General features: G+C 56.2%; 41 protein-coding genes (2 of these 41 only partly in view). 19 read left to right on the top strand and 22 right to left on the bottom strand.

Features of this window, described 5'->3' with window-relative positions; all coding sequences use genetic code 11:
- The 3 genes from ACMGG3_RS06535 to ACMGG3_RS06525 all read right to left on the bottom strand — a co-directional run.
- Window positions 1–273: the 5' portion of an S-(hydroxymethyl)glutathione dehydrogenase/class III alcohol dehydrogenase gene (locus tag ACMGG3_RS06535; RefSeq protein WP_014169990.1), read on the bottom strand. It extends 846 nt beyond the left edge of the window; 273 of the gene's 1119 nt are visible here — the first part of the coding sequence; it begins with the start codon at window positions 271–273; its stop codon lies off the left edge, out of view.
- A gap of 33 nt (window positions 274–306) precedes the next feature.
- The gene (locus ACMGG3_RS06530) at window positions 307–582 is read right to left on the bottom strand and encodes a metal/formaldehyde-sensitive transcriptional repressor (protein ID WP_014169989.1); all 276 of its coding nucleotides are present in this window, start codon (window positions 580–582) and stop codon (window positions 307–309) included.
- A 302-nt stretch (window positions 583–884) separates the two neighbouring features.
- Window positions 885–1688: a DUF6694 family lipoprotein gene (locus ACMGG3_RS06525; RefSeq protein WP_020884201.1), complete on the bottom strand. Its 804-nt coding sequence runs from the start codon at window positions 1686–1688 to the stop codon at window positions 885–887.
- 802 nt (window positions 1689–2490) lie between these two features.
- Here ACMGG3_RS06525 and ACMGG3_RS06520 point away from each other — a divergent pair.
- Together ACMGG3_RS06520 and ACMGG3_RS06515 are read left to right on the top strand one after the other, a co-directional pair.
- A complete protein-coding gene (locus ACMGG3_RS06520) occupies window positions 2491–3159 on the top strand; it encodes an epoxyqueuosine reductase QueH (protein WP_163326707.1) in 669 nt (222 codons plus the stop codon).
- A gap of 119 nt (window positions 3160–3278) precedes the next feature.
- Entirely contained in the window at window positions 3279–3551 is a 273-nt protein-coding gene (locus ACMGG3_RS06515) for a DUF883 family protein (RefSeq protein WP_014169987.1), read from the top strand.
- Between the two features lie 32 nt (window positions 3552–3583).
- Here the strand turns inward: ACMGG3_RS06515 and ACMGG3_RS06510 are convergent, their stop codons facing one another.
- Window positions 3584–5047 (bottom strand): EAL domain-containing protein, encoded by a 1464-nt coding sequence (locus tag ACMGG3_RS06510; RefSeq protein ID WP_252069500.1) that lies wholly within the window; start codon window positions 5045–5047, stop codon window positions 3584–3586.
- Between the two features lie 290 nt (window positions 5048–5337).
- On the opposite strand from ACMGG3_RS06510, the gene ACMGG3_RS06505 reads away from it, so the two are divergent.
- The gene (locus tag ACMGG3_RS06505) at window positions 5338–6222 is read left to right on the top strand and encodes a MarR family transcriptional regulator (RefSeq protein ID WP_014169985.1); all 885 of its coding nucleotides are present in this window, start codon (window positions 5338–5340) and stop codon (window positions 6220–6222) included.
- Between the two features lie 35 nt (window positions 6223–6257).
- Here ACMGG3_RS06505 and ACMGG3_RS06500 read toward each other — a convergent pair whose 3' ends face one another.
- From ACMGG3_RS06500 to ACMGG3_RS06485, 4 genes are all read right to left on the bottom strand, one after another.
- Window positions 6258–7433, bottom strand: coding sequence for an HlyD family type I secretion periplasmic adaptor subunit (locus ACMGG3_RS06500; RefSeq protein ID WP_020884204.1), 1176 nt, complete (start codon window positions 7431–7433; stop codon window positions 6258–6260).
- Window positions 7430–9610, bottom strand: coding sequence for a type I secretion system permease/ATPase (locus ACMGG3_RS06495; protein WP_414149713.1), 2181 nt, complete (start codon window positions 9608–9610; stop codon window positions 7430–7432). Before ACMGG3_RS06495 ends, ACMGG3_RS06500 begins: the two co-directional genes overlap by 4 nt.
- A 76-nt stretch (window positions 9611–9686) precedes the next feature.
- Entirely contained in the window at window positions 9687–27692 is an 18006-nt protein-coding gene (locus ACMGG3_RS06490; RefSeq protein WP_414149712.1) for an Ig-like domain-containing protein, read from the bottom strand.
- Between the two features lie 120 nt (window positions 27693–27812).
- A complete protein-coding gene (locus tag ACMGG3_RS06485) occupies window positions 27813–29150 on the bottom strand; it encodes a TolC family outer membrane protein (RefSeq protein ID WP_014169981.1) in 1338 nt (445 codons plus the stop codon).
- Between the two features lie 736 nt (window positions 29151–29886).
- Between ACMGG3_RS06485 and ACMGG3_RS06480 the strand changes: the two genes are divergently transcribed.
- Window positions 29887–30630, top strand: a complete 744-nt coding sequence (locus ACMGG3_RS06480) for a DeoR/GlpR family DNA-binding transcription regulator (protein WP_149376560.1) — start codon at window positions 29887–29889, stop codon at window positions 30628–30630.
- Window positions 30631–30643: 13 nt separating this feature from the next.
- A complete protein-coding gene (locus ACMGG3_RS06475) occupies window positions 30644–31711 on the top strand; it encodes an oxidoreductase (protein WP_183516373.1) in 1068 nt (355 codons plus the stop codon).
- A gap of 49 nt (window positions 31712–31760) precedes the next feature.
- Here the strand turns inward: ACMGG3_RS06475 and cybB are convergent, their stop codons facing one another.
- On the bottom strand, window positions 31761–32291 hold the full coding sequence (gene cybB, locus ACMGG3_RS06470) for a cytochrome b561 (protein ID WP_025204247.1): 531 nt from the start codon (window positions 32289–32291) through the stop codon (window positions 31761–31763).
- A 189-nt stretch (window positions 32292–32480) separates the two neighbouring features.
- Between cybB and gap the strand changes: the two genes are divergently transcribed.
- Entirely contained in the window at window positions 32481–33482 is a 1002-nt protein-coding gene (gap, locus tag ACMGG3_RS06465; RefSeq protein ID WP_414149711.1) for a type I glyceraldehyde-3-phosphate dehydrogenase, read from the top strand.
- A gap of 48 nt (window positions 33483–33530) precedes the next feature.
- Here gap and ACMGG3_RS06460 read toward each other — a convergent pair whose 3' ends face one another.
- Complete coding sequence (locus ACMGG3_RS06460; protein WP_232946706.1) at window positions 33531–34334, bottom strand: YdcF family protein; 804 nt, start codon at window positions 34332–34334, stop codon at window positions 33531–33533.
- Window positions 34335–34536: 202 nt separating this feature from the next.
- Between ACMGG3_RS06460 and ACMGG3_RS06455 the strand changes: the two genes are divergently transcribed.
- The 4 genes from ACMGG3_RS06455 to ACMGG3_RS06440 all read left to right on the top strand — a co-directional run bounded on the left by ACMGG3_RS06455 (window position 34537) and on the right by ACMGG3_RS06440 (window position 39427).
- On the top strand, window positions 34537–36189 hold the full coding sequence (locus ACMGG3_RS06455; protein WP_014169975.1) for an MFS transporter: 1653 nt from the start codon (window positions 34537–34539) through the stop codon (window positions 36187–36189).
- 31 nt (window positions 36190–36220) lie between these two features.
- Window positions 36221–37303, top strand: coding sequence for an HlyD family secretion protein (locus tag ACMGG3_RS06450; RefSeq protein ID WP_014169974.1), 1083 nt, complete (start codon window positions 36221–36223; stop codon window positions 37301–37303).
- Complete coding sequence (locus ACMGG3_RS06445) at window positions 37300–38679, top strand: efflux transporter outer membrane subunit (protein WP_414149710.1); 1380 nt, start codon at window positions 37300–37302, stop codon at window positions 38677–38679. The genes ACMGG3_RS06450 and ACMGG3_RS06445 overlap by 4 nt, the downstream gene beginning before the upstream one ends.
- A gap of 88 nt (window positions 38680–38767) precedes the next feature.
- Window positions 38768–39427 (top strand): O-methyltransferase, encoded by a 660-nt coding sequence (locus ACMGG3_RS06440; protein WP_414149709.1) that lies wholly within the window; start codon window positions 38768–38770, stop codon window positions 39425–39427.
- A 43-nt stretch (window positions 39428–39470) separates the two neighbouring features.
- Here ACMGG3_RS06440 and hrpA read toward each other — a convergent pair whose 3' ends face one another.
- Window positions 39471–43373 (bottom strand): ATP-dependent RNA helicase HrpA, encoded by a 3903-nt coding sequence (gene hrpA / locus ACMGG3_RS06435; RefSeq protein WP_414149708.1) that lies wholly within the window; start codon window positions 43371–43373, stop codon window positions 39471–39473.
- Between the two features lie 205 nt (window positions 43374–43578).
- Here hrpA and azoR point away from each other — a divergent pair, with 205 nt between their 5' ends.
- Window positions 43579–44184, top strand: a complete 606-nt coding sequence (gene azoR, locus ACMGG3_RS06430; protein ID WP_017693462.1) for an FMN-dependent NADH-azoreductase — start codon at window positions 43579–43581, stop codon at window positions 44182–44184.
- A 96-nt stretch (window positions 44185–44280) separates the two neighbouring features.
- Complete coding sequence (locus ACMGG3_RS06425; RefSeq protein ID WP_020884216.1) at window positions 44281–44964, top strand: RluA family pseudouridine synthase; 684 nt, start codon at window positions 44281–44283, stop codon at window positions 44962–44964.
- Window positions 44965–44971: 7 nt separating this feature from the next.
- Here ACMGG3_RS06425 and ACMGG3_RS06420 read toward each other — a convergent pair whose 3' ends face one another.
- Entirely contained in the window at window positions 44972–45511 is a 540-nt protein-coding gene (locus ACMGG3_RS06420) for a DUF2058 domain-containing protein (protein WP_032678111.1), read from the bottom strand.
- A gap of 171 nt (window positions 45512–45682) precedes the next feature.
- Here ACMGG3_RS06420 and ACMGG3_RS06415 point away from each other — a divergent pair, with 171 nt between their 5' ends.
- Together ACMGG3_RS06415 and ACMGG3_RS06410 are read left to right on the top strand one after the other, a co-directional pair.
- On the top strand, window positions 45683–46657 hold the full coding sequence (locus tag ACMGG3_RS06415) for a DUF1852 domain-containing protein (RefSeq protein ID WP_414149707.1): 975 nt from the start codon (window positions 45683–45685) through the stop codon (window positions 46655–46657).
- 26 nt (window positions 46658–46683) lie between these two features.
- Window positions 46684–47712, top strand: a complete 1029-nt coding sequence (locus ACMGG3_RS06410; protein ID WP_414149706.1) for a methionine synthase — start codon at window positions 46684–46686, stop codon at window positions 47710–47712.
- 3 nt (window positions 47713–47715) lie between these two features.
- On the opposite strand, the gene ACMGG3_RS06405 is transcribed toward ACMGG3_RS06410, so the two are convergent.
- A complete protein-coding gene (locus ACMGG3_RS06405) occupies window positions 47716–48648 on the bottom strand; it encodes a LysR substrate-binding domain-containing protein (RefSeq protein ID WP_414149705.1) in 933 nt (310 codons plus the stop codon).
- A gap of 99 nt (window positions 48649–48747) precedes the next feature.
- On the opposite strand from ACMGG3_RS06405, the gene ACMGG3_RS06400 reads away from it, so the two are divergent.
- Both ACMGG3_RS06400 and ACMGG3_RS06395 read left to right on the top strand, forming a co-directional pair.
- Window positions 48748–49182, top strand: a complete 435-nt coding sequence (locus ACMGG3_RS06400) for a DMT family transporter (protein ID WP_025204258.1) — start codon at window positions 48748–48750, stop codon at window positions 49180–49182.
- Window positions 49183–49186: 4 nt separating this feature from the next.
- Window positions 49187–49657, top strand: coding sequence for a DMT family transporter (locus ACMGG3_RS06395; RefSeq protein WP_032681070.1), 471 nt, complete (start codon window positions 49187–49189; stop codon window positions 49655–49657).
- 2 nt (window positions 49658–49659) lie between these two features.
- On the opposite strand, the gene ACMGG3_RS06390 is transcribed toward ACMGG3_RS06395, so the two are convergent.
- From ACMGG3_RS06390 to ACMGG3_RS06355, 8 genes are read right to left on the bottom strand one after another with little or no spacing between them, the layout of a single operon-like run.
- Window positions 49660–50187: a DUF3833 domain-containing protein gene (locus ACMGG3_RS06390; protein ID WP_163304832.1), complete on the bottom strand. Its 528-nt coding sequence runs from the start codon at window positions 50185–50187 to the stop codon at window positions 49660–49662.
- Window positions 50184–50708 carry a hypothetical protein gene (locus tag ACMGG3_RS06385; RefSeq protein WP_047744610.1) on the bottom strand — a complete coding sequence of 175 codons (525 nt, stop codon included), beginning with the start codon at window positions 50706–50708 and terminating at the stop codon, window positions 50184–50186. The genes ACMGG3_RS06390 and ACMGG3_RS06385 overlap by 4 nt, the downstream gene beginning before the upstream one ends.
- Entirely contained in the window at window positions 50705–51190 is a 486-nt protein-coding gene (locus ACMGG3_RS06380) for a DUF2878 domain-containing protein (protein ID WP_014169960.1), read from the bottom strand. Before ACMGG3_RS06380 ends, ACMGG3_RS06385 begins: the two co-directional genes overlap by 4 nt.
- Window positions 51187–52407, bottom strand: coding sequence for an SAM-dependent methyltransferase (locus ACMGG3_RS06375; RefSeq protein WP_059306168.1), 1221 nt, complete (start codon window positions 52405–52407; stop codon window positions 51187–51189). The genes ACMGG3_RS06380 and ACMGG3_RS06375 overlap by 4 nt, the downstream gene beginning before the upstream one ends.
- Window positions 52404–53126 (bottom strand): DUF1365 domain-containing protein, encoded by a 723-nt coding sequence (locus ACMGG3_RS06370; RefSeq protein ID WP_050736757.1) that lies wholly within the window; start codon window positions 53124–53126, stop codon window positions 52404–52406. The genes ACMGG3_RS06375 and ACMGG3_RS06370 overlap by 4 nt, the downstream gene beginning before the upstream one ends.
- 1 nt (window position 53127) lies before the next feature.
- Window positions 53128–54387 carry an NAD(P)/FAD-dependent oxidoreductase gene (locus ACMGG3_RS06365; RefSeq protein ID WP_414149704.1) on the bottom strand — a complete coding sequence of 420 codons (1260 nt, stop codon included), beginning with the start codon at window positions 54385–54387 and terminating at the stop codon, window positions 53128–53130.
- On the bottom strand, window positions 54384–55103 hold the full coding sequence (locus ACMGG3_RS06360) for an SDR family NAD(P)-dependent oxidoreductase (protein ID WP_047744606.1): 720 nt from the start codon (window positions 55101–55103) through the stop codon (window positions 54384–54386). The genes ACMGG3_RS06365 and ACMGG3_RS06360 overlap by 4 nt, the downstream gene beginning before the upstream one ends.
- On the bottom strand, window positions 55100–55534 hold the full coding sequence (locus ACMGG3_RS06355) for a nuclear transport factor 2 family protein (protein ID WP_014169955.1): 435 nt from the start codon (window positions 55532–55534) through the stop codon (window positions 55100–55102). The genes ACMGG3_RS06360 and ACMGG3_RS06355 overlap by 4 nt, the downstream gene beginning before the upstream one ends.
- Before the next feature lie 263 nt (window positions 55535–55797).
- On the opposite strand from ACMGG3_RS06355, the gene ACMGG3_RS06350 reads away from it, so the two are divergent.
- Together ACMGG3_RS06350 and ACMGG3_RS06345 are read left to right on the top strand one after the other, a co-directional pair.
- Window positions 55798–55995, top strand: coding sequence for a hypothetical protein (locus tag ACMGG3_RS06350; RefSeq protein WP_008502331.1), 198 nt, complete (start codon window positions 55798–55800; stop codon window positions 55993–55995).
- A 1-nt stretch (window position 55996) separates the two neighbouring features.
- On the top strand, window positions 55997–56767 hold the full coding sequence (locus ACMGG3_RS06345) for a hypothetical protein (protein ID WP_014169953.1): 771 nt from the start codon (window positions 55997–55999) through the stop codon (window positions 56765–56767).
- A gap of 86 nt (window positions 56768–56853) precedes the next feature.
- Here ACMGG3_RS06345 and ACMGG3_RS06340 read toward each other — a convergent pair whose 3' ends face one another.
- Window positions 56854–57438, bottom strand: coding sequence for a TetR/AcrR family transcriptional regulator (locus tag ACMGG3_RS06340; protein ID WP_410379375.1), 585 nt, complete (start codon window positions 57436–57438; stop codon window positions 56854–56856).
- A gap of 103 nt (window positions 57439–57541) precedes the next feature.
- On the opposite strand from ACMGG3_RS06340, the gene ACMGG3_RS06335 reads away from it, so the two are divergent.
- Window positions 57542–57671, top strand: the 5' portion of a protein-coding gene (locus tag ACMGG3_RS06335; protein WP_014169951.1) for a DUF1348 family protein. The gene runs 338 nt beyond the window's last position; only the first 130 of its 468 coding nucleotides appear in the window; the start codon lies at window positions 57542–57544; the stop codon falls past the right edge of the window.

Raw genomic sequence — 57671 nt, 5'->3', positions numbered from 1 at the left:
TTCTGCCGTGTACAGCGGAATCACATGGTCACCCGGTTTCAGGCTGGTCACGCCCTCGCCGACTTCCACCACAATCCCGCCGCCTTCGTGGCCGAGTACCGCCGGGAACACGCCTTCAGGATCGTCACCCGAAAGGGTAAACGCATCGGTATGACACACGCCGGTATGGGTAATTTTGATCAGGACTTCGCCTTTCTTCGGCGGAGCCACGTCGATTTCAACGATTTTGAGCGGCTGGCCGGGGCCAAATGCGACAGCAGCGCGAGATTTCATAATGTCTCTTCCCTTATTGTGAGGTCTGTGGGTTTATTTTAGATAAGAGCGCAGCAAATGGCCGACTTCTGCCATGCGAACGGCCCGCTGGTCCGGCGTTGTCTCCCCGGTCACCAGCTCATCTTTGAGGTGAATTTCAACCATTTCGCCCATCAACCCATTCGCAGCACCGCGCACGGCGGCAATTTGCTGCAGGATGGCCAGACAGGGGTCGCCCGATTCCAGTGCACGCTCAAGAGCATCAACCTGCCCTCGAATGCGGCGGACGCGCGTCAGAATACGTTTTTTATCTGCGGGTGAATGCGGCATACGCCCTCCTGATACTATAGGGGGGTATTGTATCTTTTAAAACAGCTTTATGTAAACATTAGGTTTGACGTGGTTATCGTGTAGTTAGCTGAGAGGGTCATCAGCCAGAATTGCTGCTCAGGGTTAGTTCATCTCCTGCGATTTGCTCATAACCACGACCAAAGGATGCAGAACGAATCGTGTGGCTAAACTTCCCTTCCCTTTCTGCCCGTATCTGGGTTCACCAGGTTAATATATCTGTCGCCACGTTTCCTCCGGACGTAAAAAAACCCGCCTAAGCGGGTCATTTTTTTAGCTACAAATCACGGGTATTTTTTCTTCAGTTCATCAAGCTTGTTACCGTCTTCCTCTGTAAACATTGTTGCATCAAACAACGCCCGCTTATCAGTACCGTCTACTCTCATGACTGTCACAGTGAAAACAGCGTCGCTTGGGGCATAAAGTTGACCCCATTCAGAATTTTTAGGCGGAGCCAGAGCCCATGTAGCTTCTTCATTCGGTTTAAGCCCGTCAGGAATATCGTAAAAGAACTTACTTTCCAACCAGGGATCTGAGTGTCCGCTGCTTGCTATCACTCCATGCAGGTAGGCTCTGGAAATAACGTTTTCACTCTTGTTTTTTACAACCAGTCTAATTACGGGTTGTGGCTCACCGTCTGCCTCAGGCTCCCTGGTAAATCTGGCTGATAAAACCTGGATTTTCTTCAGCTCCTCTTTAGCCATATCTGAGTCAGCTTTTTTCTTTTCTAGCGTTTTAATTTCCTGAATTGCCTGTTCTTTCTGCTTAAGCTCTCTCTCAGCTGTTACTTTCTGAGCATAAGAAATGACTTCCTCAGCAGTCTTTCCCGACAGGGGTTCGCGCATCTTTTTGCTGAGGTCTTCTTTGTCATTGTCTGATGAAGCATGCATGAGATCAGCCATGTTGATGTTACTGAATGCCACAACTTGCAGAGCGCTATCAAACTCCTCCCGCTTATTCTCCGGAAGTGACTCTCTGACTTTAGCTATAGACGATTTCATTGCATCATCAGTTGATGAGTCAATTTTAGGTTTATCGCAACCGGCAAGTAAGCAGGAAAGTAATATCACGCCAACAATTTTTTTCATGTCCCTATTCCATCAGTAAAAATTAGGAACAATCTTATCAGGAATTGGTGCATTGATAAAATAAGCATATAGAACATTAACTTGATTCAGTTGCATTCCACACGTCTGGTGATTATCAACGCCAGGCGCAGGGTCGTTTTCACCATGCCTTCTGCGTTTTGGCTGCGGCCATCACATCCCGCTCATTCATCACAATAAAAAAGGCCACCGAATGGCAGCCCTGGTCGTTAGGTATTTATCAATATCGTTTCATGGTGCCGACTGGCGTCCTTTCTGACCAATCAGGCCTCTCACCAGCCATGATCGCACGCTGTTGGGATGGTGTCACAGACTGGGTTATCTCTGGCATAGCCTTGTATTCAGGTTTTTGAGGTGGGCTGAGAACCAGATCGGAACTACAACCTGTCAGCAAAAAAATCGCAAGAAGAGAGGAATTAAACTTGTGCACTCTATACCCTTCCAATGGGATAAAAAATTAAAGAAAGAATCGTGGTGTCGGGTGCATCCCAGTGACTCTCCCCTGGTAAGCAAAGATGCGTACATACCTGCGGACAGCAGTAGTCTGGAACGCCCTCTCTTGAGAGAGGATTCACCACAGAAATAAATTATGTCGAATTTATTCCTTCGGTCAATGCATGATTGCTGTGAGTCGTCGCAGGATCGGGGGAATACGAGGTGACGTGATCGGAGCCATAGAAAAGAAACGTGGATGTTTATGTTCGCCGGGGTTTGCCCTGAACGTTCACTTTCTTCGGTTACGGGACTACAATTCAATAAATTTCATTCACATAGAGTTGATACGATGAGTACAACCCCCTTTATCCGCCCTCAACTTACCCTGCCACACGGTGCCGACAAACTGCTGCTGCACTCCTGCTGCGCCCCCTGCTCGGGAGAAGTGATGGAGGCCATCCAGGCCTCGGGAATTGATTACACCATATTTTTCTATAACCCCAATATTCATCCACAAAAGGAATACCTCATCCGTAAGGAGGAGAATATTCGCTTTGCGGAAAAACACGGCGTGCCGTTTGTCGATGCCGATTACGACACCGATAACTGGTTTGAACGCGCTAAGGGCATGGAATGGGAACCCGAGCGCGGCATCCGCTGCACCATGTGCTTCGATATGCGTTTCGAACGCACAGCGTTGTATGCTGCAGAAAATGGTTTTCGCGTCATCAGTAGTTCATTAGGGATCTCCCGCTGGAAGAATATGCAGCAGATAAATGACTGCGGCCAGCGTGCGGCAGCGCGCTATCCGGGGATGGTCTACTGGGACTACAACTGGCGCAAACAGGGCGGTTCCTCGCGCATGATTGAGATAAGCAAGCGGGAACAGTTTTACCAGCAGGAATATTGCGGGTGCGTGTATTCGCTCAGGGACAGTAACCTGCACCGCAAGTCTCAGGGCCGCCCGCTTATCCGGATTGGGAAACTGTATTACGGTCAGGATGAGAATGAGAAATAAAGGGTTTATGGCATAGAGATATATCCGAAAACAGGAGGATTTTGTGCCAATTTCCGCCCTGCGTCCCTTAAAACGCAAAAGAGAGGCTATCCTTATACTATCAACACAAGGAGGCAAAAATGACTGATTTCAATACTGATAAAAATACACAGTTTGCAGAAGACAAAGCGAAAAATAAACTCGATGAACTGGCAGGCTCAGCCCAGCAGCAGTTTGGCGATTTCGTTGACTCCCCTAAGCATCAGGTTAAAGGTGCTGCCAAGAAATATGCCGCACAGGCCAGCGACGCCGTTTCCGATGTCACTGAAGCGGTGAGAAACAATCCCCTGACGGGTTTAATTGCTGCGGGGGCGGTAGGTATTGTTCTCGGCCTGTTACTGGGTCGAAAATAAATAAAGGCCCTTCGGGGCTTTATTTTTGCGCTTTAGCTAAACAATCTGACCATGCGATCTAATTCGTCTTCTTTTACCGCCCGCGAAAGATAATAGCCCTGAAAACTTTTAACCCCAAGGGCGACTAACTTCTCAAACTTCTCTTCGCTATCCACCCCTTCAGCAATACAATCCGTGCCGGTCATATCGCTGTATATCTGTATCGCTTTAATAAGATTATAATCGTTGTCATTCGCCACAAAATGCTCGACGATATCCCGGTCAAGCTTTAATCCATCAAAATGCACCTGCCTTACCGGGAACATGGTTTGATGGTTGGAAAAGCAGTCATCGAGAAACAGCCGGCACCCGGTATTGCGTAAACGCCGCATGGTTTCTGGGATCGTCCTATCCTTGGTCACATCAATATCTTCCGCAAATTCAAAGACCAGTTTGTCGGCCCACTGTGGATTGAGCAGCATCGCCACAGCCTTTTTGGCCATGTCCGGAAGTGCATTACCCGAGGCAAGTCGCGGGGGGATATTGACGGAAAAATAATATTTACCGTTATATTTATTAATGCCTGACACCGCAGCATGTATCACTAGCGCAGTAATTTTTAGCCATATCTCCTGGCTTGAAATATCAGTAAGAAAATTAACTGGCTTGATAATTTTACCATTATTATTCCAGCGAATGAGTATCTCAAACCCCACACCCTTCTTATAACGATCGGTTATAATCTGATACGCAGGGAATATCTCTCTTTTTAGCAATGCATTATAAACCGCCGTCTCTTTGGCAGAGAGACTTTCTTTTTGCGTTAACCGTTCCGTGCTTCCTTCCATTCTTAAGGCATGCGGATCTTTCAGCCAGCGTCGGATCTGGTGTAATTTTTTCACTCCTTCCTTACGGTGGGTATAAACCGTTTTATTAGACAGCCCCATTTTTTCACACTGCTCTTTTACTGACATTCCGCGATAAAAATTTAATAAAACGCTTACCTCTCTTTCGGTTAAACCTTTTACGTTTTCCTGATAAGACAACCCCCAGTATTGGTCACGCAAAGAACGTGAGTTATCCTTAAATACGTCATTATGCATACGAAAACAGGTCATAACATCAGACACGCTGGCTATACGAATCAATGAAAGCTGGAAAGTATTATTTAAAAGATTCCCCAGCGTTCGATACAGCCAGCCATCCGGCATTTCCCCGTACAGGGTTACCTTTCGAATAACAGGAAGTTTATTTAGCACGCAAGCGAGTCGCTTCAGGCTCTCCAGGAGAGAGACCACACCTTTGCCGAGGAACACCGAGATTTGAGCATTTTGACTGATAAGGATATTTTCCAGATCCTGCCGGGAAGGTTCATCCCCCTCAAAACGAACGTGCGAAGCGTCTATACCGTACTGTTTGAGTAACAGACTGTACCCCTGAAATGTGAAATGGCAGGTTGAGATGACAAATTTTTGCTCATAAAAAGCAGCATTTCTGAAAGAAATATTTTGGGTCATAACCTGCTCCTGGGCACAAAAACACATATCCCATTTGTGAATGTAACAAAATATAAAAAACCCTGTTGTTGATAATAATTTTACAGGACACCATCAGGTTAAGAAACCGTTATCAACGTGACTAACGAGAACATCTTTGTGTTAATCACCGCCTGTATCCATATGCAGTATAAATATAAAATTCGCATCAAATAATAACGGTAAATATGTCAATCTCAAGGTATAATGAAAAATCCGAAAGAAGACTGGATACTTCATCTATCGGCTCATTCATATAAGAGACAAACGCTATGGATAATCATATCTCATCCAGGGCCTTGCTACATCGAAGGGATGTCATTAAAAACAATCCGCGATTCAGTGAGGCAATAACAGAGCACTACACCATTAATGACGCCATCTACAAAAAACAACCTTTGTTCTACAAAACGATGCTTCAGGAATCACGGTTCAACATTATTCTTTCCATGTGTTGTTTTATCTTTGGAAATCAGGCTGAGTCAGTATCAGAAATTAAAGAATTATGTTCCCGTTATAAAATAGCCAGCCCCAACAGTGTGATTGCGATCATCACCTTGCTCAGAACCACCGGGCGCATCAAGACCTGGCGCTGCAGTGAAGACAGACGCAAAACGAGAATCGCACCGACTGAAAAGGGACTTAATGAACTTAAACGCTACATGTCCGGCGCATTTTTGCCGGTAAGTATTCTTTTCCCAAAGTTTAATATCAACGTTAATCTGCTGGATAACGACATCCTGCGAAATAACTTTTTCCGTCGCGCAGCGGAATACCTTTTCAGGGGATTAACGTTCAGGAAGGTTTTGCCTGAAGTGGGATTGTTTATTGATAAAGACGGAGGGCGGATGATAATGTTATATCTTTACCTGCAGGCCATAAAAAATAAAACCGCACATGGCGCAGTAATACCCTATTCAGCCAACTTACTGGCTAAAGAATTTTTTGTTTCACGGATCCACGTCAACCGTATTATCAAATCGGCACAAGAGGCGGGTTATCTTAAAGATCAGGGTGATGGCCAGATGTCGATTTACCCGGCGTTTATAGAACTGGTCGAAAACTATGCCGGATTATACTTCGCCTATGTGACTCACTATATCAACGTCGTTCCTAAAGAACGACGCCACGTTGTTAACGTAACGTCGACGGTATAATGTTTCTGGCGTTCGGTTTCCCGAACGCCCTTTGCTTACCGTTCCCGCAGTGCCTCTTTCGCCTTATTAAGCGGTTTCAACAGATAATCCAGAATCGTTTTACTGCCTGTTTTAATATCAACGGTCGCAATCATCCCCGGAAACACCGGGAAGGCTTTGCCTTGTTTATTGGTCAGATGGTTACTGTCAGTGCGAATATAGACTCGATAGTAATACACATCCCTTTTCACCTCATCCTGAAGCGTATCCGGCGAAATCATGGTCACCTCGCCCTCCAGCCCACCGTAAATGGAGTAGTCATAGGCGGTCACTTTCACCAGTGCTTTTTGTCCCGGATGAATAAAGGCGACATCGCGCGGCGAGATTTTCGCTTCAATCACCATCTGGTCATCAAGCGGAACCAGGCTCATCAGCTTGCCGTTTGGCGGAATCACCCCTCCCACGGTTGTCACGTCGATATCCTTAACGATCCCGCGCACCGGCGCATTGAAGGTCAGTCTGGTCAACGAATCTTCACGCCCTTTCATCACCGAACGTTGCGCTTCAATCTCCGCGTTCGCTTTCGCCAGCTCTTCACGGGCGCGAACGTAATACTGGTTTTTCATCTCGGTGATTTTGTTCTCAAGCTCATTTTTTTGACGCTCAAGACGTAACACCTCCACCTTACTGGCTGCCCCCTGCGTCACCAGCGGACGGGTCAGCGACAGCTCACGCTGCACCAGTTCGGCCCCCTGCCGTAACCCTGCCAGCCCTTTCTCAAGACTTTCGCGACGAGACTGATACAGCGCCGTTTCCTGTTTGACCAGTTCAACGTCATCATCCAGCTCTGCCGGAAAAGCCAGTGCCGTGTCGTTCACTTCGGCCTTCAGACGCGAGGCGGTTGCCAGCGCGGCATTCAGGCGCGATTCACTTTCCAGCACGCTTGATTCGGTTTTCGTCCGGTCAAGCTGTGCCAGCTGCTGACCACGCTCAACGATGTCGCCTTCACGCACCAGCAAACTGTGAATAATGCCCCCTTCGAGGGACTGGATCACCTGCTCGTGGGAAGAGGGGATCACCTTGCCGCTACCGGTGGTGACCTCATCAAGGCTGAACAGGCTTGCCCAGGTGATAAATACCGCCAGCAGGGCGAACAGCGACCAGGCGACCCAGGTTGACCGCGGCAAGCGTGGCTCCTTCAGGCGGCTGTTGACGCGAGAGAAATCAGTCATGCTACGCCCTCCTCTGCTACTGGTGTCGGTTTCATGGTCACGGTACGCTGTGAGGCTTTTTGCGGCGCCATACCGTGCTGGCGAAGGATGGCGTCGCGCGGGCCATCCATGATCACCTTGCCGTTTTCCAGCACGATGATACGGTCAACCAGTTCCAGAATAGGCAGACGATGGGTCGCGACCACCAGCGTCCGGCGCTTGCCCAACCACGGTTTAAGGTGCTGGATAAACTGCTTCTCACTCATCTCGTCAAGCCAGGCGGTAGGTTCATCCAGCAACAAAATGTTCGGAGAGGTGATCAGGGCGCGAGCCAGTAATAACGCCTGACGCTGCCCGCCGGACAGGCCCGCGCCGCCTTCGTTGATAATGTAGTTGAGCCCCATTTTCTGTTTGCGGACAAACTCCAGCGCACCACTGTTCACCAGCGCCTGATGGATCTCATCGTCGGTGGCCAGCGGGTTGCCCATCAGAATGTTGTCCCGCACGGAGCCAAAGAACAGCCGCGCCTGCTGGCTCAGCAGCTGCATGTCGCGGCGCACGTCAGCCGGGTCCAGGTGGTTCAACGCGATATTATCCAGCAGAATGCTGCCCTGCTGAGGCGCCTGCATCCCTGCCAGCAGTTGCAGCAGCGTGCTTTTGCCGGAGCCATTGCGTCCGAGCACCGCCACCCGCTCACCGGCGCGAATCTGCAGTTTGCTGATGTTCAGAACGGTGAGTTTTTCTTCATCGTCGTACCAGAACCCCACCTCTTCCAGCGCATAATCCCCCCGCAGATGGGCTTTATGCACCTTCTTGCCCTGCTGAGGATCGTCAATCGGGCGCTGCATCAGATCGTCGAGTCCTTTACGCGCCACTTTCGCCGACTGCCAGCGGGAGAGCACGCCTGAAATTTGCGACAGCGGCGCGATGGTCCGCGACGCGAGAATAGAGGTCCCCACCAGCGCACCGGTGGTCATGTCCCCGCTGATAACCAGGTAACACCCCACCAGCAGCACCACGGCATACACAATCGACTGCACCTCCTGCGTCCAGGTCAGCAACAGCCCGGTCAGCCAGCGCTGCTTCATGCCGACGTTAGCGGCAACATCATTGGTGTTATTCCACTGATTCTGGAAGCGCTGTTCAGCGCGCATCAGCTTGATGTCTTCAATGCCCTGAACCGCTTCCACCAGCGTGGCGTTACGAATGGCAGACTCGCGCATCCCTTCGCTGGACAGTTTGCCCAGCGGGCGCTGGACCAGCAGGCCCGGGATAAGCAGCAGCGGCACGGCAAGCAGGACAACCAGTACCAGCGGTCCGCCAATCATCCACAAAATGAACACAAACAGCAGGAAGAATGGCAGATCGGAGATGGCCGCAATGGTGGTGGACGTGATCAGTTCACGAACCGACTCCAGTTCGCGGATCTGGGCAATAAACGACCCGGTTGACTTAGAGCGGGCTCCGTTTTTAATCCGCAGCGCGTGTGCAAAAACGCGTTCAGAAATACGCAGGTCGGCGCGTTTACCCACCACATCCGAAATGTGCACGCGCAGCATGCGCATGATGAATTCGAAAACAATGGCGATCATCACGCCGCCAAACAGTACCCACAGCGTGGCTTCCGATTGCGAGGGCACCACCCTGTCATACACCTGCATGGAAAAGACCATGCCGGAAAGGGCCAGGACGTTAGCGACCAGCGCCACCAGCATAATATCGCTGTAGCGTCGCCAGTCCTTCAGGGCCAGCTGCCAGAACCAGTTTTTCTCATACGGTTTGATGTAATCATCCACCCGGGCATCCGGCGTGGACTCGAGCGGGCGCAGCACCAGCAGTCCTGTCAACCGTGAGCACAGCGCATCACGCGTCAGCGTCGTCTCCAGGCCGCCGTCACCGCTGAACTGCAGGCTCACGTTGCCCTCGCTGTCCATGCGGTTAATGACCGCGATTTGTCCGCCAGTAAATTCCGCAAGCAGAGGTAAACGCCACGGGTCGAGGGAGACCGCGTCGGCCGCCACCATACGCATCCCTAACCCAAGCTGGCGTGCCATCTCTTCCAGCACCAGCTGGCGTGGAGACTGGCTTTCATGGTTAATCGTGACCCGAACATGCTCTGCCGAGAAGTCCAGCCGATAGTGCTTCGCGATGATGAGCATGCCCTGCAACCAGGGTTCGTACTGTGGATGTGTCTTCATAATGTTGTGAAATCTTTTATCGCTCTTCGTTATAGCTACGCAAAAGGCCGCGAGGATCGCTCCTCGCGGCATAGTTTTACGCAATTAACAGTTGATGATTTGCCAGCAGCGTAGCCAGATCGGTCTGCACGCCGTTCAGCGTGACCAGCGTTGTGGGTGAGAACTGGCCGCCGCTACCGTCCAGGTCAACCTGGATTTCGGTATTGCTGCCGTTTTGCACCACGCGGATGTAATCGGTGATATTCCCCGCACTGCCGTCCAGCGTGGCGACCCCGTTCACATAGCTCGCTGAGCCCGTACCGGTGTAGCCGCTGCCTGAAAGCAGGTCGCGCAGGTCAATACGGTCCGTATCCGCCGTGCCTTCCCAGGTGCCTACCGTAAAGCCGTTCACCACATCACTGCCGTTACCGCCTGTGGCATTGGAGGCGTTGATCAACGTGTAGAGCAGCGTATCGTGACCGCCGCTGCCAATATTGAACGTGTCGTTACCGCCACGGCCTTCGAACTGGTTGTTACCGCTGTTGCCGGTAATGACATCGTCAAAGTCCGAGCCGTTAATGCCCTCAATGTTCAGCAGGCGTGAGGTACCAAACCCGGTGTCCTGCGCGGTAGAAAGACGCAGGTCGACGGTCACGCCGGATGTCGCATTGCGGTAGTCCACCACGTCCATCCCCCCGGTGTTACTCCAGGTGTCGTGATCCGAGTGGGTCGTCCAGCCGCCGGAACCGTTATAGGTATACGTGCCGTCCTCGGCGATAAAGGTATCGTTATACCCGGTACCGGTAAGCGTCCCGCTGTGCCCTCCGGTTGCTGCTTCGGCAGTGAGGACGTAGCCCTCTTTGCCGTTGCCGGCTTCCAGACCGCTCCAGGTGACGTTATCCGACACGCCATTGGTGATTTTCAGGATCTCGGCCGAGTAAGTTTCATTCGGATCCAGACCGTAGAAACTCACCAGTGCAGAGGTATCGTTCGAACCAATACCGGACTGGGCGTTGATGATCTGCGAGGCCACCAGTACGCCCGCCGCGTTATACAGATTGACCGTATTACCGTAGTAGGCGTTGATACCCTCACTGTCGACAATGTGCAGATGCATCGCCGTGCCGTCGGCAACGGTTTTGCTGTTTTGCACCAGCACCACTTTGCCGTTCTGCTGCGACACCAGCAGATCCTGCGCGCCGTCCCAGTTGTAATCCACGGCGGCCACACCGGTGACGTTCGCCAGTCCGGAAGCCAGCTGACTTGATGTCCAGCTTGAACCGTAACCGTTGTTGGTAAACAGGGTTGCGGTCTGCGATCCGCTGTAGGTACTGAGCTTGATGACGTCCATCTGGCCGTCAGCGTTCCAGTCCACCGCCACCGACAGATACCCTGCTGACGCGTTAGAGGCCTCAACCGCGCTCTTGGTGGTGGACAGTTTCCCGGTACCGTCGTTGTAGTAGATCACCCCGCCGTTGTTGTTGTAGCTGCTGCCCAGGTACAGATCCATGTAGCCATCGCCGTTGAAATCCGCCCACGTCATCGACGCCGCAGTGGTGGTATTCGCCACGTTTGCCACAAACACGTTAGTCAGGTTCTGACCGAGGGATAACGTCCCGTTACCGTTGTTGTTAATCACGGTAAGCGAGTACGCGCCGCTGCGGTTGGTGTGCTGAACCACATCCACGGTGCCGTCGTTATTCAGGTCGACGCCGGAGATTTCACGCATGGTGGTGAATTGTCCCCAGAATCCGGCGCCGCCATAGCTCCCATCCGGCGTGAGTACCCCCTTGTTGTTAATAAGGTAGGTAATGGAGTCCGCACCGGCATCGCCATACGCAAGGTCCAGATACCCGTCACCGGTTTTATCGTAGGCAATGACACCGCCGTACCAGATAGTGGTTCCCATGCCCAGTTGGCTGGCGTTGTAAGTGCTGCCATCGTAGGTCCACATCACCTGTGTAGACCCGCCGTAGGTGGTTTCAGTCGCAAAGATGTCCTGCGTGCCGTTACGGTCAAAATCGGCAGCGGTCTGGCTAACGGCAGGGTAGCCACGCGTATTAGTCAGCGCGTTCGCCGCGTAGGTAGAATCATCACTGCTGGAATAGGACTGTCCGTTAGCAATGATATTCCACAGGCCGCTGCTGTTCATGCCGACGGTCATGGTCGAGTTATCGCTGTTGCCCGCCGTGGTGGCCCAGCTGGTATTCACCGTGGTGGTATCAATCACCAGGCTGCCGCTCGCCGTCCCGGTGGTATTGCCGTTACCCGCGCTGCTCTTCACCTGTGCCGTTACGTTATAGCTGGCAACGCTCAGTGCATCGCTGTCCGGGATCTGCAGATACCAGGTGTTGTGATCCGGGTCGACCACCACCGCGCCGCCCGTCTGCGACGTGTAGGTTTTACCGTTCACATTCACCACCAGGTACTCGCCGTTCACCAGATCAGCGGAGACCGTTCCGCTGACAATCGGCGTGGTATCCGATGTTGTCTGCGCGGTAATTGCCGCCGTGGTGGTCGGGATACTGGTATCGACGTTCAGTACAAACCCGTCCGATTCCGTATAGTTACCGGCTTTATCGGTTACCCGCAGGATATACGTATGATTGCCATCGCTCAGGCCGTTATCCTGGAAGGACCAGCTTGCGCTACCGTTCATCGTGACCTGGCCCAGCAGGATCCCGTCACGATAAAGCTGCACAATCTCACCGTCATCCGGCGCGCGGTTCAGCGTTCCGTTGATCAGCGGCGAGCTGTCATCCGTCGCCATCGCGCTGCCAAAGGAGCCCAGACGCTCACCTTCGCCATCGGTATAGCTCACCACGGTGCCCACGGTGGTTGGCGGCGTGGTATCCACCGTCACCACCTGCGATGAGGTTGAGCCCACGTTGCCCGCCTGGTCGATAATCCGCACCTGATAGGTGTAATCACCGTCAGCCAGATCGCGGGTATCGGTGTAGCTCCAGCGCTGGTTGGTTACCGTTGCATCTGTCCAGGTATTCCCGCCGTCCAGGCTAATCTGCACGCGTTCATCATTGGCCAGCGCGCTGCCAAGCGAGCCGTTGAGCGTAAGCGTGGTGTCCATGGTGATGAAATCAGTGCCGGACTGCCCGGTATCTTCACTGATGCTGTCAATGGTGATGCCGTACTGAGGCGCGTGGGTATCAACCGTGACCGTCTGCGACGTGGTTGCCCCGACGTTACCGGCCAGATCGACCACCCGCACCTGATAGTTGTAGCTACCGTCGGTCAGGGTACGCGTGTCGTTATAGCTCCACTGTGTGCCATTCACCGTCGCGTTAACCCAGGTGGTGCCGCCATCCATACTGACCTGAACATACTCGCCCGCACCGGGTTGCGCCCCCAGCGTCCCGTTCAGGGTGTAGGACGTTGAACTGGTCAGGAAGTCGTTGTTGTCAAAGCCGGTATCCACGGTGATGTTATCCACGGTCACCGTAATCGCCGCATCCGGGGCGACCGTATCGACAGTCACCTGCTGATGGGCACTGGATCCCACGTTACCTGCGGCATCCACCACGCGCACATAATAGTCATAGGTGGCATTACCCAACGTACGGCCGTCCACGTAGTACCAGCTGTTGCCGGTGACAATCACGTTCTGCCAGGTCACGCCACCGTCGATGCTGATTTGCGCATATTCGCCGTCAGCCAGCGTCGCACCGAGCGAGCCATGCAGCGTCAGCGAGGTATCATGGGTGATAAAGTCGCTGCTGCTCAGGCCAGTGTCATCGCTGATGCTGTCAATGGCGATGGTTTTACTGGCATCGGGTGCCACGGTATCAATGGTGACCACCTGGCTGGTGGTGGCGCTGATATTGCCCGCATCGTCAATCACGCGAAGCTGATAGTTATAATCGCCGTCCGCCAGCGTGCGGGTATCAACCCAGGTCCAGCTCAGTCCGCTGACGCTGACATCCGTCCAGGTTACGCCGCCGTCGAGGCTGATCTGCGCGTGATCGCCACTCCCCAGCGCCGCACCGAGCGTCCCTTTCAGGCTGATCTGGTTATCGCTGGTGATAAAGTCGCTGCCAGACAAACCGGTATCCTGACTGACGGAATCGACCGTAATGGTCGTCGCCGCAGGCGCGGTGAGATCCACCACCACGTTCTGGCTGTCCGTTGCCCCTACGTTACCCGCGTTATCAATCACGCGGACCTGGTACTGATACGTACCGTCCGTCAGGGTGCGGTCATCGGTGTAGCGCCAGGTGGTGCCCGTGACGGCCAGGTCAATCCAGCTCGCCCCGCCGTCCACGCTGATCTGCGCTTTCTCGTTATTGCCGAGCTGCGCGGTCAATGAACCGTTAACAATAATCTGGCTGTCGTTGGTGATGAAATCACTCGCGCTCAGCCCGGTATCGTTTTGCAGGGCGTCGATACTGATCCCCATTGACGGCGCGGTCAGATCCACGGTCACGGTGTGATCGTCGCTGGCAGTGTTACCGATGGTATTACTCACCTGGGCATGGATCACATACGATCCTCCGTCTGCCAGCGCGGTCACGTCTGCACTGCCTACGGTATAGTTCCAGCTACCGTCAGCCTGCACGGTTGTGGTGTAGGTTTTGCCGTTCAGGGTGATGGTCACCGTCTGGCCCGCAGGCGCGTCGGTGGTACCACTGACCACCAGAGGGATACCATGTTCAGCGGCGCTGACGATATCGTCCTGCGCAAAGGTGTGGATAGTTATGCTCGGGACATCACCGTTTAGCGTCACGTCGTGCGTCGCGCTGCCCGAGTTACCGGCCTTATCGTTCACCGTCGCCGTTAGGGTGTAATTCCCGTCGCTCAGGCCGAGGAAATCATGCCCCGGCACAAAGACCGACCACGAGCCGTCCGCCCCCACGGTCGCCTGATAGCGGTGATCGTTGAAGGAAACCGTCACCGTCTGGCCCTGCTCCGCCGTGGTGGTGCCGCTGATGGTCTGGCCTGCCAGCTGCTCGGCGTTATTGACAATATCGTCATCCGCCACAGTGCCGATGGTTACGGTTGGCGCCACGGTATCCACCGTCAGGGTGTGAGTGGTCTGTCCGCTGTTACCCGCTTTATCGTTGACTGAAGCGGTCAGCGTCAGCGCCCCTTCATTCAGGGCCGCCAGGTCGGCGGCCGGCACATCCAGCGTCCACGTACCATCGTTCGCCACCGTTGCGCTGTAGGTTTTACCCCCCAGCGTTACGGTAACGGTCTGCCCGGCTTCCGCGCTGGTAGAACCGTGCACGGTCAGCGGCTGCTGTGCTTCTGCTGCATTTAACACGTCGTCGCCAGAGAGCGTATTCACGCCGATCACCGGCGCGGTGGTATCCACGCTGATGCCGTGCGTTGCCGACGCGCTGTTGCCCGCGCTGTCCTGGGCAGCAACGGAGACAGGATAATGTCCGCCATCGGTCAGTGCGCCCACATCAGCAGCCGGCACGGTAGTCGTCCAGGAGCCGTCACTCTGAATGGTGGCGGTGTAGCTTTTGCCGTTCAGGGTTACCGTGACCTGCGTCCCGCTGGCAAACTGCGCGCTCGAGCCGTTAATCACCAGCGAGGTGCCTGCTTCTGCCGCGTTGATCACGTCGTCGCCGGCAATGGTATTCACGGTCAGCGCCACCGAGGCCGTGTTGACCACCACATCATGGGTCTTCGTGCTGCTGTTGCCCGCACTGTCGGTAATGGTGGCGCTGAGGGTCGCAGTGCCGTCAGCCAGCGAGGAAATGACGCTGGCCGGTACGCCCACACTCCAGTTGCCGCTCGCATCCACGGTTGTCGTGTACTGATGAGACCCGACGGTAATCACCAGCCTGTCGCCGACGTTTGCACCGGTTGCACTACCGCTGACGATCTGCGCCTGCGCATGCTCCACGCTGTTGATCACATCATCAACGGCGACCGCGTTAAAGCTGATAACCGGTGGCGTGGTGTCAAGGGTAATGGCTTTATCCGCGCTGCCTGGGTTACCGGCCGCATCGCTCACGCTAACCTGTACGGTGTAGCCGTTGTCGGCCATCGCGGTCAGGTCGGCCCCGGGCACATTCACACTCCACGTGCCGCCTGCCTGAACCTGCGCGGTGTACTGCTTATCACCGAGCGTTACGGTGACCGTCTGACCCGCTTCTGCCGTGGTGGTGCCGGTGATGGCCACACCTGCAGACGCTTCGCTGGCGTTGATCACGTTGTCGCCGGCAACCGTATCAATCGTCACGGCAGGCGCGGTCGCATCGACGCTGTATTCGCGCCCTGCTGAGGCGCTGTTGCCGTTCACGTTGGTGACGCTCACCTGTACGCTGGCATCGCCGTCTTTCAGACCGGCCAGGTCAGCAGACGGTACAGTCGCCGTCCAGTTACCGCTGGTATCAACGGTGGCCGTGTAGTGCTTACCGCCAAAGGTGATGCTGACGGTCTGGTTGGCTTCCACGTTGCTGGTGGTGCCGGAAAGCAGCAGATCTGCCCCTTTCTCCGCCGCGTTAATCACATCGTCAACGGCAATGGTATCAATGCTGATGGCGACGGTCGCCAGATCAACAGTGACGTCATGGCTGATGGTCACCGGGTTGCCCGTGGTGCTTTGGCCTGCAACGGTAACGGTTACCGTTCCTGCCGGCAGCGCGCTTACATCCGCCGCCGGAATAGCCGCGTTCCAGGTCCCGTCCGCCAGTACGGACGCCGCATAGGTTTTGCCGTTCACCGTTACCGTAAGCATGGTCCCCGCCGCCAGCCCATCGCTGGAGCCGCTGACAATCAGGTTCTGACCATGCTCGATGCTGTTAATCACATCGTCGCCTGCCACGGTATCGATACGCAGGCCCGGCAGGCTGGCATCGATGGAGATATCACGCTCGCCGGAACCGGTATTGCCGTGTCCGTTGGTGACGGTGGCCGTCACGCTCAGTCCGCCGTTACCCAGCGCCGTCAGCACCTCTGAAGGCACGTTGACGGACCAGGTCAGGTCATCCTGCACCGTCGCCGTCCAGCTGTTACCGCCCATCGTAACGGTGACGGTATTACCCGCTTCGGCGTTCACCACTTTCCCGCCGATCGTCTGGCCTGCCGCCACTTCCGCTGCATTGATCACGTTGTCACCTGCCACGGTGTTGATGATGACGGTCGGCAGCGCGGTGTCGACCTGCAGGTTCGCCGTATTGCTGACGCTGTTACCCACGGTGTTCGTCGCGGTTGCGCTCAGGGTGTAGTTCGCCTCACCCAGCGCGGCCAGATCCGCTGCCGGTACCGTCAGGCTCCAGCCGCCGTCCGCCGCGGTTGTTGCGGTGTATTGTTTGCCGTTCAGGGTCACGGTAACCAGGGTACCTTCCGCAAGGTTGGCGCTGGTACCGCTGACGCTCAGATCCTGACCTTTCTCCACCGCGTTCAGCACGTTGTCGCCGCTGAGGGTACTGAAGCCCACGGAAGGCAGCCCGGTATCGACGGTCACGTTATGGGTGCCGGATCCGGTATTGCCCGCGGCATCGGTGACGCTGACGCTGACCGTCACTGTGCCATCCTGCAGCGCGGAAATCACGTTCGCCGGAACACCCACGCTCCAGTTACCCGCGGCGTCCAGCACGGTGGTGTAGGTCTGGCTGCCAACGGTCACGGTGACTTTATCGCCCGCCGCCGCGCCGGTGGCAGAGCCGCTGACGATCTGCGCCTGCGCATGCTCAGCCACGTTAATCACGTCGTCGCCCGCCACGGTGTTGATGGTCACGACCGGCACCGTCACGTCGACCGTCAGGTTGTGAGCCACCGAGGCCGGGTTACCCGCCTTGTCACTGACGGCGGCCGTCACGGTCACGCTGCCGTCCGTGAGCGCCGCCAGGTCGGCTGCCGGAACGTCCAGCGTCCAGTTGCCGTCTGCGCCCACGGTGGTGGTGTAGTCCTTCCCGTTCAGGCTCACGGTGACCGTCTGGCCCGCTTCGGCGGTGCTGGTACCGGACACCGTCAGGTCAGCTTTCGCTTCGGTCGCATTCAGTATGTCGTCAGCCGCCAGGGTGTTAATCGTTACGGACGGCGCAGTGGTATCCACGCTGTACTCGCGGCCCGCAGACGCGCTGTTGCCGTTCACGTTGGTGACGCTCACCTGCACGCTGGCATCGCCCTCTTTCAGGCCGGCCAGGTCAGCAGACGGTACGGTATAAGTCCAGTTACCGCTGGCATCGACAGTGGTGGTATAGATTTTACCGCCCATGGCGAGGGAGACGGTCTGTCCGGCTTCCACGTTGGTGGTCGCACCTGACAGCACCAGATCGGTCCCTTTTTCTGCCGCGTTAATCACGTCGTCGGTAGCGATGGCGTTAATGCTGATCGCCACGGTCGCCAGATCCACCGTCACGTCGTGGCTGATGGTCATCGGGTTGCCCGTCGGGCTATCGCCGGTAACGGTAATTTTCACGGTGCCTTCCGGCCACGCGCTGACGTCTGCGGCCGGCACGGCTGCGTTCCAGGTCCCGTCCGCCAGTACGGACGCCGCATAGGTTTTGCCGTTCACGGTGACGGTCAGTGTCGTGCCCGCTGCCAGCCCATCGCTGGAGCCGCTGACAATCAGGTTCTGACCATGCTCGATGCTGTTAATCACATCGTCACCTGCCACGGTATCGACACGCAGGCCCGGCAGGCTGGCGTCAATGGTGATATCGCGTTCGCCGGAACCGGTATTGCCGTGTCCGTTGGTGACGGTGGCCGTCACGCTCAGTCCGCCGTTACCCAGCGCCGTCAGCACCTCTGAAGGCACGTTGACGGACCAGGTCAGGTCATCCTGCACCGTCGCCGTCCAGCTGTTACCGCCCATCGTAACGGTGACGGTATTACCCGCTTCGGCGTTCACCACTTTCCCGCCGATCGTCTGGCCTGCCGCCACTTCCGCTGCATTGATCACGTTGTCACCTGCCACGGTGTTGATGATGACGGTCGGCAGCGCGGTGTCGACCTGCAGGTTCGCCGTATTGCTGACGCTGTTACCCACGGTGTTCGTCGCGGTTGCGCTCAGGGTGTAGTTCGCCTCACCCAGCGCGGCCAGATCCGCTGCCGGTACCGTCAGGCTCCAGCCGCCGTCCGCCGCGGTTGTTGCGGTGTATTGTTTGCCGTTCAGGGTCACGGTAACCAGGGTACCTTCCGCAAGGTTGGCGCTGGTACCGCTGACGCTCAGATCCTGACCTTTCTCCACCGCGTTCAGCACGTTGTCGCCGCTGAGGGTACTGAAGCCCACGGAAGGCAGCCCGGTATCGACGGTCACGTTATGGGTGCCGGATCCGGTATTGCCCGCGGCATCGGTGACGCTGACGCTGACCGTCACTGTGCCATCCTGCAGCGCGGAAATCACGTTCGCCGGAACACCCACGCTCCAGTTACCCGCGGCGTCCAGCACGGTGGTGTAGGTCTGGCTGCCAACGGTCACGGTGACTTTATCGCCCGCCGCCGCGCCGGTGGCAGAGCCGCTGACGATCTGCGCCTGCGCATGCTCAGCCACGTTAATCACGTCGTCGCCCGCCACGGTGTTGATGGTCACGACCGGCACCGTCACGTCGACCGTCAGGTTGTGAGCCACCGAGGCCGGGTTACCCGCCTTGTCACTGACGGCGGCCGTCACGGTCACGCTGCCGTCCGTGAGCGCCGCCAGGTCGGCTGCCGGAACGTCCAGCGTCCAGTTGCCGTCTGCGCCCACGGTGGTGGTGTAGTCCTTCCCGTTCAGGCTCACGGTGACCGTCTGGCCCGCTTCGGCGGTGCTGGTACCGGACACCGTCAGGTCAGCTTTCGCTTCGGTCGCATTCAGTATGTCGTCAGCCGCCAGGGTGTTAATCGTTACGGACGGCGCAGTGGTATCCACGCTGTACTCGCGGCCCGCAGACGCGCTGTTGCCGTTCACGTTGGTGACGCTCACCTGCACGCTGGCATCGCCCTCTTTCAGGCCGGCCAGGTCAGCAGACGGTACCGTCGCCGTCCATTTGCCGTCAGCATCCACCGACGCCGTATAGGTTTTACCGCCGAAGAGGATGCTGACGGTCTGATTCTCCTCCACGTTGGAGGTGGTGCCAGAGAGCACCAGGTCCGCGCCCTTCTCAGCCGCGTTAATCACATCATCCGTGGCAATGGCGTCAATCCCGATGGCGACCGCCGCAAGGTCCACCGTCACATTGTGGCTAATAGACACCGGCGTACCGGCGCTGTTCTGCCCCTCAACGCTGACCGCTACCGTGCCTGCCGCCAGCGCGCCAACATCGGCCGCCGGAATAGCCGCACTCCAGGTGCCGTCAGCCAGCACGGTGGCCGGATAGGTTTTATTATTTACCGTTACGGTCAGTGCGGTCCCTGCCGCCAGTCCTTCGCTGGTGCCGGTCACGATCAGGTTCTGACCATGCTCGATGCTATTGATCACATCGTCACCCGCCACGGTATCCACGCGCAGGCCCGGCAGGCTGGCGTCGATGGTGATATCGCGCTCGCCGGAGCCGCTGTTGCCCACGCCGTTAGTCACGCTGGCGGTGACGGTCAGTTCGCCGTTACCCAGTGCGGTTAACACGGACTGCGGTACGTTGACGGACCAGGTCAGGTCATCCTGCACCGTTGCGGTCAGGGTGTTACCGCCGAGGGTCACGGTGACGGTGTTGCCCGCTTCGGCATTCACCACGGTACCGCTGAGAGTCTGGCCGGTCGCCAGCTCCGCGGTATTGATAATATCGTCGCCAGCCACGGTGTTGATGGTGACACCCGGCAGGACATACTCCACGTTCACGGTGTGAGTCACGCTGGTACTGTTGCCAACAGCATCGGTAGCAGACGCCGTGAGGGTGTAGATCGCTTCACCCAGTGCGCCGACCTGATCCGCCGGAACGGTAGCCGTCCACAGCCCGTTATCATCCACCGTCGCGCTGTAGGCTTTGCCGTTCAGCATCACGGTGACGAGCGCGCCCGCCGCCAGACCTGACGCGGTGCCGGTGAGGGTGAGATCCTGCGTTTTCTCGGTGCTATTGATGACATCGTCGTCTGAAACGGTGTCAATGGTCAGCACCGGAGCGGTAAGGTTGACGGCCACGTCGTGCGTCGCACTGTTGCTGTTACCCGCTTTATCGGTCAGGGTCGCGGTGATGCTGTGATCCCCGGCGGCCAGAGCATTGACGTCGGCCGCAGGCACTCCCACGCTCCAGTTGCCCGCAGCATCCAGCGTGGCGGTGTAAGATTTATTATTGATGGTGACGGTGACCACATCACCCGCTGCCGCGCCGGTGACAGACCCGGTGACAATCAACGCCTGCGCGTGCTCAACGCTGTTGATGACGTCGTCATCCGAAACGGTGTGAATGGTCAACTGTGGCACCGTGGTATCCACCAGCACGTCACGATCCACCGAGGCCGGGTTACCCGCTTTGTCGGATACCGCCGCGGTGATGGTGTAGTTTCCGTCGATAATGCCGCTCAGGTCGGTTGACGGTACGCTCAGGCTCCAGCTGCCATCCGCCTGCACGGTGGTGGTGTAATCCTTGCCGTTCAGCGTCACGGTCACGGTCTGACCCGCTTCCGCGTTTGTAATGCCGTTAACCACCAAATCCTGCTGCGCTTCAGACGCATTAATGATGTTGTTGTCGCTGACAATGTCGATAGAGACCGTCGGCGCGGTCGTATCCACGCTGTATTCACGGCCCGCTGACGCGCTGTTACCGTTCACGTTGGTAACGCTAACCTGCACGCTGGCATCGCCCTCCTTCAGGCTGCCTAAATCAGCAGAAGGCACGGTAGCGGTCCAGTTACCGCTGGCATCCACGGTCGCGGTGTAAGACTTGCCGCCGAAGGTGATATACACGGTCTGGTTGGCTTCGACGTGGGTGGTGGTACCCGACAGGACCAGGTCCGTGCCTTTTTCCGCCGCGTTGATCACGTCGTCGGTGGCAATCGCGTTGACGCTGATCGCCACCGCGGCCAGATCGACCGTGACGTCATGCGCGATCGTCACCGGGTTTCCTGCGGTGCTCTGACCCTCAACGGTTACCGTCACCTTGCCTGCGCTCAGCGCGCTGACGTCGGCGGCCGGGATCGCTGCCGTCCAGGTCCCGTCTGCCAGAACCGTCGCCGCATAGGTTTTACCATTGACGGTCACCGTCAACGCAGTACCTGTTTTCAGCCCATCACTGGAGCCGCTAATAATCAGGTTTTGACCATGCTCGATGCTGTTAATCACATCGTCGCCCGCCACGGTATCGACCCGCAGACCCGGCAGGTTGGCATCAATGGTGATGTCGCGGCTGCCGGAGCCAGTATTGCCGTGACCGTTAGTGACGCTTGCCGTCACGGTCAAATCGCCGTTGCCAATGGCCTTTAAGACTTCAGGCGGCACATTGACCGACCAGCTCAGATCATCCTCAACGGTGGCGGTCCAGGTGTTGCCCCCCATTGAAATCGTGACAGTGTCACCACTTGCGGCACCGCTGACTTTTCCGCTCAGGGTCTGTCCCGCAGTCACTTCCGCCGCATTGATGACATCATCAATGGCGACAGCGTTAACGGTCACCACCGGTAGCGCACTGTCGACAAGTGCCTGATGGCTGGTGCTCGCGCTGTTGCCTGCGGTATCGGTCACGCTCGCGGTAACGGTGTAGTTCGCTTCGCCCAGCGCCGAGACGTTTGCTGCCGGTACCGTCACGCTCCAGTTGCCGCTGGCGTCAGTCGTGGCAGTGTAGTTAATGCCATTCAGGGTCACGACGATCGTGGTGCCGTCCGGCTGGTTGCTGGTGCCGGAGAGTTGCAGATCTTCGCCTTTCTCGATGGCATTGATCACATCATCGCCCGCAACGGTATTGATAGCGATAACCGGAGCGGTCAGGGAAACCGCAATCTCATGCGTCTGTGTGGTGCTGTTGCCCGCTTTGTCGGTGAGGGTCGCAGACATCGTATGGTCGCCATTGCCCAGCGCGCCCACGTCAGCCGCCGGAATACCCATACTCCAGTTGCCGGACGCGTCCAGCATTGCGCTGTAATTTTTACCGTTCAGCGTCACGGTGATCACGTCGCCTGCCTGTGCCCCGGTGACTGTGCCAGAAACGATCAGCGCCTGACCGTGTTCAGCAATATTCAAAATGTCATCACCGGCAACGGTGTTGAAGGTGATCTGCGGCACGGTGGTGTCCACCAGCACAGACGCATCCGTGCTGGCCGGGTTACCGGCTTTATCCGACACGGTCGCCGTAACGACGGCTGTGCCGTCGGTGATACCGGCCAGATCGGCTGCCGGCACGTCAAGCGTCCAGCTGCCGTCAGCCTGTACCTGTGCGGTGTATTGATTGCCATTAAAGGTCACCGTGACCGTCTGCCCCGCTTCGGCAGTCGAGGTGCCGCTCAGGGTGAGATCCTGTGCCGCCTCTGCCGCATTGAGCATGTTGTCGTGACTGACCGTATTGATGGTGACCGCCGGCGCAGTGGTATCGACGCTGAATTCGTGTGACGAAGACGCCGGGTTGCCATTCACGTTGCTCACGCTCACCTGAACGCGGGCATCGCCCTCTTTCAGGCCGCTTACATCCGCAGCCGGAACGGTGTAAGCCCAGTTGCCATTCGCATCCACGGTGGTGGTGTAGCTTTTGCCACCAAAGGTGACCGTCACCGTCTGACCGGCTTCGATCCCAGACGTGGTGCCCGAGAGCGCCAGATCGTGTCCCTTCTCTGCCGCATTGAGCACGTTATCAGGGGTCACGCTGTTAACGCTTATCGCGACCGGGGCGAGATCGACATCCACCACGGTCCCGATATTCACCGGGTTGGCGGAAGCATCCTGTGCGCGGGCTGTAATGTTGAGAGGACCGTCCGGCCACTGGCTGACATCCGCCGCAGGCACAGCCGCTTTCCAGGTTCCATCGGCCAGGACCGTGGCGACGTACTCAATGTTGTTAATGGTCACGGTAACGGTGCTGCCCGCTGCCAGATCGGTGCTGGTACCGGAAACAATGAGATTCTGCCCGTGCTCGATGATATTGATAACATCGTCGCCCGCCACGGTATCAATACGCAGACCAGGCAACTGGGCGTCGATGGTGAAGTCCAGCGCGGCAGAACCGGTGTTTCCGTGCGCATTCGTCACGCTGGCCGTAACCGTCAACTCACCGTTACCGAGCGCGGTTAACTGGCTCTGGGTTAACGGCAGGCTCCAGGTAAGATCGTCCTGCACCGCAACGGTATACGTCTGGCCGCCCAGGGTAAGGGTGACAATGTCGCCTGCCGCCGCGTTGGCGACTTTCCCCGTCAGGGTCTGGCCTGCCGCCAGTTCCGCCGCGTTGATGATGTTATCGCCCGCCAGCGTGTTGAGCGTGACCACCGGCAGCGAGCTGTCTACCAGCACATCATGCGTGGCCGACGCGCTATTACCCACACTGTCCGTGACGCTCGCCGTCACCGTGTAGTGCGCCTCGCCCAGCGCGCTTACTGCGGAGGCCGGTACGGTAACACGCCAGTTACCGCTGGCATCCGTAATGGCGGTGTAGTGAATGCCATTCAGGGCCACGGTGATCGGGGTGCCTTCTGGCTGGTTGCTGGTTCCGGAAAGCAGCAGGTTTTCGCCTTTTTCGGTGGCGTTAATCACGTCGTCCGCCGCCAGAGTGTGAATACCTATCTCCGGCGTCACGGTATTAACCACCACCTCCAGCGTGCTGCTGCCGGTGTTGCCAGATTGATCGGTCACAGAGACCGTAATCGTCCAGGTTCCGTCCGCCAGGCCCTGTACCACAGACGCAGGCAGGCCGAGGCTCCAGTTGCCCGCCGCATCCACCACGGTGGTGTAATCCACGTTATTGATGGTCACCGTGACCCAATCACCCGCTGCCGCTCCGGTCACGGAGCCGCTGAGGACCTGCGCCTGGGTATGGGCAAGCTGGTTAATGGTATTGGTATCGGTGACAAAATCGTTAATGGTCACCTGCGGTACGGTGGCATCCACCAGCCCGACGCGATCCGTGCTGCTGCTGTTACCTGCCACATCGCTCACGGTTGCCGTTACCGTGACGGTGCCATCGGCCAGTGCGCCGACGTCCGCGGCAGGTACTGTCAGTTGCCAGCTACCGTCATGTTGAACGGTGGTCTGGTAGGTTTTACCGTTCAGCGCGACGGTGACCGTCTGGCCCGCTTCCGCCGTGCTGCTACCGCTTAACACGACATCCTGCTGTGCTTCGGCGGCACTGATGATGTTGTCATCGGTCAGATTATTGATCGTGATGTCCGGAGGCAGCGTATCGACCGTCACCACGCGCGACGCATCGGCGCTGTTGCCGTTAACGTTCGTCACGCTGACGCTCACCTGCGCGCGGCCGTCAATCAACGTTTCCATGGCGCTGGCCGGTACGGTCAGGCTCCAGGAGCCGTCCTGCTGCACCTGCGCGGTATAGGTCCGATCGGCGAATTTCACCACCACAGTCTGCCCGGCTTCCACGCCCTGCGTCTGGCCAGAGAGCGTGAGATCGCTGCCTTTTTCCGCCGCGTTCAGCCGGTCATCACCGGAGATGACATCAACAGTCACCGCCACGGCGTTCAGGTCGAGTTCGATCGGATGTTCAGCGGCAACGGCATTGCCCCACGCATCTTCTGCACTGACGTGCACCGCGATATGGCCCGGCGTCCAGGACTGGAGGTCGCTCGCCGGGACACCAATCTGCCAGCCACCGGTGGCGTTGACCACGGTGACATAATCGACGTTATTGATGGTGACGGTGATCTGCGTGCCTGCGGCCAGATGGCTGCTGGAGCCGGTCACGGTAAGATCCTGATGCTGCTCAATGGCATTGATCACGTCATCACCGGAAAGGGTGTTGACGCGCAGACCCGGCAGCGCCGCGTTGATATTGATATCGCGCTCGCCGCTGCCCGTATTGCCGTGGCTGTTGGTGACTGACGCGGTAATGGTCAGGTCGCCGTCGCCGAATGCCTTGAGATCCGCAGACGGGATAGTGAGGTTCCAGGTCAGATCGCTACCCACGGTGGCGCTGTAATGCTTGCCGCCAACGGAAACAGACACCGTATCCCCTGCCGCTGCACCCGTGACACGACCGCTGATCGTTTGATCGGCGGCCACTTCGGCGTTATTCACCCGGTTGTCGCCGGCAAAGGTATTAATGACCACCTGTGGCAACACGGTATCAACCAGCAGTGTGGCCTCTGCTGAGCCGCTGTTGCCCACGCTGTCGGTACCGCTGACGCTGACGGTGTACAGCGTGTTCGCCAGTTGCAGGACGTCGGAAACCGGTACCTGAACTGACCAGTTCCCGTTCTCGACAACGGTTTGATAATTGACGTTGTTCAGCGTCACGGTGATGGCGCTGCCGTCTGGCAGCGTGCTGGTGCCGGTCAGACTCAGCGGCTGCATAGCCTCCTGAGCATTGAGAACGTTATCCTGGCTGATGGCATGAACGGTAAATTCCGGTGGGTTACCGCTCAGCGTAATGCCGTGTGTGGCGCTGCCGGTATTGCCCGCGGCATCGGTAACGGAAACCGTAATGTTGTGGTTGCCTTCTCCCAGCAAGCCCACCACAGACGCAGGCACACCCACGCTCCAGCTGCCGTCCGCCTGCACCACACCGGTGAAGGTCTGACCGCCAACGGTTACGCTCACGACATCCCCTGCTGCGGCGCCGCTCGCCGTACCGGAAATAATCTGCGCCTGGCCCTGCTCGCTGGTATTGAGGATATTGTCGTCAGCAACGGTGTTAATCGTCACGACCGGGGCGGCGGTATCCACGGTGAAATCGACGGTCGTGGAAGATCCGTTCCCCGCTTTATCGCTGACGTTCACCGTTAGCGTATGGTCGCCATTCGCCAGCGATTGCACCTCGCTGGCGGGAAGCGTAACGGACCACGTGCCGTTGCTCCCCACCGTGGCGGTATGATTTTTCCCGTTGAGCGTTACCGTCACAATCTGGCCGGCTTCCGCATCGGTTTTACCGGTGAGCGTCAGCGCCTGGTTGTGCTCAGCCGCGTTGATGATGTTGTCCTGCGCAATCGTATCAACAGAAAGCGCTGGCGCGTTGGTATCCACACCTATCGTCTGGCTGCCGCTCACGGTATTGCCCGCGGCGTCTTTACCGCTGACGTTCACCGTCCAGGTGCCGTCACCCAGCGCCTGTGCATCCGCGGCAGGCACGTTCACACTCCATGCGCCGCCGGCCCCCACTTCCGCCGTGTAGGTTTTGCCGTTCAGCGTGACGGTAAGCCCGGTTCCCTGCGCCAGATTTTTGCTGGTGCCGGACAGCGTAAAGCCAGCGGAGTGTTCGCTGGCATTGATCACGTTGTCACCGGCCGTTGTCCCCAGCGTGATGCTGGCGTCAGCGGTAGAAATTGTGACGGTAATGCTGCCCGCCTGCGTCGTTTTGCTCCCGTCGATTTGCACGACAGACCAGGTATGTTCGCCGTCAGCCTGAGTCGGGAGTTTTACGGTCCAGGTACCCTCTTTCCCGACCATGGTGCTGGCAATGGTGCTTCCGCTGCTGTCTTTAACCTGAATGGTCGCGCCCGGCTGCCCGGTACCGCTAAAGGTTGGGGTGTTGTCGTCCGTGATCGCTTTTCCACTCAGCACACCCTGCTTATCACCCGCGTTGTCCGTCAGCAAAAAGGTCGGCGTCGCGCTTTCAACATCTTTGGTGTTGTCGATGACTTTGGTTTTGGTTTCGCCGTCACTCCCGTGCGCCAGCAGTGCGCCAATGGCACCGCCGCCCAACGCAGCGCCTGCAATCCATCCCCATGGCGCGTCATTGAGAACGCTTCCCTGCTCAAGGAAAGGCTCAATGCTGGCAACCGGCGTAGCCTGCGCGGTTAACTCGGTAACAGCAACGCCAGACGCTTCCCCGGCATCGGCAAAAGAAATATGCGTCAGTTCCTGCTGATCGTTGAAGACCAGTTCTGATTGATTATGGGTCTGTGGATCTTCAACAAAATAGTTATTGCAGCGAATAACGCTGCCGTCTTTCATATAAATAAGCAGGTCTTTACCCTGGCGAACATAACGCACAACATCCTGAGCAGAACCCTGAATTTCAATCACACTCGGCGAAGAAATAGAAACCGACAAATTACCATCTCCGGTTAATTTCGTTTTCTCGGCCGTTTTGCGAATGATGACATCAACAATTTTTACGTTACTCATTTTCCTCTCCTTGCAGGTGTCCGGATTCCTGTGGATATGTCCACCAAATGGATGTAGCTATCCCTGGGAAAAAGCACCCATTATTTTCTTACTTATTTCGCACAAAAAGACGCGTGTTTTTTAACTCAAATCAGGTAATTTTGCGGCAGCGTTTTTCTCTATGCCGATCATTGGCATCAAATTATCAACGGCAGATGCGTAATTAATCGCCGAACTCCAGCCATCATATTCAGCCATTATTTTGGCTGAGGTGGCTTGCCAGACATCCTGTTCAACGCTGAGCAAATCGTTAATGCTCCGCTTGCTCAGGGTATATTCATTTCTGTAAACATCCCGGGCGCGTAATGCGCTTTCCAGCTGCAGCTTCCCCGCCTGCATTCTTCCCTGCGCGCCGGTCCAGTCAGCCTGCGCGACAGAGGCTTTTTGCAGGACATCGAACCGCGCCTGGTCAACCTGAGACGATGCCATGGCCCTTGCCCCTTCGGCCTGGCGAACGCGGGCTGAAACGGCGCCACCCTGGTATAGCGGTGCGTCAATATTGAGCTGAATCTGGTCATCCCAGTAAGAACGGTTGTCGGACTCGTAGCGGGTGCGGCCTCCTTTCAGGCTTAACGTCGGCCAGTGCTGAGACTTTGCCGTTGCCACGCCATACTGAGCTGAACGCTCCATATTCTGCGCGGCCATGACCGCGGGAATGGCCGAGTAATCAATGCGATTAAGCGAATCTTGCTCAACGGCAAGCTTCGCCGGTACAGGTGAATAGCGCTCGGCCTCCATGCCAGTCAACACCGCAAGCCGTGCGCGGGCGCTGTTTAACGCCGCGTTATACTGCTCGACCGTGGCCTGCATACCGGCAATGCGCGTGCGCGTCTGAAGCTCGTCAGAGGTTGAACTGACGCCTGCGTCGGCGCGGAGTTTGGCCAGTTGTTCAACGTTTTTGAGCGCCTGAACGTTCTCTTTGGCGGCCTGCAACAGGTCGGAATAGCGTTTGACTTCTACGTAGCTGAGCGCCGTTTTTTCCGCCACCGCAGACAAAGTGCTCATCAACTGGTAACGATAGCTATCGCGCTGCGCCGTGGACTGGTCGATGCTGTTGTTGGTCTTGCCAAAATCGTATACCAGCTGCGTCAGACTCAATCCCCAGGCCGCAGAATTGCGCAGCGAGCCGCTGGAATCGGTGGTCTGGCTATGGCCGGTGCTACCGTTTAACGATATTTGTGGCATCCAGCCGCTGCGTGCTTCATCTATTTGTGCCTGACCTATTCCCAGTTGCGCGGCCTGCTGGCTAATCGACGGATCGCGATCGATGGCAAAAAGAATACTCTCTTTTAATGTTGTCGCGGCAATCGGAGCAATCCCCACCTGGCGGCTATTCGCAGAGGCCGTATTAAAGGCCAACGAAATTAATGCCAGGGCGACTGGAAATCTCAGCAACATATTATTTCGCATAATAGTCATTTTTATCTCCCTGACTCTGAATGACGCTTAAATATTTACCCCTAAAGGGGTATAAATAATTCGACAAATATCTTACCTGGGTCCGAATAAATATTGGACAAACGCTCCCCAACCCCATTTCCATTGGAGATGAGAGCCGACCATATTCTTATGACAATAAGAATTTACTTATTTCTTTGACTGGTTTGCAGCATAACAAAATGCGCTATAGGCAACTACACCCACAATGTTAATGTGGTGTTACAGATAAGAAAAAAGATGGGGTTTCTGGACAAAACCTTAAAAAGGGGCTTTCAAATGAAACAAATAAAGTCTTTGTTATTTAAGTAAAATTTCAGAATCGCCGGATGCACATTTTTGCGTTAATTTCAGCATGCGTCAGACACAAAGATTTTCAAAGAAATGTCAGTTTAAGTAACCATAATGCCATATACAACATTAATATCTATGCATATAAATAAACACAGAATTTATTGCTATTTATTAATTTCATTAAAGCATTAATGGTTGCATATTGGTATCACAATGGTTATATCCGCCAGTGTGTTTAATAAAACACAACAATAACATTGCTGTTAACATTTGGAATGAATCACTCACACCGTATTAATAACATTTTAATAATAACCAATGTGAACAATACCGGACATTGATACTTACTGGCGATCAACACCCTTCCCTCTGCGGCAAAATGCTGTAATATGCAACTTATTGCGACATTTTGCGGGATTCATCCATGCACAAAACGGCCAGACAAAAATATGTGCTTGATATCATTAGTGAGCACGGGCAGGCCAGCATTACGGAACTGGCGGACAAACTGCAGGTCTCAGCGGACACCATCCGCCGGGATCTGACCGATCTCGAGAAACAGGGGCTGGCGCAAAAGAACCACGGCGGGGCAATTGCCCTGAATCTGTCGGCCATGAATCGTCAGGGGCGCAATACACTGCTGCCGGAAACCAAACAACGTCTTGGTAAACAGGTGGCGCAGGCTGTTCCGCCAGGTTCGACGCTGTTTCTGGATGCGGGGAGCACGATAATGGCTGTCGCCTCGTTCCTGAAGGGACCGCTGACAATCATCACCACCTCGCTGGATATCGCGTGGCACTTCAGCGACCGTGACGATATCGAACTGATCCTGCTCGGCGGAAAATGGGATCACAAGCAGCGACTGTTTGCCGGCAGCGCCACCCTTTCCCTGCTGTCACGCTACCGCGCGGATATCGCCATTCTGGGAGCCTGTGCTATCCATGCTGAACTCGGTCTGAGCGCCGGAAAAGAGGCCGATGCCGAGGTCAAACGGGCGATGCTCGCGGCCAGCCATGAGCGCTGGATTGTCGCCGACCATCTGAAACTAAACCGCTGTGAACCGTATCTGGTCAGCGGATTATCCAACATCCAGCACCTCTTTTTAGATCGTCCCTGGCCTGAGCTTGGGGACCCTGGCGCAATGCACATTACGGTTTGCGCGAAATAACGTGGAGAAGGTCATGAGTAAAGAGAAGACAATCAACATTGCGCTGATCGGGTATGGATTTGTAGGCAAGACCTTCCATGCCCCGCTGATCCAGTCCGTGGACGGCCTTAAGCTGGCGGTGGTTTCGTCTCGTGATGAAGAGAAGGTTAAACGCGATCTTCCTGATGTTCAGGTGGTGGCAACCCCGGAAGAGGCAATTCAGCATCCCGATGTCGATCTGGTGGTGATTGCCTCCCCTAACGCCACCCACGCGCCGCTGGCAACGCTTGCCCTGAATTCAGGCAAACATGTGGTCGTGGATAAACCGTTCACGCTCGACATGCAGGAAGCACGCGACCTGATTGCCCTGGCGCAAGAGAAGCAACGGCTGCTCTCCGTCTTCCATAACCGCCGCTGGGACAGCGACTTCCTCGGCATTAAGCAGATTATTGAGCAAGGAACCCTTGGCAAGGTCAAACACCTTGAGTCGCACATTGACCGTTTCCGCCCGGAAGTGCGCGTGCGCTGGAGAGAGCAAAACGTGCCCGGTAGCGGTCTGTGGTTTGATCTGGGGCCGCACCTGATTGACCAGACGCTGCAGCTCTTTGGACTGCCACAGTCGGTACAGGGCAATATCGCCACGCTGCGTGACGGCGCGGAAATTAACGACTGGGCACACGTGGTCTTAGATTATCCGCAACATAAAGTGATTTTGCACTGCAGCATGCTGGTGGCTGGCGGAACGGCACGTTTTACCGTTCACGGCGATAAAGGCAGCGTGGTGAAAGCCCGAATCGACCAACAGGAAGCGCAGCTGCTGGCGGGCGTGATCCCCGGCAGTGAGGCCTGGGGCGAGGACAGTGACAGCATGGTGTTCTTTGGTGCAAACGGTGAGCCGCAGACCGTTACCACGCCGAAAGGCGATCAGCGTCAGTACTACATCAACGTGCGTGATGCGCTACTCGGAAAAATCACCAATCCGGTTCATCCGGTCGAGGCGCTGGCGGTGATGGCGGTACTGGAAGCGGCCGTGAAATCCTCAGAGACGGGCACCACTCAGGCGCTGGAGTTAACCCTGGAAGAACGCGCTCAACTGCAATAAAACGCTAAATAAAAGCCCTGCAGACTGCTGCAGGGCTCGCGGTTATGGGTTACTGGCGTTTTTTTGGCATCATGCGCAGGAGGGTGTTGTCTTTCCAGAAATAGTGATGCATCAGCGCCGCCATCGCGTGCAGACCAATCACAACGTACCCCACGTTGGCCAGCGTCTCGTGCCACTCTTTCAGAACGTCGACCAGATCAAAATTCGATTCTGCCGCGTGCGGCATCACCAGACCAAAGGCTAACCAGTCAGTACCGCGGTTATACATCATGACAATACCAATCAGCGGCAACGCGATGAACAGCAGATACACCACCAGATGACCAAGATGGGACAGCCCGGTCACCATCGGTTTTGGCTTTGGTTCAATCGGCGGTGCGCGGAATTTAAGGCGAACCACTAAACGCGTCACCATCAACACCAGCACAGAGATGCCGCACGAAACGTGGATCATGTTGATTACCGGCCGGGCGGTGCGTGGGAAGAAGCCTTTGAACTCCATCGCGCAGTAGGCGACGATGATTAACAAAAACACCAGCCAGTGGATAGCAATTTGCAGGCTTGTATATTTAGTACGCATGAGATTTCCTGATAAATAACCGATATCGCGCCAACATAATCCCCTTTCCTTAAAAATTCATTAATTTTTCTGTATGGTTTTTCAAATACTTCCCCTCGCATGAAGCTTCTTCAATTGCCGCCCTGTCCGTGATGGTCTAAGCCTGGATGAGTTCAAAATGTCGCAAAGACGCGTTCACAGGAGTACACCATGAGTAAAATTGGCATTAACGGATTTGGACGCATAGGACGCCTTGTCCTGCGTCGCCTTCTTGAAACCCAGGACAGCAACACCGTCGTCGCCATCAACGATCTCACCTCTCCCAAAGTGCTGGCCTACCTGCTCAGGCATGATTCCAACTACGGTGGCTTCCCGTGGAGCGTAGATTTCACCGAAGACGCCCTGATTGTTGACGGAAAAACTATCGCCGTATACGCCGAAAAAGAGGCAAAACATATCCCGTGGAAAGCCGCGGGCGTCGATATCGTCGTGGAATGCACCGGCTTCTACACGTCGGCAGAAAAATCACAGGCACACCTTGAGGCCGGTGCCAAAAAAGTGCTGATCTCTGCCCCTGCCGGTGAGATGAAAACCATCGTGTATAACGTGAATGACGATACCATTGACGCCAGTGATACGATTATTTCCGTTGCTTCCTGTACCACCAACTGCCTCGCCCCACTGACAAAAGCCCTGCACGATGCGTTTGAAATAAAAGTGGGCACCATGACAACCATTCACGCCTATACCGGCACGCAGGCGCTGGTGGATGGCCCGCGCGGGAAAGATCTTCGCGCCTCACGCGCCGCGGCGGAGAATATCATTCCGCACACCACCGGGGCGGCCAAAGCCATCGGTCTGGTGATTCCGGCCCTCAGCGGCAAGCTGAAAGGCCACGCCCAGCGCGTACCGGTGAAAACCGGTTCAGTGACCGAGCTGGTCTCGATTCTGGGTAAAAAGGTCACCGTTGAGGAGATCAACGCCGCGCTGAAAAAAGCGACACAGGGGAATAAATCTTTTGGTTATACCGATGAAGAGATTGTTTCGTCTGATGTGATCGGCTCCCACTTTGGATCTGTCTTCGACGCCACACAGACCGAAGTTTCAGAGGCTGGCGATCTGCAACTGGTGAAAACCGTCGCCTGGTATGACAACGAATACGGTTTCGTCACCCAGCTGGTGCGCACGCTGGACAAATTCGCCTCGCTGTAATGCCTGTCCCCTCTCCGCGGAGAGGGGAAAACCGCAAACGGCCTCTGCTCAGAGAAGCGACCGGTGATTCAGGGCATCCGTAAGCACAGGATCCTGCTTTAACCGTGCCCACGCTGCAGTCACCTCGTCGGGGAATTCAACGTGTGCAATAAAATCACGCCCGGCCGGGCCATAGCCGTTCATGTCATCACAGAGTCGCGGAAGCTCGCCTAAAATGAGCGAGAGATAACGCTCTACCGGCCAGAGGCCAGCGCTCTCCCCGCTGAACACCAGCCCGTTTTCGCCATTTTTCAGCACCGGTGTATAGCCCGGGTGGCTGACCCACTGCGGCGAAGCAGACTCGTCACGGCACACGCGGGCAAAGGTTGCCATCGTGCGGCGTTGCATGGTCGGATCCTGCACGACCAGCACGCGCCCGGACGTCTGATGATGCTGTTTGAGCATGTTCCAGCTAAAACGCGCGTTTTCTCCGCAGTTGGTTGATTGATCGTCAACCCACACGTGCGCATCAGGGATCTGCCAGAACTGGCGGGCAATATCGGCCAGAATGCTTGCTTCCGCTCGCCCCGTTACCGGGACAGTGTGATAACGCGGATGCTGAGCGATGGCCGCATACAAAAACGCGGTCGAATGGCCAATCCCTCCGCTAATCAGTAACGGAACGTCGTGTTCAGCGGCAAGACGGCAGGCAGCGTCGATGGTCGGCATCACCGCGTTTCCGGCCAGAATAACCCTGTCAACCGCCGCCACGTCGCGGGTATCGCCCAAATCATCCTGTGCCAGCCACTGGCCGACCGTGTTGATTGCCGCCAGGGTTGACTCCGGCAGAAGGGGAAAATGCGTCTGAACCATGGTGATGTCCTCAGTTGCTCAGGTTCAGATTAACGACTTCAGATCGACAAAACAACGGCCTTCCGGGCCGCTCTTTTTCCTTAACCTGTTCTTCAACATTTGATTAACCTGCGAAAATCATATTCACTTGAATTATCATTTGCGGCAAACGTAGAATCGTTAGCCCACTCATTATTCAATTTTTTCTAAGGTAAAAGACGTTATGCGCCTGCCCGAACGCGACCCTTATGCTCCTCGCGAGTGGCAGCCTCATGAGAAACCCGCCCTCTTGGGTTCGCCCTCCACGCCAGAACACAGCACGCCAAAACGGATTGCCTACGGGGTTGTCGGTCTGCTGGTGTGCCTGACGGGGGCGCTGGGTAATGCGGTGGTCACCGCCAATCTGCAAAATCTGCAGGGGACCTTCGGGGCCTGGTCGACAGAAATCGCCTGGCTCCCGGCGGTGTATGTAATGACCAACATCTCCATCAACCTGCTGCTGGTGAAATTCCGCCAGCAGTATGGTTTGCGCGCCTTCACGGAAGGTTTTCTGGTGCTGTATGTGCTGGTCACCTTTTTCCACCTGTTTGTAAACGATCTCAGCTCCGCGCTGATGGTGCGTGCCGCGCACGGGATGGTGGCCGCCGCGCTCAGCTCCCTCGGTATTTACTACCAGATACAGGCCTGGCCCGCGAAACACCGTCTGAAGGCACTGACCATCGGGATTACCGGGTCATCGCTCGCCATCCCCCTCGCCCGCCTCTTTTCGACCGAGCTGCTGCAGCTTGACGAGTGGCGCGGGCTTTACTTCTTTGAGCTCGGGCTGGCGCTCATTTCATTGGCCTGCGTGATAGCGTTGAAATTGCCTCCTGGCGACCGGCGCAAGGTCTTCGAGAAAAAAGACTTCATCACCTTCTTTTTACTGGCCCCGGGGATGGCGCTGCTCTGCGCGGTACTTTCCTTAGGCCGTCTTTACTGGTGGTTTGAAGCGCCGTGGATCGGCTGGTCGCTGGCATTAGCGCTGGTATTAATCGTGTCTGCGATCGTGTTTGAACATAACCGTTCTAACCCGTTGCTGAATACCCGCTGGCTGTCGAGCGGCAGCATCGTGCGTCTCGGGCTCATTATGCTGCTGATCCGCATCGTGCTGGCGGAGCAAAACACCGGCGTTATCGGCTGGCTGCAGTATGTCGGCTTGCAGAATGAGCAGATGACCCACCTGGCGTGGTCTATTTTTGCCGGTATTGTCTGCGGGATTGTGACCAGCTGTTTGACCATCAAGCCCACAAAACTGGCGTGGCCGATCATTACCTCGCTGGCGCTTATGATTGTTGCCTCCCTGCTGGACAGCCAGTCGAACAACCTGACCCGCCCGGACCAGCTGATGCTCAGCCAGTTCCTGCTGGGCTTCGGCAGCGCCTTCTTCCTCGCGCCCGCCATGCTGGCCGCCATTGGCGGGGTAATCGCCGATCCACGTAACCTGGTGAGCTTCTCGGTGATGTTTGGCATGAGCCAGAACCTCGGCGGCCTGCTCGGCTCTGCCATCCTGGGGACCTTCCAGACCTGGCGCGAGAAATACCACTCCAGCATGCTGGCCGATCAGCTCACAACCCTGAACCCGCTGGTGAATGACCGTATTCAGGCTTACACCGGGCTGTACCGGAGCCTGATTGGCGACAGCTCGCTGCTGGGCACCCAGGCCATCACCCAGCTGCAAACGGTTTCAACGCTTGAGGCAAATATTCTGGCTTATAACGATACTTATTTACTGACGGCGAGCATTGCCGCCGCCACCCTGGTCTGGATTTTATGGCGCTTGCTGCGCCTGCGCCTGACTGCCCGTATGGCCCTGAAGAAGGCAACAGGCAACAAGTAATGAATATGAAGATGATTTCTCTGGAGATGTTATGAGTCAGCAGGATGCCGCTAAAGAGCAGGCCAACACCCGTAAAAATGTCCGTATCGTTTCGGTTTTCACCGCGGCGGCAATCGGTATTGTCGGCGTACTGGTGATCCTCTACGCCTGGCAGCTACCCCCGTTCACCCGCCACTCGCAGTTTACTGATAATGCCTACGTGCGCGGACAGACGACCTTTATCAGCCCGCAGGTTAACGGCTATATCACTGAGGTGAAGGTGCAGGATTTCGACCGGGTTAAAAAGGGCGAGCTGCTGCTGCAGATTGATGACCGTATCTACCGCCAGCGGGTGCATCAGGCCGAAGCGCAGCTGGCGATGAAGATTGCCGCCCTGAACAACAACCTGCAACAGCGCAAAAGCGCCGAAGCGGTGATCGCCAAAAACGAAGCGGCTCTGAAAAATGCCCGCGCCCAGAGTCTGAAATCCCAGGCAGATTTGAAGCGCGTAAAGGACCTGACGGCGGATGGTTCACTGTCTATCCGTGAGCGCGACGCCGCGCTGGCAAGCGCAGCCCAGGGCAGCGCCGACATTGATCAGGCGAAAGCCACGCTGGAAATGTCGCGCCAGGATCTGCAAACGGTGATCGTCAATCGCGGCGCGCTGGAGGCGGATGTGGAAAACGCCAAAGCGGCGCTGGAGCTGGCGCAAATTGACCTGCAAAACACGCGCATTGTGGCGCCACGCGACGGCCAGCTTGGTCAGATCGCCGTTCGTCTGGGGGCTTACGTTACCGCCGGAACCCACCTCACCACCCTCGTGCCGCCTCAGCACTGGGTGATCGCCAATATTAAAGAGACGCAGCTGGCGGAGCTTCGGGTGGGTCAGCCGGTGAAATTCACCGTCGATGCGTTAAATGATAAGGCCTATCAGGGCCGCGTGGAGAGCATCTCTCCGGCAACCGGCGTTGAGTTCAGCGCCATCACGCCGGATAACGCCACGGGTAACTTTGTCAAAATTGCCCAGCGTATTCCGGTGCGAATTGAAGTATTGGGTGACCAGGAAGCCTATCAGCTTCTGCGTCCGGGCATGTCGGTGCAGGTGACCATTGATACGCGGGAGGCGAAGCAATGACCCTTCGCCCGATAGCCGTTCTGATGATGATGACCGTGCTGGCCGGTTGCCAGTCGGTCGACGTGAAACCGGCGCAGCCGTCGCTGCACATCCCCACGCAATGGCGAGCAACAGCAGGCCCGGCAAGCCCAGCAGAACAGCTCTGGTGGCGTAATTTCCACGACAATAATCTGAACCGCTATGTGGACCTGGCGCTTAAGAACAACAGCGACGTGCTGATTGCCCGCGAACGGATTAACGAGTATCAGGCGCGGGTCTACGCGGCCGACGGCAGCCTCTTTCCGTCGCTGAATGCTGGCGTCACGGGCACCCGCGCGCGGACACAATCTGCTGCCACCGGTCTGCCGATCTACAGCAGCCTGTATAAAGGCAGCCTCACCGCCAGCTATGATGTCGATATCTGGGGCGTAAACCGCAGCACCGCGAATGCGGCTGAAGCCTCTCTGGACGCGCAGAAAGCCGCGGCGGCGGCAGCAGATCTTACCGTGGCGTCCTCGGTCGCCTCCGGCTATATCACCCTGCTGTCCCTCGATGAACAGCTTCGCGTCACCCGCTCCACGCTGAAGTCCCGGGAAGAGGCATTCACTCTCGCTAAACGCCAGTTTGAAACGGGCTACAGTTCACGCCTGGAACTGATGCAGTCCGACTCCGAACTGCGCTCCACGCGGGCGCAGGTTCCCCTGCTGCAGCATCAGATTGCACAGCAGGAGAACGCCCTGAGCTTGCTGCTGGGGAGCAACCCGGGCGAGGTCGCGCGCAGTGAAAGCTTCCCGGCCCTGACGCCCCTGACATTGCCCTCGCAACTGCCCTCCTCGCTGCTTAATCGCCGTCCGGATATTGTGCAGGCTGAAAAGCAACTGGTTGCGGCTGATGCCTCGCTGGCTGCCTCACGCGCCAGCCTGCTGCCGTCGATCAACCTGACCGCAACCGGATCGATACAGGATCGCACGCTTTCCGGCTTACTCGACAACCCGCTGCAGCTCTGGAGCGTCGGCGGCAGCATTCTTGCTCCGCTGCTCAACCGCCAGGCGCTGAACGCACAGGTGGATATTTCGCAGTCCCAGCGCAACCAGGCGCTTTACAGTTATGAAAAAACCGTCCGTAACGCCTTTGCCGAGGTCAATAACAGTCTTGATGCCATCACGCGCTATCAGGAACAACTGACGGAGCTGCTTGCCCAACAAGATGTGGCGCAAGAGACGCTGCGCATAGCGCAAAACCGCTATCGCAACGGCTATTCGTCGTACCTGGATGTGCTGGATGCCCAGCGCACGCTGTTCTCGGTACAAACCAGCGTCGTGCAGGTCAAAAATAACCTGCTGCTGGCGCAGGTTGATTTGTACAGAGCACTGGGCGGAGGCTGGAGCAACGCGTGACCTGATACCCCACAGGCCCTCTCCGGCATGGAGGGGGCGAAAACCGGATCGCAGCGCAACCCGGTGTTTGCCACTCAGGAGTCAATCTATGCAACAACAGTGGTCTGCAGTTGATAATTACATGATCTCTTCACTCATTCCCGAGGATAATATCCTCCAGCGGGTGCTGGAAAACAACCAGCGTGCCGGTTTACCCGAACACGATGTCGCGCCAAATCAAGGGCAGTTGCTGGCGCTTTTTGTCCGCATGACGCAGGCACGGCGGATCCTTGAAATCGGCACGCTGGGCGCCTACAGCACTATCTGGATGGCACGTGCACTGCCACCTGACGGGAAGTTGATCACCCTCGAAGCGGACCCCATCCATGCCCGCGTTGCACGTCAGAATATCCAGCTGGCGGGGCTCAGCGATCGGATTGAGCTCATTGAAGGCCCTGCGCTGCACTCTCTTGAACACGTCGGTGATGTTCCACCGTTCGACCTGATCTTTATCGATGCCGATAAGCCAAACAATCCGGGGTATCTGGAGTGGGCACTGTACTACTCACGCCCGGGAACGCTGATCGTCGGGGATAATGTGGTTCGTGACGGCGAAGTGATTAACGCGCAAAGCGACGATGCCCGCGTACAGGGCGTCAGACGATTTATTGAGATGATCGGGGATAACCCGCGCCTGACGGCGACCGCGCTACAAACGGTGGGCAGTAAAGGATGGGATGGCTTTACCCTGGCCGTGGTGAATCGCTAAACGCAGATGCCCTCTCTCACAGAGAGAGGGCGAACACCCGACGTTACGCCGAAATCTGCTCCATTGCCTGCAAAATACGCTTATCCGAAATGGGATACGGCGTACCGAGCTGCTGGGCAAAGAAGCTGACGCGCAGCTCTTCGATCATCCAGCGGATCGCCTGCACGTCTTCATCGTCACGGCGCGCTGGCGGCAATTTGTTGAGCCACTGCTGCCATGCCTTCTGCACGCTTTCCACTTTCAGCATCTGCGCGCGGTCACGATGCGGATCGATAGCCATTTTCTCCAGACGTTTTTCGATCGCCTGCAGATAACGCAACGTATCGCCAAGGCGTTTGAAGCCGTTGCCGGTAACGAATCCACGGTACACTAACCCGGCCATTTGCGCTTTCACGTCCGACAGCCCCAGCGCCATGGTCATATCCACGCGCCCTTTCAGGCGTTTGTTGATATTGAACACGGTGGTGAGGATCTGCTCGACCTGTTTCGCAATGTCGACCACGGTGTCGTTCAGTTCTGCCCTGACTTTCTCGTGCAGTACCGCAAACTCCGCTTCTGACCAGACCGGACCGCCCGCCTCGTGGATAAGCTTGTCTACGCCACAGGAGATGCAGTCGTCAATCAGATCCAGCACTTTACCGTACGGGTTAAAGTAGAGGCCAAGCTTGGCTTTGTTCGGTAACTTCTCGTGCAGATATTTAATCGGTGACGGAATATTAAGCAGCAGCAAACGACGCAGACCACGCCACATCATCTGCTGTTGTTCCTGTGGATTATCAAAGAGTTTGATGGCCACGCTGTCACGCTCATCCACCAGTGCAGGCCAGGCCTTCACCCGGTAGTTGCCGCGTTTTTGCTCGTAGCTTTCCGGAAGCGCGCCAAAGCTCCAGATGTGCAATCCGCTCTGCTCGATACCGTCATCAGCCACCGCAGAAAGCGTCTCCTGGACTTTACCTTTCAGCGCCTCTTTCAGTTCGGTCAGCGATCGGCCTTCCTGCAGCTTTTTGTTTTTGTCGTCCACCACGCGGAAGCTGATTTTCAGGTGATCGGGCACCTGATCCCAGTGCCAGTCGTCGCGGTCGACGGTTACGCCCGTCATGCGCCTGAGCTCACGCTCCAGCGAATCCAGCAGCGGCAACTCCAGCGGCGTTACGCGGCCTAAAAACGCGTCGGCATAGTTTGGCGCAGGCACAAAGTTACGACGCACCGGTTTTGGCAGCGATTTGATCAGCGCAATCACCAGCTCGCGACGCAGCCCCGGAATTTGCCACTCGAATCCGCTCTCTTCAACCTGGTTTAACAGCGGCAGCGGAATGTGTACGGTGACGCCATCCGCATCCGCGCCCGGCTCAAACTGATAGGTCAGGCGCAGCTTGAGAGAGCCCTGATGCCAGAAGTTCGGGTAATCGAGTTTGCTGACCGACTCCGCTCCCTCTTTGATCAACATGCTCTTTTCAAAGTTGAGCAGGTCCGGGGTCTCTTTGCTGGCCTTCTTCCACCAGCTGTCGAAGTGGCGGGCAGAAATCACATCGTGGCTGATACGCTGGTCGTAAAACTCAAACAGCGCCTCGTCGTCGACCAGAATGTCGCGGCGACGGGATTTATGCTCAAGCTCTTCCACTTCGGCACGCAGTTTGAGGTTTTCACGGAAGAACGCATGACGCGTCTGCCAGTCGCCCTCCACCAGCGCGTGACGAATAAACAACTCGCGGCACAACGCGGGGTCTATCTGGCTGTAGTTAACCTTGCGCGCGCCAACCACCGGCAAACCGTAAACGGTCACTTTTTCGGTCGCCATCACCGCGCCCTGCGCGCGCTCCCAGTGCGGTTCACTGTATGAGCGCTTCAGCAGGTGCTGGGCAACAGGTTCAACCCATTCGGGATCAATGCGCGCCGCAATGCGGCCCCACAGGCGGCTGGTTTCCACCAGTTCGGCCACCATGGTCCATTTAGGCGGTTTCTTGAATAAACCGGACCCCGGGAAGATGGAGAAACGGGCGTTACGCGCCCCGGTATACTCCTGCTTGTCGGCATCCTTCATCCCGATATGGGAGAGCAGACCGGTCAGCAACGCAATGTGAATTTCGCGGTACTCCGCCGGTTCACTGTTAACCGGAATGCCCAGCTCTTTCACCACCTGACGCAGCTGCGTGTAGATATCCTGCCACTCGCGCACGCGCAGATAATTGAGGAAATCGACGCGGCACTGGCGGCGGAACTGGTTCGACGACAGCGCTTTCTGCTGCTCGCCGAGGTAGTTCCACAGGTTCACAAAGGCGAGGAAGTCGGACTCTTTATCGTGGAACCGACGGTGTTTTTCATCAGACGCCTGCTGCTTGTCCATCGGACGCTCGCGCGGATCCTGAATCGAGAGCGCGGAGGTAATGATCATCGCTTCACGCACACAGCCGTGTTTCTGTGCTTCCAGCACCATGCGCGCCAGACGCGGGTCAACCGGCAGCTGGCTGAGCTGACGACCCAGCGGCGTCAGTTTGTAGGCGCTAGCCTGCTCGTCGGTGGTGATGGCACCCAGCTCTTCCAGCAGGCGCACGCCGTCCTGAATGTTGCGCTTGTCCGGCGCTTCGACAAACGGGAACGCGGCGATGTCGCCAAGCCCTAGCGCAGTCATCTGCAGGATGACCGACGCCAGGTTGGTGCGCAGAATTTCCGGGTCAGTAAACTCCGGTCGCGACAGGAAATCGTCCTCGGAATAGAGGCGAATACAGATCCCTTCCGACACACGGCCGCAGCGGCCTTTACGCTGATTAGCGGAAGCCTGAGAAACCGGCTCAATTGGCAGGCGCTGCACTTTGGTGCGGTAGCTGTAGCGGCTGATACGCGCCGTACCCGGGTCAATCACATATTTGATGCCCGGCACGGTAAGCGAGGTTTCCGCCACGTTGGTGGCCAGCACAATACGACGTCCGCTGTGCGGCTGAAACACGCGGTTTTGTTCGCTGTTTGACAGGCGCGCATACAGCGGCAGAATTTCGGTATGGCGAAGATCGCGCTTGCTGAGGGCGTCAGCGGTATCGCGGATTTCCCGTTCGCCGCTCAGGAAAATCAGAATGTCACCCGCGCTTTCATTTCCCAGCTCGTCGACGGCATCAAAGATGGCCTGCAGCTGGTCGCGCTCGGTATCGTCCGCGTCTTCCACTATCGGGCGATAGCGCACCTCCACCGGATACGTTCGGCCAGAGACCTCGATAATCGGCGCATTGTTGAAATGCTTTGAGAAACGCTCCGGATCGATGGTGGCGGAGGTGATGATAATTTTCAGGTCCGGGCGACGCGGTAACAGTTCTTTCAGATACCCGAGCAGGAAGTCGATATTCAGGCTGCGTTCGTGCGCTTCATCGATAATGATCGTGTCGTACTGCATCAGCAGACGATCCTGCTGGATTTCCGCCAGCAGAATACCGTCAGTCATTAGCTTGACCATGGTGTTATCGCTAACGTGGTCGCTGAATCGCACCTTATACCCAATGCAGCCGCCGGGCTGCGTTTGCAGCTCTTCGGCAATACGGTTCGCCACGGTACGCGCCGCCAGACGACGCGGCTGGGTGTGACCAATCAGCCCTTTCACCCCACGCCCCAGCTCCATACAAATTTTCGGCAGCTGAGTGGTTTTCCCTGAACCGGTTTCCCCTGCGACAATCACCACCTGGTGGTCGCGCACGGCGTCAAGAATGTCCTGTTTTTTCTGACTGACCGGCAGGTTTTCCGGGTAGGTAATCTCCGGACGTGCGGCTTCGCGCAGCACGACTTTCCCTGCCGCCTGTTCAATCTCTTTGGCCATCTCCTGATAAATGGCCTGTTGTGCATCAGGATTTTTAACCTTCTTCACCCCGTGCAGACGGCGGGCGAACCGCTGTTTATCACGCAGCATCAGTGAATCAAGCTGTTGCAGGAGCATCGGGAAGGTTAATTTTTGTTGTTCTGTCATAGCGTTAACGGGCAGTGCACTGCCGGGTAAAATCTCTTTTTAATGATTGCTATAGAATATCACATTGGCGCTTTGAGTGCCTTATTCAAAAAATTCGAACATAGACTTCGATATATTGCGCTATCCCTGCGACAGGATTGTGAATAGAGTGTCAACAAGCAACGGGGCAACCCCCTTCAATCAAATGCAAAAACAGGAATCACCCATGAGCAAAGTATTAGTATTGAAATCCAGTATTCTGGCAGGGTACTCACAGTCTGGTCAGCTCTCTGACTACTTCGTTGAACAGTGGCGTGAACAGCATTCTGCTGATGAAATCACCGTGCGTGACCTGGCTGCAAACCCGATTCCTGTGCTGGATGGCGAACTGGTTGGCGCGCTGCGTCCAAGCGACGCTCCCCTGACGCCACGTCAGCAGGAAGCCCTGGCCCTCTCTGACGAGCTGATTGCTGAACTGCAGGCGCACGACGTTATCGTGATCAACGCGCCAATGTACAACTTCAACATCCCTACTCAGTTGAAGAACTATTTCGACCTGGTTGCCCGTGCCGGCGTAACCTTCCGTTACACTGAAAACGGCCCTGAAGGTCTGGTGAAAGGTAAGCGTGCGATTGTACTGACCAGCCGTGGCGGTATTCACAAAGACACCCCAACTGACCTGGTTGCACCGTACCTGACTCTGTTCCTGGGCTTCATCGGTATCACCGACGTGAATTTCGTGTTTGCTGAAGGTATTGCCTACGGCCCGGAAGTTGCGACCAAAGCGCAGACCGACGCGAAAGCCGCTATCGACAGCCTCGTAGCCGCTTAATCATCCCCCTCTCACCACCTGGTGGGAGGGTTTCTTTCTGTCCCCGCCGCTAAAAATTCGCTATCATCCGCACCCACTCTTCTGTCGGGCCGTCTGATGTCTGCGATTATAGATTCTTTTATTGCCCCACCGTGTCACGACGAGATCGAGATCCTCTGGCAGGACGAACATCTGGTCCTGATTAATAAGCCTTCCGGTCTGCTCAGCCTTTCAGGCAAAAATCCGCAAAATCGCGATTCAGTGCATTATCGACTGGTACAGACGTTTCCCGGCTGCACGCTGGTGCATCGTCTGGATTTCGGTACATCCGGGCTGATGGTGATTGCGCGCAATAAAGCGATTAACGCCGCCCTCTGTCACCAGTTTAGCCAGCGCGCCGTGCGAAAGGTATACAGCGCCCTGCTTTGCGGGCATGTGGAAAACGACGAGGGAGTGATTGATGCCCCGATTGCTAAAGATCCGGCGCTGTTCCCGCTGATGTCGATTTGTGCGATTACCGGCAAGCCCGCACGCTCACGCTATCAGGTGATGGACCGGTTTTATGATGCGGCACTGCCGTTAACGCGGGTCAGACTGACCCCGGAGACCGGGCGAACCCACCAGCTGCGTATTCACTGCCAGCAGTTGGGCTACCCTATTTTAGGCTGCGATCTGTATGGTGGTCTTGCACTGCCGGGCACCGAACAGATACCACGGCTGATGCTGCACGCCAGCGAGCTGGATTTTGTGCATCCGGTGAGCGCAGAGGCAATTAACGCCCGTCACGCCGCACCGTTTTAAGCGCTGCTTACCACATCAAATCGTCAGGAATTTTGAAATCTGCGTACGGATCGTCTTCATCCTGCTCTTCCTGACTCAGGGCGCTGTTTAACACGATACTCTCGGCATCGCGCTGGGCGATTTTATCGGCCACCACTGCCGGGATAATCGCATAGTCGCAGTCGCCATTGGCATTAATCACCAGACGCGCAATCGCCAGGCGGCCATTGATCAGCTGGGCCTGCGTCTGCTTGTCGACCTCGATTTTTTTGATGAGATTGCCGTCGGTAAAGTTAAAGTCGATGGTGCCTCTGGTCACGGTGATGCGGTTCATTTCGATCAGCTGCTTGACCTGCGCTTTAAACTCTTTCGCCAGCGTCGCTTGCTTCTGCTGCTCGCTCAGCTGCTTGTCACGCTCGAGCTGCGCTTTTTTATTCTCTTCTACTGCTTCCCTTGCTTCACGGGCCTGAACGCGCGATTTCTTGGCCGTGCGCTGAACTTTAGCCATCTTCTTGCTGCTGACTAAGCCTGCTTTCAGCATCTGCTCTTGTAGGGTGAGTTTTGTCATGATCGTTTCTAAACCGTGTTGAAATTTTGGGGATTATACCTGGAAAGGCGCTGTTCATGAAGATAGCTCATGTTGCAGTGAAATTAAGTCACTTCCCCTCCGTCACGGGCTCAGGCATAAATTATGCATTGGTAACTTCTTAGCAACAAGAACTTAGGATGTATAACGACGATGAGTAATGCTTTTACATTTAGCCTTAAGCGTAGTTGCTTTGATGAAAATTATAACCCTTCAGAAAATACGCGTACCACCACCAACTTCGCCAACCTGGCCCGTGGCGAAAAACGCCAGCAAAACCTGCGTAATACGCTGGTGATGATGAATAACCGTTTTAACGCGTTAGCGCGCTGGGACAACCCAAAAGCCGATCGCTATGCGCTCGAACTGGACATTATTTCTGTGGATTTGCATATCGGCGCTGAGAAGCCCTTCCCGGCCATCGAAATATTGCAAACAACGATCGTTGATAAAAAGACCCATGAGCGCATCGACGGTATCGTTGGAAATAATTTCTCGTCCTATGTCCGCGATTATGATTTCAGCGTCTTGCTGCCGGAGCACAATAAAAATCAGTCCCGCTTCGCGATCCCGGATAATTTTGGTGAGCTGCACGGCACTATTTTCCGGCATTTCGTTAACTCACCTGAATACAAAGAGAACTTCAAAAAGGCACCAGTGATCTGCCTGAGCGTCTCCAGCAAAGACATCTACCGCCGCACGGGCAACCAGCACCCGGTGCTGGGCATTGAGTATCGTCCGGACGGTACATCCTTAACCGAGCAGTACTTCGGGAAAATGGGTCTGCAGGTTCGTTACTTTATGCCTGAGAATAGCGCAGCGCCGTTTGCGTTTTATTTCACTGGCGATTTATTACGGGATTACACCAACCTGGAGTTGATTAGCACCATCAGCACCATGGAGACTTTCCAGAAAATTTATCGTCCTGAAATTTACAATGCGAACTCAACCGCCGGAGAATGCTACCAGCCCGATCTGAATCATGAGGATCATTCATTAACAAAAATTGTTTATGACCGCGAAGAACGCAGCCGGCTGGCAATTGAACAGGGTAAATTTACGGAAGCGTATTTCATCAAGCCCTATAAACCTCTTCTTGAGCAGTGGTCAGGTCACAACACGCTTTAATTAATCGATAATAAAGGTCTTCTACTATGAAAACATTGCTCCCGACTTCAACGGCTGGCAGTTTGCCTAAGCCAACCTGGCTTGCGCAACCCGAAACGCTCTGGTCGCCATGGAAATTGCAGGATCAGGAATTACTTGCCGGTAAACAGGATGCGCTGCGTTTATCTCTGGATGAGCAGATCCGTGCGGGCATTGATATTGTCAGCGACGGGGAACAGACTCGTCAGCACTTCGTCACCACCTTTATTGAACACCTCAGCGGCGTTGATTTTGAGAACCGCCAGACCGTGCGAATTCGTAACCGCTATGACGCGAGCGTGCCGACCGTGGTGGATGCCGTCGCGCGTCAAAAACCGGTGTTCGTTGATGACGCAAAGTATTTACGTCAGCTCACGGATAAACCGATCAAGTGGGCTCTGCCCGGCCCGATGACCATGATCGACACCCTCTATGACGCTCACTATAAAAGCCGCGAAAAGCTGGCCTGGGAATTTGCCAAAATTCTCAATCAGGAAGCGAGAGAGTTAGAAGCGGCAGGCGTTGATATCATCCAGTTTGATGAACCGGCCTTTAACGTGTTTTTTGATGAGGTGAACGACTGGGGAATTGTCGCGCTGGAACGTGCCATCGAAGGTTTGCGCTGCCAGACCGCGGTCCATATCTGCTACGGGTATGGCATCAAAGCCAATACTGACTGGAAAAAAACGCTCGGTTCAGAATGGCGGCAGTATGAAGAAGCCTTCCCTAAACTGCAGACGTCCAATATCGACATCATCTCTCTGGAGTGCCACAACTCCCGCGTACCGATGGACCTGCTGGAACTGATCCGCGGCAAAAAGGTGATGGTGGGTGCCATTGACGTGGCGACCAATACCATTGAGACGCCAGAGGAAGTGGCCGATACGCTGCGTAAAGCGCTGCAGTTTGTCGATGCCGACAAGCTGTGGCCATCAACAAACTGCGGGATGGCCCCGCTCTCACGTCAGGTTGCCAACGGAAAGCTCAACGCCCTGAGCGCCGGCGCCGACATTATCCGTAAAGAACTCGGCGCGTAATCGCTACGTCTGCCAGTAAGGCGGGGTGCCGAAAAGCGCCACGTAATGATCAATCACCGCCCTGACGTTCAGGGGCGGATGACGGGCGTGAGGATAGATCGCCGCAATGTTCAGCGGCTCGGTATTTATGGCGCACTCCCGTTCCGCGAGGAGTGCGACCAGTTCCCCCTTCTGCAGTCTCTCGCCAATCAACCAGTCCGGAAACAGCACGATTCCCATCCCGCCCAGCGCGGCAATGAGCAGCGACTCCGCATTATTGGAGGTCATCAGCGGCACCACGGGGTAATGCACCCAGGCTTCCCCCTGACCTCGCACCAGCCAGCGATTGGGACCTGACGACCCGCGGTAGACCAGGCACCGGTGACGACTGAGGTCATCCGGCCCGTCTGGCACGCCGTGTTTTCGCAAATAGTCCGGCGACGCGGCCAGATGGTAACGCTGCTGGCCAAAAACCCGCGCGTGAAAGGTTGAATCCGTCAGCATGCCGATGCGAAAGATAACGTCGGCGGCATCTTTGTGCGGGTCGATAAAGTCATCGGTCAGCGTCAGCTCTATATTCAGCCGGGGATACCGCGCCGCCAGTGCAGGCAGGCCAGGGGCAACGTGCCGCTGCCCAAAGTACACCGGGCCATTTATGCGCAGCGTGCCGGAAGGCTCCGTCGAACGCTCATCCAGCTCCCGACGCGCCTCCTCCAGGCTTTCCACCATCGCTCTGGCGTAGCGGATAAAAAGGTGGCCGCTTTCCGTTGGGATCACCGCCCGGGTATTACGATAGAAAAGCTGCTGGCCGAGCGCATCCTCAAGCTGATGGATAACGCGTGAAACCTGCGAGGCAGACATCCCCTCCCGCCGGGCGACCACAGAAAAGTTTTGCGCTTCGTAAACCGCAATAAAAACCCGCAGCGAGCGGATATTCATATTTCCGGCATCAACCATTAGTGCATTTCCTGCAAAGGTGTTTCCTGCATTATGGCATTTTTCTCATCGATGTTCAGGGCTAGTCTGTTTCGCCTTCAGAACGTAGAGATAATGAATATGCAATGGATGTTAATTTTACTGGTTATTCTCGGCGGCATGGGCCTCTCCGTAGAGGCTGGCTTGCTGGGGCCACTAGGTGGGGAAGTCGGCGATTTATGGGCCACGTTCAGTATTTTCGGTACAGGTGCCGCGCTGACGTTTCTGCTGATGCTGTTTTTCAGCCCGCGTAACAGTCCGTCGTTTTTCGCACAGCCCGCATGGCAACTGCTCGGCGGCGTACTCGGGCCCGTTTACGTCGTCATTTTGACCCTCGCCACGCCGGCCATCGGCATTGCCCTGACGATGATTGGCATTCTGGCAGGTCAGGTCTTTAAGAGTCTTATCATTGACCACTATGGGTTGCTGGGCACCACGCCCAGAAAGATTAACGGTAAACGCATCATCGCGCTGCTTTTCATCATTGCCGCGCTGGTTCTGGTTGCACAGGGGTAACAAAATGACACTGATTATGATTATGTTGGCAGTGTGTGGCGGTGCGACGCTGAGCATCCAGGCCGCCATCAACGGACAGCTGGGAAGCAGCGTGGGCGTCTTTAAAAGCGCGTTTCTGACGTTTTCCGTTGGTGCGCTGGTCACCGCCCTGCTGATCTTCTTCTTTGAACCCAAACAGGCCGTTACTCTGATGGACGTGCCCAAATGGCAGCTGCTCGGTGCCCTGTTCGGCGTGCCCTACATTGTGATAATGGTACTGGCGGTACAACGCATCGGTACCGCCGTTGCCACGGTCGCGGTGATCTTCGGCCAGCTCACCATGAGCATGTTGATTGACAGCTTTGGCTGGCTGGGTAACGCGGTCATTCCGTTTTCGCTGAGCCGTCTCGGGGCCATCGTCTGCCTGGCCATTGCGCTGATCTTCATCTACCTCAGCAGCAAAACCCCAGCCGAACCGGCACCCGGGAGCGAGTAACGTCACGCCTTGCGGGTAAAGAACAGCGTCACCGTGGCGACGGTGACGCCCAGTTTCTTCAGCTCTGTTTTATTGAACAGATGGGTTTCATCCTGCAGGTACATCCAGTCGTCAAAGTGCAGCAGCCAGGTGCTGCCATTGGCTTTCACCTGCATGCTGTAATGCCAGTTGAAGGCGTTTCCCGCCGCCTGCCCGGTTGCCACCCCTTCGATATCCCCTGCCGTGCCTTCGTAGCGATCGCCACCCATCCGTCGGATATGCCATACCCGCTGCTGCTTTTCGCCGTCGTCATAGACGAAATGTTCATTGAGCGTCAGCGTATCGCCGATAACGTCCCCGGCAATCTCAACGTGAAACCGGCGCAACTGTGTACCGCTGCGATCCTGCACCATGCCCCACGCTTCGGTTTTCCCCTGAAAATAGCGGAAGATATCCAGCTTCGGCTGCTGTTGACGGTATTCCGTCACCTCTGTACTGCAGCCGGCCAGCAGCATCGTTACCGCCAGCGCGATGACCAGAATACGCTTCATTGTTGCCCTCCTGTCAGCTGCTGACGCAGCGCGGGATATTGCGTGCGGGGACTGAGCCAGATTGCCAGAAAGCGCGTGCTGAACGCGGCGGACTGACGTGGTCCCAGTGGAATAAAGTCTTTCTGCGTCGCCGAAGCACGGTACCAGAACTGCCCCTGCCTGTCGGTGACCACAAACGCCAGCTGGCTGCCCGGCCCAACATCGGGCCAGAGCGACTGGAGCATACGCAGCCAGGCTTCGCTTTGGGGCTCCTGCTCGAGGATCCCCTGCGCCTGCCACTGATCGCGCGTTGCCTCAACCAGGTCATCACGGTCGATTTCACGCGCGTAAGTGATAATCAACGCCCGATCCCCGTTCTCCCCGCTATAACGCCCCTCCGGCGTGCGAAGCTGTGAGGTATAGACGGTGAACGGCCCCCAGGTCAGCGTGGCGTCACCGACCTTGCGCCAGGTCAGCCAGTCGGCAGCCTGAGCCACGGGGGACAGGATTATCAGTAAGAGAAGCAGTGCCGCAGCTCTCATTTTTGTCTCCCCACCAGTAGATGGAAAAACAGCATCAAAACCAGCCAGCCCGGTGCCATCCAACTGATGACAATAAAGGTCGGCTCCAGAAAAGTAATGGCGCCAAGCCGTTCGCCAATCAGATAGGCGACAGGCCCGCCCACGGTTGCCAGCAGGGTCAGCAGCCAGCCGGGTAATGTTGTTGTGCGCGTCAGCTGAGTCCAAACGGTGGCGAACATCAGCCACAGTGCCACCATCCACAGCGGCATCAGTGACTCACCCGTAAACGCAAGCAGGCCCGTCAACGCCCAGAGCGTATCCAGCAGGCTCCCTGCCGCGGCCAGCGCAATGGCGTAAAGTCGGTACGCGGACGGCAACAGCAGGCAGGCCACAACCGCCAGCACGATCCAGATAATCAGGCCCTGCTCGCGAAAGAGCACCACCAGCGCCCAGTAAAAATCGAACGCGATAGCCAGCAGAAAGACCTGCAAATAATGTTTCATACGCGCTCGGCGGTCAGTTGCACCACGCTGATGGTGCGGGCGTTAAACCCGGCTTCGCAGTAGCCGAGGTAGTACAGCCACATCCGACGAAACCGCTCATCGAACCCGAGCTTTTCAATCTCCTGCCATGCATGCACGAAGCGCTGGCGCCAGAGAGCCAGCGTGCGGGCATAGTCGGGCCCCATATCAAAGAGATTGCGCATCACGAAATCGGTGTGGCGCGTCATAAGCTCATTCATGGCGGTGATGCTTGGTAAAAAACCGCCGGGGAAAATGTAGCGCTGGATAAAGTCGACGCTTTTGCTGTAGTCGCGATAGCGCTGGTCCTGAATGGTGATGGCCTGTATTGCCATACGACCTCCCGGTCGCAACCTGGCCTGACAGGTGCGGAAGAAGGTTGGCAGATAGCGCTGCCCCACGGCCTCAATCATCTCTATCGAGACCAGCTTGTCGTACTCTCCGGTGAGGTCGCGGTAATCGCACAGCAGTACCTCAACGCGATCCTGCAACCCGGCGCGGACAATCCGTTCTTTCGCCCAGAGATACTGCTCCTGCGACAGCGTCGTGGTGGTCACCCGACAGCCATAATGACGGGCGGCATATTCCGCCATCGCGCCCCAGCCGGTGCCAATTTCCAGCAGGTGATCATTGGCGTTCAGCGCCAGCTGATCGCACAGGCGAGCCATTTTGGCCTGTTGAGCCGCTGTGAGATCCTGCTCATCTGCGGTGAACAGCGCACTGGAGTAAAGCAACTCGTTGTCCAGAAAATGGGCATAGAAGGTGTTACCCAGATCGTAATGCGCGGCAATATTTTCGCGGGCCTGGGCGCGTGAGTTTCGCCGCGTCCAGTGACGAAGCCGTTCAAGCGGCCTGCTGAACAGGCGAAATCCCTTTTCCAGCCGGCCAAGCACCTGCCCGTTAAGCGCCAGGATCTCAAGCAATGGCGTGAGCTGTGTGGTTTCCCATTCGCCATCCATCCAGGCCTCAGCGGCGGCGAGGCTACCCCCCCTTAAGACACGCCAGTACACGCCCGGGCTCAGGATCTGAACGTCAGCATGCAGCGCAGCGGATGTCTCGCCGAAATGGAACGTCTGCGCACCCTCACGCAGGGTCAGCGAGCCGCCGCGGATACCGCTTAACAGACGAAACAGCAGCCAGCGCGCGATGCGGACGTTGCGCGGGATATCGGGTTCAAGCGCAAAGACGGGATCGGTCATGAGCGTTCACTCCTGCTGACGGGATGGTTATACAGCGGCACGCGCTTGAGCCACAGCCGCAGCGCCTGCCAGTAAATAGCGAAAACGGTTTTGAGGGTCATCAGTGGAATGCGCAGCAGCAGCGACCGCAGTGCCGCCCGGGTAAGCGGCTCCCGGCGTAGCGCCAGCGTGGCGTCAAACACCTTCGCTTCCTGATGGTTTTCAATGTGCATATGCAACGAGTCGTCAGGCGGGTTAAAGCGCCAGTGGTAAACCATGTCCATCGGGTTAAAAGGGGAAACATGAAACGCTTTTTCTGTGGGACGCGCATCCTGCCCATTCACCGCGTAGTAATGACGCTCATTCCAAGGGGTATTGCGAACTTCCGCCAGCACCCAGCGCAGCGTCTCCGCCCGGTCATAGCAGTAGTAAAAGTTGACCGGATTAAAATGGAATCCGAAGTAGCGCAGCTGCGTCAGGAGCATAACCCGCCCCTGCGGCCGTTCTCCGGTCAGGCTTTCAAGCCTGGTGAGGACATTATCTTTAAGCGGCGTGCCCAGCGGATAATCCGCATCATGGAACGAGGCGGCGGCAACACGATTGCGACGGACCCCGACCGCGGGCAACGTCTCCAGCTCATCGAGATCGAGCCAGGCCATAAAGACGCTGTAGCGGAACTGGTGCGCTTTCGGCCGGAAGCGACGATGGCGTAATACACCGTGATAGAGGCAGCTGTTCATTTCAGTTCCCCTCCCCGGCGGCTATTGCATTCACCACGTCCAGCGCACTGCGCACGCCATCTTCATGAAAGCCGTTGTACCAGTAAGCGCCGCAGAACCAGCTACGCTGGTGGCCGTTAATCTCACCGCGACGCGCCTGTGCACGCCAGCTTTTGGGGTTAAACAGCGGGTGTTCATAGACAAAGCGTTTCATAACGAAGCGTTCATCCACGGGGATGTCCGGATTAAGGGTGACGCAGAACAACGGGCTACCCGCAGGCAACCCCTGCAAAATATTCATGTTGTAGGTGACGCAGGCGCTGGCCTGATCCTGCTGGCTCAGACGGTAGTTCCAGCTCGCCCAGGCACGCTGACGTACCGGTAGCCAGCGCGGATCGCTGTGAAGCACCACCTCATTACGCTGCCAGCCGATATCGCCCAGCACGTCCTGCTCAGCCGCGCTCGGCGCGTCAAGCATCGCCAACGCCTGCCCGGAGTGACAGGCAAAAATCACCTGATCAACGCTGTGGCTCGCGTTGTCGAGCTGGATCGTTACCCCATTCTGCTGACGAATCACCCGCTGCACCGGGGCGTTGAGGTGTAGCGTCAGGCGGTCACCGAGTTTATCCAGCATGGCGCGGATGTATTCCCGCGAACCTCCGGGCACGACGTACCACTGCGGACGATGCGCCACATCCAGCAGGCCGTGATTGTCAAAGAAACGCAAAAAGAGCGGCAACGGAAAACGTTTCATCTCCTGCAACGACGATGACCAGATGGCCGCCCCCATTGGCAGAATGTAGTGACGCGCGAAAAACGGCGTAAAGCGGTGCCTGTCCAGAAACGTCTGCAGCGTCGCGTGCGGGTCTGGCTCGCTCTCCAGCGCCTGTTTCGCCAGGCGATTAAAGCGGACAATCTCCCCGAGCAGCCGCCAGAACGACGGGTTCACCAGGTTTCGACGCTGGGCAAATAACGAGGTCAGGGTGTGTCCGTTGTACTCCAGCCCGGTTTGCGGGTTATGCACCGAAAAGCTCATCTGCGTCTTTTGCCCACTGATACCCAGCTCGCTCAGCAGGCCCATAAATCGTGGGTAGGTACGGTCGTTGTAGACGATAAAACCGGTATCGATGGCGAAAGTACCCTGTGGCGTCGGCACGTCAACCGTCGCGGTATGCCCGCCGGGAGTGGCCCCCGCTTCGAACAGCGTCACCTCATGATGACCGGCAAGACGCCAGGCACAGGTCAACCCGGCGATGCCGCTGCCGATAATGGCAATCTTCATGAACGCACCATCCTGCGCAGCAGTGTGCGCTGAAGAAATGCGGGAAGCCCTGAGAGCAACCGCAAGATAAGGCCAAACCCCACCGGAAACGCAATTTGCATTTTCCCTTTTGCCAGCCCGGTCCGAATGGCCTGCACGGCCTCCTCAACGCTCACCCTGCCCGGCATGGCAAAGTCATTTTTTCGCGTCAGCGGCGTATCAACGAAGCCCGGGAATACCACCGTCACGGCGATCCCTTTCGGCTCCCAGTCGAGCCGCAGACTGTCGGCAAACCAGCTCAACGCCGCTTTGGACGCGCCGTAAGCCTCTGCGCGCGGGAACGTCAGCCAGTGCGCCATGGAGCTGACCAGCACCACGCGGTTGCCTGAAACCAGCTGCGGCTGTAACGCGGCCAGACAGTTCACCGGCCCGAGGAAATTGGTGGTCATCACCCGCTCTACCAGCGCTGCATCCACCACGCCCTGCTCAAGGTATTCGCAGGTACCGGCGCAGAGAATAACCAGGTCGGCATAGCAGCCCGTCAGCGCCTGGCGACAGGCGTCCCTGTCTGTCATATCGAACAGGCGAACCGTGATAGTGGGGCTGTGCTGATGCAGGGCGTCCAGACGCGCCGGATCGCGCCCGCAGGCGATAACCGTGTGGCCGTCAGCAGCGAAGGATTTCGCCAGCCCGGCGCCGATGCCCGAACTTGCTCCGGTAATCAAAACCGTGCTCATGCGTTCACCCTCCGCTTCACGCCGCGCACTGCCCAACCGAGCAGCGGAAGGTGTTCGTAGATCATCTCTCCGGCGTCGTAATAGTCACGCTGGCGAGTAATCAACCCATGCTCGGTCTCCACCACCGAACATCCCGGCAGATCGAGCGGCTCGCCTCCGGCAATGCGCGGATGCGACCAGTGCATAATCCACGTGACAACGAAACGGCGGTCACCGAACAGCGGAGGATCAATGGTAAAACGGCAATTTTCAACATTGGCCAGCAGATGGGTGAAATAGCGCTGGAGCGCGAAAATCCCGTCATGCTCGCCGAACGGATCGATAAGCGTGGCATCCGAATGATAAAGCCCGACCAGCGCTGAGGGCGGCTGGCTATCCAGTGCGGTGTAGTACTCAACAAACCGACTCACGACAGAGGGCAAAGTGCTCATGGGTCACATCCTGGCGGTAAACAACGTGGCGTAATCGCATAATTAAAACTTACACAATTAACGTTATTTGTCCAAGTTTGTGTAAAACTATTTTTTATTTATATTGTTTTTCAAAAGGTTACATCTGTGATGCTGATGCTTTTTTCAGAACATTTTCTGACGCACCTGTTTCCCGTTTTGCTTTTCAGTTTTACCTTAAGGCGCATTTCCCCTTCTTCTTCCAGACTTATCCTTTTTAATCATAAGGATGAGGAAACCCCGCGATGAAACGTTTCTTTCTGTCACTTTTCTCCAGTCCGGAATCATTGCTCCAGGTGATGAGCCAGCAGGAAATTATCGAAGCCGTGGAGGATGGCGATCGCATCATCATCGACCAGGACGGGAACGCCTCGGTAAACTACAAGAGCAACGAGGTACGACAGGATTTCCTGCGTCATGTTAACGCGCTGAAGAGGGCCTGATATGGGAACGGCTATCTTTATGGTGCTGATGGTCTGTGGGTACTGGTACACCAGCCGTGACCTGTCGACCCGTTTTAAAATCAAGCGATCTTTCGGCTGGGATGTCTATTTTCTCGTTGCCCTGTATGGCTGTATCTTCGTCCTGCAAGGGGTGATCGCCACGGGGCTGCTCTGGCTGTTGCTCTATGCACTTTCTGCCGCCGACAACACCTTCCACTTCACGGCGCAGACCTATGCCGACTGGCAAATAGATTTTATGAACTGGAGCTTTTTAGGTATTCAGGCACCGGTCGTCGTCATGCTGGCCTTCGCCATCCTGTTTTGTCTTTATCGTTCTAACTGGGCAGGCAGCGCCAGGCTGGACGGTGAAGGCAGGAAGAAGCTCTACAAACGTCTCGCGCAGTCGAGCGGTATCGAACAACTGCTGTATCAGTGTATGGAGCAAGGGGAGCTGGCGCAGGTGACGCTGCGCTCGAGACGGATTTATGTCGGCATGATCCACACCGCAACGCTCGAGTATGAAAAAACCGCCAATATCGTGCTGATCCCCATGCTAAGCGGCTACCGCGATGAAAAGACAATGCGGATTTGCATCGAAAATAATTACAGCAAATGGTATGCCCGCCACGACATCACTCTGGATTCAGAACCCGGAAGCGCAATGGACTTCAGAAAGGTGATCATGCTGAATCAGATCGAGAGTATTTCCCTGTTTGATCCGGCCAGTGCCAGCTCGCTGGCGCTGGCGGAACGGGCAGAAGATGATGACTAAAGGCAGGAGCCTGGCATTCACTGCCAGGCTCAGCGCCAGCCCTTCCATGCTAAGCGTATTTCGTCGACGGCCGATCGTGCCCCGGGTCAGGCGGCGTTTTCTGTTAGCCGTTCTACTCCCTTTTTCAATGAGCTTATGACCTCATCCGCTGCGATCCCCATTTGCGCATGAATAATCGCACCGTCGATCAGCATCATGATTTCATTAACGGTTTTCTCATCGGTTATGCCGGTCAGGGACGCTATTTTTGCCTTTGTTTCGGTTTTATGATTGCGGCAAATATCTTTTATTTCGCCTTCATTTTCTTCAGATTTTGCTTCTGCGCTGGCATTAATAAAGGCGCACCCATGGAATAACGGCGAAATAAACCATTCATACAGCGTGTCAGATAATGCACTGGCCGGGGTTTTACCCGCAGCAAGATGTCGACGCAGCGTGCTTTCAAACCAGTCAATCCATATTCCGTGTCGATAGTGGAGATAGGCAACAATCAGTAAACTTTTTCCCGGAAAATGGCGATAAAACGTCACTTTCGTGACTTTAGCCTGCTTGATAATGGTATCCACGCCCGTTGCTTTAAATCCGCTGGAATAAAACAGATCGTGCGCGGTCAGCAAGATTTTGTCCCTCACACTGATTGTTTTATCGTTATTCAAGTTGACTGTATTCACAGATCGACGGCCTCAATTGACAGGTTGACAGCGTTATTTTTCAGGCCTAGATTAACACCAGTAGACAGACCTGTCTACCTAATACCAACCAGAGGTAGCCGAAATGAACACACGCCCCCCTTTACCGCCTTTTACGCGTGAAAGTGCCATCGAAAAAGTCAGACTGGCAGAAGATGGCTGGAACAGTCGCGACCCGGCCAAAATCGCACTTGCCTATTCGCTGGATACCCAGT

The sequence above is a fragment of the Enterobacter sp. BNK-18 genome (assembly GCF_047456135.1).
Classification (GTDB): Bacteria; Pseudomonadota; Gammaproteobacteria; order Enterobacterales; family Enterobacteriaceae; genus Enterobacter; species Enterobacter ludwigii.
This window is presented reverse-complemented; position numbering and strand designations above follow the sequence as displayed.

Coding starts and splice junctions, on each gene's coding strand:
- ACMGG3_RS06420 (WP_032678111.1), bottom strand. CDS start 45,511: ATGACAAAACTCACCCTACAAGAGCAGATGCTGAAAGCAGGCTTAGTC.
- ACMGG3_RS06440 (WP_414149709.1), top strand. CDS start 38,768: ATGCAACAACAGTGGTCTGCAGTTGATAATTACATGATCTCTTCACTC.
- ACMGG3_RS06405 (WP_414149705.1), bottom strand. CDS start 48,648: ATGGTTGATGCCGGAAATATGAATATCCGCTCGCTGCGGGTTTTTATT.
- ACMGG3_RS06370 (WP_050736757.1), bottom strand. CDS start 53,126: ATGAACAGCTGCCTCTATCACGGTGTATTACGCCATCGTCGCTTCCGG.
- ACMGG3_RS06485 (WP_014169981.1), bottom strand. CDS start 29,150: ATGACTATTATGCGAAATAATATGTTGCTGAGATTTCCAGTCGCCCTG.
- ACMGG3_RS06350 (WP_008502331.1), top strand. CDS start 55,798: ATGAAACGTTTCTTTCTGTCACTTTTCTCCAGTCCGGAATCATTGCTC.
- ACMGG3_RS06530 (WP_014169989.1), bottom strand. CDS start 582: ATGCCGCATTCACCCGCAGATAAAAAACGTATTCTGACGCGCGTCCGC.
- ACMGG3_RS06360 (WP_047744606.1), bottom strand. CDS start 55,103: ATGAGCACGGTTTTGATTACCGGAGCAAGTTCGGGCATCGGCGCCGGG.
- ACMGG3_RS06445 (WP_414149710.1), top strand. CDS start 37,300: ATGACCCTTCGCCCGATAGCCGTTCTGATGATGATGACCGTGCTGGCC.
- ACMGG3_RS06455 (WP_014169975.1), top strand. CDS start 34,537: ATGCGCCTGCCCGAACGCGACCCTTATGCTCCTCGCGAGTGGCAGCCT.
- ACMGG3_RS06390 (WP_163304832.1), bottom strand. CDS start 50,187: ATGAAGCGTATTCTGGTCATCGCGCTGGCGGTAACGATGCTGCTGGCC.
- hrpA (WP_414149708.1), bottom strand. CDS start 43,373: ATGACAGAACAACAAAAATTAACCTTCCCGATGCTCCTGCAACAGCTT.
- ACMGG3_RS06510 (WP_252069500.1), bottom strand. CDS start 5,047: ATGACCCAAAATATTTCTTTCAGAAATGCTGCTTTTTATGAGCAAAAA.
- ACMGG3_RS06395 (WP_032681070.1), top strand. CDS start 49,187: ATGACACTGATTATGATTATGTTGGCAGTGTGTGGCGGTGCGACGCTG.
- ACMGG3_RS06460 (WP_232946706.1), bottom strand. CDS start 34,334: ATGGTTCAGACGCATTTTCCCCTTCTGCCGGAGTCAACCCTGGCGGCA.
- ACMGG3_RS06450 (WP_014169974.1), top strand. CDS start 36,221: ATGAGTCAGCAGGATGCCGCTAAAGAGCAGGCCAACACCCGTAAAAAT.
- ACMGG3_RS06365 (WP_414149704.1), bottom strand. CDS start 54,387: ATGAAGATTGCCATTATCGGCAGCGGCATCGCCGGGTTGACCTGTGCC.
- ACMGG3_RS06515 (WP_014169987.1), top strand. CDS start 3,279: ATGACTGATTTCAATACTGATAAAAATACACAGTTTGCAGAAGACAAA.
- ACMGG3_RS06410 (WP_414149706.1), top strand. CDS start 46,684: ATGAAAACATTGCTCCCGACTTCAACGGCTGGCAGTTTGCCTAAGCCA.
- ACMGG3_RS06380 (WP_014169960.1), bottom strand. CDS start 51,190: ATGAAACATTATTTGCAGGTCTTTCTGCTGGCTATCGCGTTCGATTTT.
- ACMGG3_RS06480 (WP_149376560.1), top strand. CDS start 29,887: ATGCACAAAACGGCCAGACAAAAATATGTGCTTGATATCATTAGTGAG.
- ACMGG3_RS06490 (WP_414149712.1), bottom strand. CDS start 27,692: ATGAGTAACGTAAAAATTGTTGATGTCATCATTCGCAAAACGGCCGAG.
- ACMGG3_RS06345 (WP_014169953.1), top strand. CDS start 55,997: ATGGGAACGGCTATCTTTATGGTGCTGATGGTCTGTGGGTACTGGTAC.
- ACMGG3_RS06505 (WP_014169985.1), top strand. CDS start 5,338: ATGGATAATCATATCTCATCCAGGGCCTTGCTACATCGAAGGGATGTC.
- ACMGG3_RS06525 (WP_020884201.1), bottom strand. CDS start 1,688: ATGAAAAAAATTGTTGGCGTGATATTACTTTCCTGCTTACTTGCCGGT.
- cybB (WP_025204247.1), bottom strand. CDS start 32,291: ATGCGTACTAAATATACAAGCCTGCAAATTGCTATCCACTGGCTGGTG.
- azoR (WP_017693462.1), top strand. CDS start 43,579: ATGAGCAAAGTATTAGTATTGAAATCCAGTATTCTGGCAGGGTACTCA.
- gap (WP_414149711.1), top strand. CDS start 32,481: ATGAGTAAAATTGGCATTAACGGATTTGGACGCATAGGACGCCTTGTC.
- ACMGG3_RS06495 (WP_414149713.1), bottom strand. CDS start 9,610: ATGAAGACACATCCACAGTACGAACCCTGGTTGCAGGGCATGCTCATC.
- ACMGG3_RS06500 (WP_020884204.1), bottom strand. CDS start 7,433: ATGACTGATTTCTCTCGCGTCAACAGCCGCCTGAAGGAGCCACGCTTG.
- ACMGG3_RS06385 (WP_047744610.1), bottom strand. CDS start 50,708: ATGAGAGCTGCGGCACTGCTTCTCTTACTGATAATCCTGTCCCCCGTG.
- ACMGG3_RS06475 (WP_183516373.1), top strand. CDS start 30,644: ATGAGTAAAGAGAAGACAATCAACATTGCGCTGATCGGGTATGGATTT.
- ACMGG3_RS06375 (WP_059306168.1), bottom strand. CDS start 52,407: ATGACCGATCCCGTCTTTGCGCTTGAACCCGATATCCCGCGCAACGTC.
- ACMGG3_RS06520 (WP_163326707.1), top strand. CDS start 2,491: ATGAGTACAACCCCCTTTATCCGCCCTCAACTTACCCTGCCACACGGT.
- ACMGG3_RS06400 (WP_025204258.1), top strand. CDS start 48,748: ATGCAATGGATGTTAATTTTACTGGTTATTCTCGGCGGCATGGGCCTC.
- ACMGG3_RS06355 (WP_014169955.1), bottom strand. CDS start 55,534: ATGAGCACTTTGCCCTCTGTCGTGAGTCGGTTTGTTGAGTACTACACC.
- ACMGG3_RS06425 (WP_020884216.1), top strand. CDS start 44,281: ATGTCTGCGATTATAGATTCTTTTATTGCCCCACCGTGTCACGACGAG.
- ACMGG3_RS06415 (WP_414149707.1), top strand. CDS start 45,683: ATGAGTAATGCTTTTACATTTAGCCTTAAGCGTAGTTGCTTTGATGAA.